This is a genomic window from Secundilactobacillus angelensis (assembly GCF_012641075.1).
GTDB lineage: Bacteria > Bacillota > Bacilli > Lactobacillales > Lactobacillaceae > Secundilactobacillus > Secundilactobacillus angelensis.
The window spans coordinates 1-57671 of sequence record NZ_JAAXLJ010000016.1 but is presented as its reverse complement, the minus strand read 5'-3'; the positions used below and the strand labels follow the sequence as shown (position 1 = coordinate 57671).

General features: G+C 43.6%; 55 protein-coding genes (1 of these 55 running past the window's edge). 37 read left to right on the top strand and 18 right to left on the bottom strand.

Going from position 1 to position 57671, the window contains the following annotated elements:
* On the bottom strand, window positions 1-400 hold the 5' portion of the coding sequence (locus HC026_RS09085) for a C40 family peptidase (protein ID WP_168925654.1). 89 nt of this gene lie to the left of the window's left edge; only the first 400 of its 489 coding nucleotides appear in the window; its start codon is at window positions 398-400; the stop codon falls past the left edge of the window.
* Between the two features lie 248 nt (window positions 401-648).
* Between HC026_RS09085 and HC026_RS09080 the strand changes: the two genes are divergently transcribed.
* Entirely contained in the window at window positions 649-1092 is a 444-nt protein-coding gene (locus HC026_RS09080) for a MerR family transcriptional regulator (RefSeq protein ID WP_168925653.1), read from the top strand.
* A gap of 71 nt (window positions 1093-1163) precedes the next feature.
* Here the strand turns inward: HC026_RS09080 and HC026_RS09075 are convergent, their stop codons facing one another.
* Complete coding sequence (locus tag HC026_RS09075; RefSeq protein ID WP_168925652.1) at window positions 1164-3878, bottom strand: MMPL family transporter; 2715 nt, start codon at window positions 3876-3878, stop codon at window positions 1164-1166.
* Between the two features lie 218 nt (window positions 3879-4096).
* Between HC026_RS09075 and HC026_RS09070 the strand changes: the two genes are divergently transcribed.
* From HC026_RS09070 to HC026_RS09040, 7 genes are all read left to right on the top strand, one after another.
* Entirely contained in the window at window positions 4097-4342 is a 246-nt protein-coding gene (locus tag HC026_RS09070) for a hypothetical protein (RefSeq protein ID WP_168925651.1), read from the top strand.
* A gap of 4 nt (window positions 4343-4346) precedes the next feature.
* Entirely contained in the window at window positions 4347-5324 is a 978-nt protein-coding gene (locus tag HC026_RS09065) for a linear amide C-N hydrolase (protein ID WP_168925650.1), read from the top strand.
* 85 nt (window positions 5325-5409) lie between these two features.
* Window positions 5410-6033 carry a glycoside hydrolase family 73 protein gene (locus tag HC026_RS09060; protein WP_232843711.1) on the top strand — a complete coding sequence of 208 codons (624 nt, stop codon included), beginning with the start codon at window positions 5410-5412 and terminating at the stop codon, window positions 6031-6033.
* Between the two features lie 87 nt (window positions 6034-6120).
* A complete protein-coding gene (locus tag HC026_RS09055; protein ID WP_168925648.1) occupies window positions 6121-6885 on the top strand; it encodes a TerC family protein in 765 nt (254 codons plus the stop codon).
* On the top strand, window positions 6860-7180 hold the full coding sequence (gene trxA / locus HC026_RS09050) for a thioredoxin (protein WP_168925647.1): 321 nt from the start codon (window positions 6860-6862) through the stop codon (window positions 7178-7180). Before HC026_RS09055 ends, trxA begins: the two co-directional genes overlap by 26 nt.
* 12 nt (window positions 7181-7192) lie before the next feature.
* Window positions 7193-8059, top strand: a complete 867-nt coding sequence (locus HC026_RS09045; RefSeq protein ID WP_168925646.1) for an NAD(P)-dependent oxidoreductase — start codon at window positions 7193-7195, stop codon at window positions 8057-8059.
* Between the two features lie 489 nt (window positions 8060-8548).
* Window positions 8549-9724: an aminotransferase class V-fold PLP-dependent enzyme gene (locus HC026_RS09040; protein WP_168925645.1), complete on the top strand. Its 1176-nt coding sequence runs from the start codon at window positions 8549-8551 to the stop codon at window positions 9722-9724.
* A 91-nt stretch (window positions 9725-9815) separates the two neighbouring features.
* Here the strand turns inward: HC026_RS09040 and HC026_RS09035 are convergent, their stop codons facing one another.
* The 5 genes from HC026_RS09035 to HC026_RS09015 all read right to left on the bottom strand — a co-directional run bounded on the left by HC026_RS09035 (window position 9816) and on the right by HC026_RS09015 (window position 14017).
* Window positions 9816-10589 (bottom strand): ABC transporter ATP-binding protein, encoded by a 774-nt coding sequence (locus HC026_RS09035; protein WP_168925644.1) that lies wholly within the window; start codon window positions 10587-10589, stop codon window positions 9816-9818.
* Window positions 10582-11490, bottom strand: a complete 909-nt coding sequence (locus HC026_RS09030; protein ID WP_168925643.1) for an ABC transporter permease — start codon at window positions 11488-11490, stop codon at window positions 10582-10584. Before HC026_RS09030 ends, HC026_RS09035 begins: the two co-directional genes overlap by 8 nt.
* Window positions 11487-12482, bottom strand: a complete 996-nt coding sequence (gene trpX, locus HC026_RS09025; protein ID WP_168925642.1) for a tryptophan ABC transporter substrate-binding protein — start codon at window positions 12480-12482, stop codon at window positions 11487-11489. Before trpX ends, HC026_RS09030 begins: the two co-directional genes overlap by 4 nt.
* 459 nt (window positions 12483-12941) lie before the next feature.
* Window positions 12942-13616 (bottom strand): CPBP family intramembrane glutamic endopeptidase, encoded by a 675-nt coding sequence (locus tag HC026_RS09020; RefSeq protein ID WP_168925641.1) that lies wholly within the window; start codon window positions 13614-13616, stop codon window positions 12942-12944.
* A 26-nt stretch (window positions 13617-13642) separates the two neighbouring features.
* Complete coding sequence (locus HC026_RS09015; RefSeq protein ID WP_168925640.1) at window positions 13643-14017, bottom strand: VOC family protein; 375 nt, start codon at window positions 14015-14017, stop codon at window positions 13643-13645.
* Window positions 14018-14395: 378 nt separating this feature from the next.
* Here HC026_RS09015 and HC026_RS09010 point away from each other — a divergent pair, with 378 nt between their 5' ends.
* A complete protein-coding gene (locus HC026_RS09010; RefSeq protein ID WP_168925639.1) occupies window positions 14396-15943 on the top strand; it encodes an ABC-F family ATP-binding cassette domain-containing protein in 1548 nt (515 codons plus the stop codon).
* Window positions 15944-16029: 86 nt separating this feature from the next.
* Window positions 16030-16617: a L,D-transpeptidase gene (locus HC026_RS09005; RefSeq protein ID WP_168925638.1), complete on the top strand. Its 588-nt coding sequence runs from the start codon at window positions 16030-16032 to the stop codon at window positions 16615-16617.
* 65 nt (window positions 16618-16682) lie between these two features.
* Here HC026_RS09005 and HC026_RS09000 read toward each other — a convergent pair whose 3' ends face one another.
* Window positions 16683-17594 (bottom strand): proline-specific peptidase family protein, encoded by a 912-nt coding sequence (locus HC026_RS09000; RefSeq protein WP_168925637.1) that lies wholly within the window; start codon window positions 17592-17594, stop codon window positions 16683-16685.
* Window positions 17595-17643: 49 nt separating this feature from the next.
* A complete protein-coding gene (locus tag HC026_RS08995) occupies window positions 17644-20043 on the bottom strand; it encodes a Xaa-Pro dipeptidyl-peptidase (RefSeq protein WP_168925636.1) in 2400 nt (799 codons plus the stop codon).
* A 129-nt stretch (window positions 20044-20172) separates the two neighbouring features.
* Here HC026_RS08995 and HC026_RS08990 point away from each other — a divergent pair, with 129 nt between their 5' ends.
* Entirely contained in the window at window positions 20173-21318 is a 1146-nt protein-coding gene (locus tag HC026_RS08990; RefSeq protein WP_168925635.1) for a cation:proton antiporter, read from the top strand.
* A gap of 54 nt (window positions 21319-21372) precedes the next feature.
* Here HC026_RS08990 and HC026_RS08985 read toward each other — a convergent pair whose 3' ends face one another.
* Entirely contained in the window at window positions 21373-22779 is a 1407-nt protein-coding gene (locus HC026_RS08985; RefSeq protein WP_168925634.1) for an amino acid permease, read from the bottom strand.
* 207 nt (window positions 22780-22986) lie between these two features.
* On the opposite strand from HC026_RS08985, the gene HC026_RS08980 reads away from it, so the two are divergent.
* The 9 genes from HC026_RS08980 to HC026_RS08940 all read left to right on the top strand — a co-directional run bounded on the left by HC026_RS08980 (window position 22987) and on the right by HC026_RS08940 (window position 29461).
* Window positions 22987-23412: a bis(5'-nucleosyl)-tetraphosphatase gene (locus tag HC026_RS08980; protein WP_168925633.1), complete on the top strand. Its 426-nt coding sequence runs from the start codon at window positions 22987-22989 to the stop codon at window positions 23410-23412.
* 11 nt (window positions 23413-23423) lie between these two features.
* Window positions 23424-23987, top strand: a complete 564-nt coding sequence (locus HC026_RS08975; RefSeq protein WP_168925632.1) for a nucleoside/nucleotide kinase family protein — start codon at window positions 23424-23426, stop codon at window positions 23985-23987.
* 100 nt (window positions 23988-24087) lie between these two features.
* The gene (locus tag HC026_RS08970; protein ID WP_168925631.1) at window positions 24088-24525 is read left to right on the top strand and encodes a Fur family transcriptional regulator; all 438 of its coding nucleotides are present in this window, start codon (window positions 24088-24090) and stop codon (window positions 24523-24525) included.
* Between the two features lie 105 nt (window positions 24526-24630).
* A complete protein-coding gene (locus tag HC026_RS08965; RefSeq protein WP_168925630.1) occupies window positions 24631-25107 on the top strand; it encodes a hypothetical protein in 477 nt (158 codons plus the stop codon).
* A 14-nt stretch (window positions 25108-25121) separates the two neighbouring features.
* The gene (locus HC026_RS08960; RefSeq protein ID WP_168925629.1) at window positions 25122-26066 is read left to right on the top strand and encodes a DUF6681 family protein; all 945 of its coding nucleotides are present in this window, start codon (window positions 25122-25124) and stop codon (window positions 26064-26066) included.
* Between the two features lie 501 nt (window positions 26067-26567).
* A complete protein-coding gene (locus tag HC026_RS08955) occupies window positions 26568-27308 on the top strand; it encodes an amino acid ABC transporter ATP-binding protein (protein ID WP_168925628.1) in 741 nt (246 codons plus the stop codon).
* Between the two features lie 18 nt (window positions 27309-27326).
* Window positions 27327-28160, top strand: a complete 834-nt coding sequence (locus HC026_RS08950; RefSeq protein ID WP_168925627.1) for a transporter substrate-binding domain-containing protein — start codon at window positions 27327-27329, stop codon at window positions 28158-28160.
* On the top strand, window positions 28157-28795 hold the full coding sequence (locus HC026_RS08945) for an amino acid ABC transporter permease (RefSeq protein ID WP_168925626.1): 639 nt from the start codon (window positions 28157-28159) through the stop codon (window positions 28793-28795). Before HC026_RS08950 ends, HC026_RS08945 begins: the two co-directional genes overlap by 4 nt.
* A gap of 12 nt (window positions 28796-28807) precedes the next feature.
* Window positions 28808-29461, top strand: coding sequence for an amino acid ABC transporter permease (locus HC026_RS08940; protein WP_168925625.1), 654 nt, complete (start codon window positions 28808-28810; stop codon window positions 29459-29461).
* 319 nt (window positions 29462-29780) lie between these two features.
* On the opposite strand, the gene hflX is transcribed toward HC026_RS08940, so the two are convergent.
* Entirely contained in the window at window positions 29781-31058 is a 1278-nt protein-coding gene (hflX, locus tag HC026_RS08935; RefSeq protein ID WP_168925624.1) for a GTPase HflX, read from the bottom strand.
* A gap of 362 nt (window positions 31059-31420) precedes the next feature.
* Here hflX and HC026_RS08930 point away from each other — a divergent pair, with 362 nt between their 5' ends.
* From HC026_RS08930 to HC026_RS08910, 5 genes are all read left to right on the top strand, one after another.
* Complete coding sequence (locus tag HC026_RS08930; protein ID WP_168925623.1) at window positions 31421-33049, top strand: peptide ABC transporter substrate-binding protein; 1629 nt, start codon at window positions 31421-31423, stop codon at window positions 33047-33049.
* 158 nt (window positions 33050-33207) lie between these two features.
* On the top strand, window positions 33208-34137 hold the full coding sequence (opp3b, locus tag HC026_RS08925) for an oligopeptide ABC transporter permease (protein WP_168925622.1): 930 nt from the start codon (window positions 33208-33210) through the stop codon (window positions 34135-34137).
* 15 nt (window positions 34138-34152) lie between these two features.
* Window positions 34153-35175: an ABC transporter permease gene (locus HC026_RS08920; protein WP_168925621.1), complete on the top strand. Its 1023-nt coding sequence runs from the start codon at window positions 34153-34155 to the stop codon at window positions 35173-35175.
* A 13-nt stretch (window positions 35176-35188) separates the two neighbouring features.
* Window positions 35189-36286, top strand: a complete 1098-nt coding sequence (locus tag HC026_RS08915; protein WP_168925620.1) for an ABC transporter ATP-binding protein — start codon at window positions 35189-35191, stop codon at window positions 36284-36286.
* Window positions 36286-37245 (top strand): ABC transporter ATP-binding protein, encoded by a 960-nt coding sequence (locus HC026_RS08910; protein WP_168925619.1) that lies wholly within the window; start codon window positions 36286-36288, stop codon window positions 37243-37245. Before HC026_RS08915 ends, HC026_RS08910 begins: the two co-directional genes overlap by 1 nt.
* A gap of 146 nt (window positions 37246-37391) precedes the next feature.
* On the opposite strand, the gene HC026_RS08905 is transcribed toward HC026_RS08910, so the two are convergent.
* From HC026_RS08905 to HC026_RS08895, 3 genes are all read right to left on the bottom strand, one after another.
* Window positions 37392-39170 carry an ABC transporter ATP-binding protein gene (locus HC026_RS08905; RefSeq protein ID WP_168925618.1) on the bottom strand — a complete coding sequence of 593 codons (1779 nt, stop codon included), beginning with the start codon at window positions 39168-39170 and terminating at the stop codon, window positions 37392-37394.
* A 127-nt stretch (window positions 39171-39297) separates the two neighbouring features.
* Window positions 39298-39960, bottom strand: coding sequence for a histidine phosphatase family protein (locus tag HC026_RS08900; RefSeq protein ID WP_168925617.1), 663 nt, complete (start codon window positions 39958-39960; stop codon window positions 39298-39300).
* A gap of 28 nt (window positions 39961-39988) precedes the next feature.
* Window positions 39989-41845 (bottom strand): monovalent cation:proton antiporter family protein, encoded by a 1857-nt coding sequence (locus HC026_RS08895; protein WP_168925616.1) that lies wholly within the window; start codon window positions 41843-41845, stop codon window positions 39989-39991.
* 102 nt (window positions 41846-41947) lie between these two features.
* Between HC026_RS08895 and helD the strand changes: the two genes are divergently transcribed.
* The 3 genes from helD to guaA all read left to right on the top strand — a co-directional run bounded on the left by helD (window position 41948) and on the right by guaA (window position 47034).
* Window positions 41948-44242 (top strand): RNA polymerase recycling motor HelD, encoded by a 2295-nt coding sequence (helD, locus tag HC026_RS08890; protein ID WP_168925615.1) that lies wholly within the window; start codon window positions 41948-41950, stop codon window positions 44240-44242.
* A gap of 130 nt (window positions 44243-44372) precedes the next feature.
* Window positions 44373-45296, top strand: a complete 924-nt coding sequence (coaA, locus tag HC026_RS08885; RefSeq protein ID WP_168925614.1) for a type I pantothenate kinase — start codon at window positions 44373-44375, stop codon at window positions 45294-45296.
* Between the two features lie 187 nt (window positions 45297-45483).
* Complete coding sequence (guaA, locus tag HC026_RS08880; RefSeq protein WP_168925613.1) at window positions 45484-47034, top strand: glutamine-hydrolyzing GMP synthase; 1551 nt, start codon at window positions 45484-45486, stop codon at window positions 47032-47034.
* A 23-nt stretch (window positions 47035-47057) separates the two neighbouring features.
* Here guaA and HC026_RS08875 read toward each other — a convergent pair whose 3' ends face one another.
* Both HC026_RS08875 and HC026_RS08870 read right to left on the bottom strand, forming a co-directional pair.
* A complete protein-coding gene (locus HC026_RS08875; protein WP_010579438.1) occupies window positions 47058-48293 on the bottom strand; it encodes a site-specific integrase in 1236 nt (411 codons plus the stop codon).
* Window positions 48293-48541 carry a DUF3173 domain-containing protein gene (locus HC026_RS08870; protein ID WP_010579437.1) on the bottom strand — a complete coding sequence of 83 codons (249 nt, stop codon included), beginning with the start codon at window positions 48539-48541 and terminating at the stop codon, window positions 48293-48295. The genes HC026_RS08875 and HC026_RS08870 overlap by 1 nt, the downstream gene beginning before the upstream one ends.
* A gap of 488 nt (window positions 48542-49029) precedes the next feature.
* Between HC026_RS08870 and HC026_RS08865 the strand changes: the two genes are divergently transcribed.
* The 9 genes from HC026_RS08865 (at window position 49030) to HC026_RS08825 (ending at window position 56208) form a co-directional block, all read left to right on the top strand.
* Window positions 49030-49389, top strand: coding sequence for an ArsR/SmtB family transcription factor (locus tag HC026_RS08865; RefSeq protein ID WP_010579436.1), 360 nt, complete (start codon window positions 49030-49032; stop codon window positions 49387-49389).
* Window positions 49376-49735 carry an arsenite efflux transporter metallochaperone ArsD gene (gene arsD, locus HC026_RS08860; protein ID WP_010579435.1) on the top strand — a complete coding sequence of 120 codons (360 nt, stop codon included), beginning with the start codon at window positions 49376-49378 and terminating at the stop codon, window positions 49733-49735. The genes HC026_RS08865 and arsD (HC026_RS08860) overlap by 14 nt, the downstream gene beginning before the upstream one ends.
* Window positions 49736-49815: 80 nt before the next feature.
* Window positions 49816-51546, top strand: coding sequence for an arsenical pump-driving ATPase (arsA, locus tag HC026_RS08855; protein WP_010579434.1), 1731 nt, complete (start codon window positions 49816-49818; stop codon window positions 51544-51546).
* Window positions 51547-51621: 75 nt separating this feature from the next.
* Entirely contained in the window at window positions 51622-52917 is a 1296-nt protein-coding gene (locus HC026_RS08850; protein ID WP_010579433.1) for an arsenic transporter, read from the top strand.
* A 16-nt stretch (window positions 52918-52933) separates the two neighbouring features.
* A complete protein-coding gene (locus HC026_RS12890) occupies window positions 52934-53068 on the top strand; it encodes a hypothetical protein (protein ID WP_010579432.1) in 135 nt (44 codons plus the stop codon).
* Between the two features lie 187 nt (window positions 53069-53255).
* Window positions 53256-53585, top strand: a complete 330-nt coding sequence (gene arsD, locus HC026_RS08840) for an arsenite efflux transporter metallochaperone ArsD (RefSeq protein WP_010579431.1) — start codon at window positions 53256-53258, stop codon at window positions 53583-53585.
* Window positions 53586-53608: 23 nt separating this feature from the next.
* Entirely contained in the window at window positions 53609-55009 is a 1401-nt protein-coding gene (locus tag HC026_RS08835; protein ID WP_010579430.1) for an FAD-dependent oxidoreductase, read from the top strand.
* Window positions 55010-55211: 202 nt separating this feature from the next.
* Window positions 55212-55568, top strand: coding sequence for an ArsR/SmtB family transcription factor (locus tag HC026_RS08830; protein WP_010579429.1), 357 nt, complete (start codon window positions 55212-55214; stop codon window positions 55566-55568).
* A 25-nt stretch (window positions 55569-55593) separates the two neighbouring features.
* Window positions 55594-56208 (top strand): CadD family cadmium resistance transporter, encoded by a 615-nt coding sequence (locus HC026_RS08825; protein WP_010579428.1) that lies wholly within the window; start codon window positions 55594-55596, stop codon window positions 56206-56208.
* A gap of 653 nt (window positions 56209-56861) precedes the next feature.
* Here the strand turns inward: HC026_RS08825 and HC026_RS08820 are convergent.
* Both HC026_RS08820 and HC026_RS08815 read right to left on the bottom strand, forming a co-directional pair.
* Window positions 56862-57062 carry a helix-turn-helix domain-containing protein gene (locus HC026_RS08820; RefSeq protein WP_010579427.1) on the bottom strand — a complete coding sequence of 67 codons (201 nt, stop codon included), beginning with the start codon at window positions 57060-57062 and terminating at the stop codon, window positions 56862-56864.
* A 78-nt stretch (window positions 57063-57140) separates the two neighbouring features.
* The gene (locus tag HC026_RS08815) at window positions 57141-57533 is read right to left on the bottom strand and encodes a sigma factor-like helix-turn-helix DNA-binding protein (protein ID WP_010579426.1); all 393 of its coding nucleotides are present in this window, start codon (window positions 57531-57533) and stop codon (window positions 57141-57143) included.
* Between the last annotated feature and the right edge of the window lie 138 nt (window positions 57534-57671).

The window sequence follows — 57671 nt, the reverse complement described above, 5'->3', positions numbered from 1 at the left end:
CGCCGCGGTTTTGGGCATCAATCATCTTGCCGTTACCAACGTATAAGCCAACGTGGCTGATACTGCCGGTACCGTAACCGAAGAAGACTAAGTCGCCCTTTTCAACGTTAGAACCGCTAACGTGCTTATAAGCGTTATATTGTGCTTGTGCTGTCCGTGGAATAGAAATCTTGGCAGCCTTTTTGTAAACGTAACTGGTAAAGCCTGAGCAATCAAATGCGGAAGGACCAGTTGCGCCCCAAACGTATGGCTTACCTAAATTTTGCTTAGCTGTGTTGTAAACGGTGCTGTAAGTTGCGTTCGTGCTTGCAGCCTGTGCTGTAGTAGCCTGTGCACCAGCAACTGCGAAACTAAAGAATGCTGCTACCGCAATAATACTTTTTACGATTAATTTCTTCATTGAACTTAAAACCCCTAACTTATCCGTTTTTATGTACAACAATTAGTGTACGTGTTATTTATTTCAATCATGTAACAAAGCAGTGTCAATGACGTTAAACAATCAGTTTCAGACTGTAATTTACGTAATAATTTCACAATCCTGTAAAATAACATTTCCTATAAGACATGTTGTACAAGCGACTGACTTTGCTCATTAGTCAAGAATGTGGAATAATAAGGGTGCAAAATCTGAGAGGCGGTTATGAGATGAATTATCAAATCCCTAATTTAGTCAACACCGATACCTTTGTGTTTCGCATTGGTGAACTGAGTCGCATGACTGGGGTGTCCTCGCGTCAGCTTAGATACTGGGAGCAGCGTGAGTACATTTCAGCCAATACACGTGATGATCAAAACAAGGCGCGAGTCTATGACTTTCATACGTTTCTTCAAGTTAGTATCATTAAAAAACTGCAGGATGAGGGGTATCGACTTCCGGCAGCCGTGGAGAAAATGCGGAGTATTGAAAAAGAAATTTTACTAGCCCGCAAGTTTTTTAAAGTTGCGTTTAATGGTGTAGAGGTTGTCGAAGGAAAGATGTATTTGAACTTGGGCTACTTTGATAAAGCGAAAACGCAGGTTCTTTACGGTCTGTACGAGAATGGAGAAGCCAGCTATGAGGTTCGGCCGGCGAACGACAATTCGAATTAAGTCGCAAAAAAGAACGACTAGAACAGTTTGATGACTGCTCTAGTCGTTCTTTTAATAACTAACTAAATTATTTATTTTGCGTGGCGCTTTAAGTGAGGACGCATAGTAGGTAACGTCACGGTTAATTTGCCAACGGATGTGACAATAATCGGCAAGATAATGTCGAAGATGATAGTTGCAAACAAGATTACCAATCCAGCCTGCGTGAGTGGCGCAAAATTAGCGCTAAACAAGACCAGACAGATAATAACCATCGTAAACAACTGGTAACGAAGTGTTTGACCTAGAGAACTGACACCGGGCTGGAGCCAGTCCAGCAAACTAACCTCTTTAAAGCGATAGCTAATTGCCAGTTGAATCAGTAGGCTCATACTGATAATGAGCAATGGCACAAATGCGATAAACGGCACTTGCCAGTTGAAAGTTGGATCACCAGACATAAAGTGACTCGTGAGCTCAGCTAACTGGACGCCACCCATAACGGCTAAGGCCAAGCTGGTCAACCAGTAAATTGGCTGGAGAACTGAACCACTTAGAATCGCAATAATTAGGAAAGTAATGATCCCAATGGTTAAGAGTAACCAGCCAGCATTTGTTTTAATGGCGTGTTCAACCGTATTTTGAACAACTGGTTGACCAGTGTAGGCAATTTTAGCGTTGCTAAGAGCAGTCCCTTGCAACTGAGTTTTGACTTCAGACTGTAGTTGTTGGATTGTTGCAGCGTTGTTATGGCTTGATGCAGAGTTCTTCAGGTAAATTTGTAACTGAGTCGTTTTGTAATCCTGACTCGTGTTGCTTGCCAAGGATTGCTGGAATTGCATACTGGTGAGTTGCTCAGGAGTAATGTAATAAGTCTTAGCGGCATCGGATGCTTGTAAAGCAGAAAGATAACTGTAGATGCTGTTATACGACTTAATCAAGCCGTTTAGACTAGTTGTTGTTTTCTTTAGACTGCTTTGAACGGATGAAACCTGGGAAGCATAATCTGAAACGCTGGATTGAACAGCTTGGCCATCATTGCCGGCTGTAGTAGCCTCATCGTTGAGGACCCGCATGTTGCTAGCGACGGTCTGAAGCTGGTTGCTGACTAGGTTGAGTAACCGTTGATAATTTCTAACTCGTTTGGAAGCTGATGAGCTTTGAGAAACGCTAGCTCTGCCCGCAACCTGTGAAACTTGTGAACGAACGGTGCTTGTATCGTCAGCAAGAGTGGTGGTTTTGGAAACTAGACTATCCAGCTTGTCAGCAGATTCGCTGAGTTTAACCTGGCTGAGATCCGAGCGGTTAGACTTGAGATCAGATTGTAATGTTGAAAGTTGATCAGTGGCACCCCGAAGTGAGGTGTTCATCTGGTTGAGCTGAGTATTAACGTAGTACTGGTTCATTGGCTGACCGTTAGGCTGAGTCAATGATGTGACCCCAGCAACGCCGGGCATTGACTTTAATTTGGTAGTTAAATTATCGAGTTGAAGCAGCGCTTTTTCGTTATCCACCCGATCCTTACTACGGACATAAATGGTAACTGGGGTAGCTTTTCCTTCACCAAAGTGGGCGTTAAGCACGCGCATACCAGAAATTGCTTCGTTGTTAGGTGCGACCGTTTTAGCCGCCGAGAAATTCAAATTGTCCCGGTATAAAATGGCAAAGGGACCGACAACGTACAAGACTGCGATGATTGCAACGAATGGTTGCCAGAGGCCGAAGCTTGCCATCCAGTTCCAGAAACGGTGTGGTCGGGTGGGTAGATCAGCGGCTGGCCAGAAGAATCGTTCGCCAAGTAACTGCATGAAGATCGGTGCAATGGTGTACAGTCCGATAATGGTGACAATCGTAACGATTGCTAGGCTAGACATTGCCCGAATCGTTGAAAAACTAAAGGCGTAAAAACTGGCAAAGAGAATCGTTAACGTGCAACCAAGAATCAGTAGAAAGTTGCGAATGGCATGCACACTATGAGTTGTCGCTTCTGCCGGGTCTTGGCCGGCTGCTGCGTTTTCTTTAAATGCGTTAAATAGGTAGTAAAAGCCCAGTGTTCCAAGAATTAATGTCAATAACAATGTTAATAATGGCAGGTATTCTGAGTACGGAAAACTGGTATGACTAGCTAAGTTGTTAACTAAGCTTAGGGAAACTGCGTACATCATCAGCATGGATAATGTGGAGATTAGAGGTGCAATCAGTGATTTGAAGATCACACCAATGATTAACAGGCTTAAAATAAAGCCAAGAATAGCGGCAAAAGTTGTCACGTGACTGATGTTTTCATTAGCGGCATCGTTCACTAATTCCGGACTAGTTAAGTAAGTTGATAAACCGGCTGTTCGAATTTGGCTTCGGAGCTGCTTCGCAAGTACTCTTGAATCGCCTTGATTTTGAGCGAGTGCCAATTGGATGGTTTCGGTAGAACCGTCTTTGGAATAAAATTGGCTTTTGGCAGTCGGATTCGTGGTCATAGTTTGAATAGACTGGATGCCATAAGTTTTTTGTTTTTCAGTCAAACGTTGAACGGTTTTATCAATATTAGACTGTTGGGTGGTGGTCAACTTTCCGTTAGGATTACTGAAAACTACTGTAACCTGAGACGTACCGGAAATGTTCCTACCCCATGTGCTTTGCATACTCCGGGCGACCATCGGCTGGCTATCATTAGCTAACTGAGGCTGTCCCTTAGATTGAATCATGTCAGAGGTGTTAGGCATCATCACGATGGCAGCAAAAATTGCGATGAGCCAAAACAGCAATGAGAAGATTCGATGACTGTGTAACTGACGTATCCGCTCTTTCATTGAATAATATCTCCCTTAAAATGTCGCCCTTCAAGGCGCATATATATAACTACTATATTAACATAGCCGATAAGAGTTTGTATTTCAATTTTCAAATGAAATAAAATAAAGCTTTTACCTCGGTTGTCCGCGATTAATTGATTTCAATTCAAATTACTATTATTCAGGTAAAAAATTGCTTATAATGAACTTTCTTGAAATGAAGGGTGGAAGAGACCATGTCAAAGCAGTATCAAAGTCCATATGCTGGATTGAATACTAATAATCGGTTTTCAATTGCGAAACGATTAGCTGCCGTTTATCATTTAGATGTCAGCCAAGTTTTATTTACTTACTTGAAGGTGGCGGAACCCATTCTTAGAAAAGGGCAACCAGCAACCCAGATATCAGAAGCAAGCCAGAAACGAATTGATCAGCAGTTTGAAAATACGTTACAGCATCTAAGCCAAACAAGGGAGCGGTGACAACATGTGTACGAGTATCTATCAAATCTCACTGGATGGGACTCACGTTTTGGGTCGAACGATGGATTGGCATGCGTTAGGTGCTAGACCAGTTTTTGTTCCTCGTCAATACCATTGGCGGTCGGTGTATGATAATCAGGCGTATCAAAACTCTTACGCTATTATTGGCAGTGGCGGTGCCCACGATAAGGAAATCGATATCTCTGATGGGATTAACGAATTTGGATTGAGTGTTCAAAAATTAACCTTTGCCAATGGGGCAATTTTTGATCACCAGCCGGATCTCAATAAACATTCACTTGCCCCATTTGAATTGCCGTTGTACTTGTTAGGGCACTTCAAGTCAATTGTCGAAATTGAGGAACATATGAATGAGATTCAATTGATGAGTGGTGAAGGGGCGTTCAAGCCCTATGGCTACCCAGAGCTGCACTTTGTGGCTTCAGATGCGTCGGGTCGAATCGTGGCAATTGAAACTTCAGAAAAGCCACTTAAGATATACGAAAACCCGCTTGGTATTCTCACCAACGCCTATGACTTTAAACGGCAGCTTAAACAGTTGGAAGATTATATGACCTTTACGCCGGAATTTGAAGCTGGATCAGTGCCGTTAAATACACCGCGGGTGACGACGGGTAGCTTCTCTGGAAAGAAGATTCCTGCTGGTTCGTATACGCCAGGTTCACGCTTCATTCGAGCAGCGTACTACAAAGAACGAACCGATCAACCTGCTGATGAAAATTCAGGAATTGTCAGCATGTGGCACCTTTTAAATGGTGTGAGTGTGCCAAAAAGTACCGCGTATCAGCAAAATTATTCAGTTTACCGTGCTTCAACAGTAACCGAATCGTTATCCTATTATTTTGAATCTTATAATCGATTAGGACTCGTGAAGCTGCAGTTAACGCCAGCAATGCTGGAACGAACCAAGCCTGAATTCTATGGCATTCCTGATCAATTACAGACTGTCAGTTTAAATTAATGAATTATTAATTCTTGGTAAAGCCGACGCCATGTTAAACTAACTTTAAAGACAAGAATAATTTGAAGGAATGGAGACACAGTTTTTGGCCAAGAAAAAACGCCGTAGCAAAAAGAATAATTCGCAGGGAGTGGCAACACTGATTTTCTTGTTGGCACTCTTTGTCATTGGTGGCGGGCTAGGCGTCCGCTATGTCATGAACAACATTGAAAGCCGACAGGAGCAAGCTAACAAGCCCACCAACTCGGAAACTCCCGAACAGCGGCAGCAGCGAAAGTTTATTGACTCGGTGGCAAAACCAGCGATTAACGTCTATAAAGATAACCACCAGGTACTCCCGAGTATCGTGGTTGCTCAAGCAATCATCGAGTCGAATTGGGGGCACTCCCAGTTGTACCAACAGGCCAACAACCCGTTTGGAATCAAGGGGAGTTATAACGGACGCACGAAATCATTTCCAACCACTGAATATATCAATGGTAAAGAGGAGCGAATTAACGCGAATTTCCGTGTTTATCCTAACTTAGAGGCATCAATTTTAGACCATGATGCCGTGGTCGCCCAGCAATTTTTGCCAGCTCACGTGACAAATTACCGAACGGCTGCCAAGTTGTTACAGCAAAATGGTTATGCCACGGATCCAACTTACGCGAAGAAGCTCATCAATGTCATTAACACTTATAGCTTAAATCGGTTTGATGGTTACTAGTAGATGAAGAAACATCCTACTTGATGCCACTCCCTGGTTTCGGTATGATACGACTATTAAGAGATACGAGAGGAGAGATGTTTAAGATTGTTCGATTTAATCGGAAAACTTTACGGTCCATTCTTTGATTTGCATAATTGGGAAACGGTCATCAGCTCTGGGAGTGATTGGCTGGTCATTTTTTCACTGGTGCTGATCGAATGCTTGCTTTCAGTAGATAACGCCGTGGTACTAGCAGCGCAGACACAGTCTCTGCCAACCAAGGAGCTCCGCGAAAAGTCATTGTTTTACGGTATTTGGGGCGCCTATATTTTCCGTTTTCTGATTATTGGAATCGGTGTTTACCTGATTAATTTTTGGGAGATCAAGGTTTTGGGAGCGGGCTATTTGCTGTTCCTAACCATTCAGTATTTCTCTAAGTCTCGGGTTAAGCACACTCGGAAGTTGGTTTCCGATAAGAAACGCCATATCTCATTGTTCTGGTCTGTTGTTATCCAAATTGAATTAATGGATATCGTGTTCTCGATTGACTCCGTTTTGGCTTCCTTAGCCATTTCTCCTAACCCAGTGATTGTTTTAATTGGTGGGATGATTGGTATTCTTGCCATGCGTGGTGTTGCTGAGCTGATTATGAGGTTGATGCGCATTATTCCTGAACTGGAACCAATGGCTTATGGATTGATTGCCCTAATTGCGATTAAACTATTTATCAGTATTCCAATGATCGATATTGAAATCCCAGCGGCAGCCTTTGGTGTGATTGTGCTGGCCGCAGTAGTGATTACTTTACTGATCCATGTCATTCGAAAAAGGAGGCGGGCGGCAGATGGCGGTCACGATAACGAAGGATAATTTAACCGAAGAGACGGCTGAAGGGCTAGTTCTCGTGGATTTTTGGGCTAGCTGGTGTGCACCCTGTAAAATGATGGATCCCGTTTTAGAGCAACTGGAGTCAACCTATGGTGATCGCATCAAGTTTGGTAAATTGAACGTTGAACACAATCAGGATTTGGCGATGAATTATAAGGTCATGAGTATCCCCAGTCTCGTTTTTTTCCGGAATGGGAAGGCCATTGAAAAAGTGACCGGCGTATATCCTAAAGATAAGTTAGCCAAGTATTTAGACAAAAAATTAGCAACCAATTAAGGGGGCTGAACCATGAAATTAGGATTTATCGGAACTGGCGTCATGGGTGGGGCCATTGCGGCACACTTGTTAGATGCCGGTAATGAACTGGTCGTTTATAACAGAACGAAATCAAAGACGGATGCGTTAGTTGAGAAGGGCGCAACTTGGTTAGACACACCAGCCAAAGTTGCCGAGCAAGCAGACGTGATTTTTTCGATGGTTGGTTACCCTACTGATGTGGAGTCAATCTATTTTGGCGATCAGGGCGTCTTTAGTACGCTAACAGCTGGTAAAACCGTTGTTGATATGACGACGAGCACACCGACTTTGGCGGAAAAGATTGCCGTTAAAGCTGAAGAACTCGGTGCACATGCGTTGGATGCACCGGTTTCCGGTGGTGACGTGGGGGCCAGAAATGCCACTTTGACCGTTATGGTTGGTGGCGACAAAGCGACCTACGACAAAATTGAACCTTTGTTCGAAGAAGTTGGCCAGAAGGTGCATTTATTCGGGTCAGCAGGTAAGGGTCAGCATACCAAGATGGCTAATCAAATCATGATTGCCGGTACCATGACGGGAACTGTGGAAATGATGGTTTACGCCCAGCACGCCGGATTGAATATGACGGATGTTTTAGCCACTCTAAGCAGTGGTGGCGCTGATAACTGGAGCATGGATAACTACGCTCCCCGGATTCTAAAGGGTGATTACACGCCAGGTTTCTTCGCAAAACACTTCCTGAAGGATCTGCGAATTGCTCTGGATGAAGCTGAAAAAATGAAGTTAGACCTGCCAGCCACTAAGCTTGCTAAGCAACTATACGAAACGATGGTTGATGAAAAGGGCTTAGGCGATGATGGCACTCAGGGGTTGATTAAACTGTATGAGCAACTTTAGGTCAGGTGCTTTAGAAATCTCGTCATCAGATTCCGTCAGTACGATTTTACCAATTATGAGAGATAGTAGTTTTACAATGTTGATTTTCTCGGCTTGACAGGCTCTTAAATGAGAGTTAAATTAGAAATAATCTCATATTAAGTAATGACGAGAAGAGTAGGTTGTGCAAGTTTGTTAAGAGAACTGCGGTAGCTGCGAAGCAGTCAAATGGAACAACTGAAGATGATCTCCGAACTTAAGTGGGGGTAGACAATCTGCTACCCACTTCGTTAGCAATCGATATCTTGCAGAGTATAACAATGAAATTGTTGTACTTATTAAGGCTTGAATCGTGAGATTTAAGTGAATTTCAGGTGGTAACGCGAAAACCTTCGCCCAGATTTATGTGGGCGAAGGTTTTTTTAATTTCATATGGAATCAGACGGGCATGATTCATCAATTTAACTAACATCCAGCTAACTAAGGCAGCAAAATAGGGAGGAAAATGATATGACGGTTTCAAAGTTTGATGATGCAACTCAGGTAATTAAAACCACAACTAAATCGGACCCAGAAACGGGAGCCTTGAACACGCCGATTCAGTTATCGTCGACGTTTGCTCAACCAGATTTAGATCATTTTGGAAAATATGACTACACCAGAAGCGGGAACCCTACTCGAGATGTGCTAGAAGATAGCATTGCAGCACTAGAACATGGCACACGTGGTTTTGCATTTGCAACGGGTATGGCGGCGATTTCCACAGCTTTTCTTACTTTGCATCAAGGTGACCACGTGATTGTCACCAAGGACGTTTACGGTGGCACGTTTCGGTTAGTCACACAGATCCTGCCCAATTATGGCATTGATTATACGTTTGTTGATTGTGATGATAAGGCTGCTCTTGAGGCGGCGTTTAAACCGAACACTAAGGTGGTGTACATCGAAACGCCTTCTAACCCAACGCTGAAGGTGACGGATATTAAGCAAGTCGTTTCCACGGCACATGCGCACGATGCCTTAGTATTTGCTGATAATACTTTTATGACCCCAATTTTCCAAAAGCCATTGGATCTGGGTGTTGATTTGGTTTTACATAGTGGGACTAAGTTTTTAGCTGGCCATTCTGATATTTTAGCTGGTTTGATTGTGACGAAAACCAAAAAATTGGGTGATGCAATCTACTTTATCCAAAATGCCATGGGGGCCACGCTTGGTATTAGTGACTGCTGGTTGTTGCTGAGGGGTATTAAAACGTTGAGTGTTCGGGTAAAAGCTGAAGCAGCTGGGGCATTATCTTTGGCACAATGGTTCCAAAAGCAATCGATTGTGACGAAGGTCAATTATCCTGGGTTAACTAGCTTTGCCGGCCATGATGTTCAGTTTAGCCAGGCCACCTCTGGCGGGGCGGTATTATCTTTTGACGTCGGGTCAGAAGATAATGTTCGCCAGTTGGTTAAGAACATCAAGATACCAGTGTTCTCGGTGTCACTTGGTGCAGTGGAAACGATTCTGTCGTATCCGCCAAAGATGTCTCATGCCGAGATGTCAGCTGAGGAGCGGCATGCTTGTGGTATCTCTGATGGCTTATTACGTTTATCCGTCGGGGTTGAAGATGTTGATGACTTGAAGGCAGATTTTGCTCAGGCCTTTGCTAAAATTGCATTGAAACAGCCACAACATTGATGAGTGTATGAGAATACGTGTTCCAGCAACAAAATAGCGCTTCAGGATACCCATTCCCGGGTATGCTGAAGCGCTGTTTTTGTTATTAGGTTTATTCTTGTAAGTCTGAGAAGAAACTATACAGTTTTTCCTGAGTTAACTTTTGCTTGTCTTCGCCGGATACATCGTAGGTAATCTTACCATCACCAATCACCACTAGGCGATTCCCATACTTAAGTGCATCATCCAAGTGATGGGTAATCATCAAACAAGTGAGGTGTTGCGCCGTGATCCGTTCATTAGTTGCGTTCATCAACTCTTGTGACGTTTTAGGATCCAGAGCGGCAGTATGTTCATCTAGCAGTAAAATGTCAGGCTTTTTCAAAGTAGCCATCAAGAAACTTAGCGCCTGTCTTTGACCGCCAGAAAGACTACCAGTTGGTGTGGTTAACCGTTCGTCTAAGCCGTTACCCATACCACTGGTCATTTGTTTGAATTCAGCCATGTGCTGTTTAAGATGACGGGGCGTTAACCGCCGATGCTCACCACGTTTATTCGCTAATAACAGGTTTTCTGCCACGGTCATTCGCGGCGCCGTTCCTAGCTTCGGGTCTTGGAAAACGCGACTCAAGAAGCGGGTTCGCCGTTCCTCGGATTCGTTAGCAATCGATTCTCCCCGTAGCAAGATATCGCCAGAATCGATGGTTAAATTACCCGCAATGGTGTTGAAGAGGGTTGATTTACCAGCACCGTTGGAACCCAAAATCGTAATGAAGTCACCTTCGTTGATGGTTAAATTCAAGTCCTTCAGCAAGGTGAGTTCTTCGGGCGTATTCCGACTAACCTTGGTAACAACGTGCTTTAATTCTAGAATTGGTTTAGTCATGAGTTGAGATCCCCCGTTTCCAAACGCGTTTTAAATTGAACATGTCCCGGAAGACCGGCACCATCATGCAAAGGGCCAGGACAACCGATGAGAATAGCTTCAAGTCGTTGGTATTGAAGCCTAATTTCAGTACGACTAACAGGACGAAACGGTAGAGAATCGATCCCAGAGTGACAGCCACCAGACGCTGGTTCATGGTTAGTTCACCAAAGGCAACTTCACCAATAATGATGGAAGCCAGTGCGATGACGATGACACCAATTCCCATGTTGACGTCGGCATAACCGTCATTTTGAGCAACCAGGGCACCGCCCAAGCCAATGACACCATTAGAGACCATCAAACCCATAATTTTCATGTTATCAGTTTTAATTCCTAGCGATCGGGCCATTTTTTCGTTGTCACCAGTCGCGATGAAGGCTTGACCAAGATCCGTTTGCAGGAAGTAAATCAGCACTAACGTGAGTAACACGATGACGGTAAAACCGAGGAAAACACTGTCGAAATACATTGGTGTGTGTGCAAAAATGGGCAGTTTCAACAATGATGGTTTGTCTAGCAAGGTTAAATTGGAGCGACCGTGCATAATTCTCAGGTTAACCGAGTAAGCAGCCGTCATTACTAAGATTCCGGCCAGCAGAATTGGAATGCGACCTTTGGTGTATAACAAGCCAGTTGCCAAACCACAGAGCATGCCGACGCCAATCGCAATCAGCGTTGCCCAAATGGGACTAATGCCATTGTTGATTGCAGCCACACAAGCTGCTGCACCCATCGGAAAAGTGCCTTCAACCGTCATGTCGGGGAAGTCTAAGATTCTAAAGGTCAGGAATAATCCCAAGCCAAGTGTGGCCCATAGCAGGCCTTGACCAATGGCGGAAACGCCTAATCCAAATGTCATTTGATGATTTCCCCTTTCTTTTGTGCTTGTTTGACTAGCGCGCTAGGGAAGGTAATCCCAAGCTTTTTAGCTTCTTTCATGTTTAAAATTAAATCGCCATGCCGAATGAATTTTACGGGAGTAGTTGCCGGCTTCTTACCCTTTAAGATATCAGCGGTCATCTTACCAGTCAGCACACCTAGTTTGTATTGGTTAATACTGTAGGTTGCTAAACCGCCACTTTTAACCATAGTATCAACGGCTGGAAACACGGGAACTTTAGCACTGTTGGCGTTTTTGACTAGTGTTTGCATTGCTGAAGCCACCGTGTTATCAGTTGGCACATACACTGCGTCCACGTTTTGAACCATTTGCTGGGAAACTTGATCCACATCATTCGTGTTAGAAATTGAATAAGCCTTTAAGGTGATGTGTTCTTCCTTGCAGAGTTGCTTGAATTGCTTGTATTGAGCAGCAGCGGAGTCGTCACTAGACGTGTAGAAAATGCCCAGTGTTTTCATCCTTGGCATCACTTGTTTGATCAAACCGAGCTGTTCTTTTAAAGGCGCTTGGTCAGAAACACCGGTGATATTGTGTCCAGGACGTTCGTTATTCTTAACCAACCCGGCGCCTTGAGGATCAGTAACGGCGCCTAAAACGATTGGAATCTTGGAAGTGGCATTAGCTAACGCTTGAGCAGACGGTGTGGCAATCCCAATCGTTGCGTTGGCGTCTTCGTTAACAAACCGGTTGCTCATGGTCATTAAATTACTTTGATCATTTTGAGCGTTTTGAAAATCAATTTTAATGTTTTTCCCTGGGTGATAGCCTTCTTCCTCCAGACCATGAATAATGCCGTGGTGGATGGCATCTAACGCAGGGTGTGACATCAGTTGCAAGATACCCACCGTTGGTTTGGCAACCTGAGCAGGTTTGCCAATGCCACCTTCACCAACGTATGCAAAGCCTAGAAAAACTACAATAATAGCGATTAACGCATATAGTCGCTTCATGATTCGATTCCCCAATCTAAAATAGAATTAATGCAATAAAAAAGGCGACTCCTCACAGAAGTCGTCTAGGATGGGCGACGTGCAAGGTTAGTCATGCAGCGTCACTCATATGACAAAGTAACCGGCAAGACACGTGTATTGAACATGTTGTTCAAACCGCATCAAAAGAGCGGCCTGCTTACCGGAACTGCCAGGGATTAAATTGCTTAGCAACCTTCGTCATTTGAATTCCTCCGAACTAGAATATCTACTATTATAAAGACCAGTGATAAGTTACGCAAGTGTCACTTGGTTTCATTGGTATCGACTGGCATGTAAATCAATGTGAAACAAAAGGACCCAATCTCGAAAACGAGATTGGGTCCTTCCGCGCTTGATGAACTACATTAGTAGTTATCGTGACTATATTATACACCATGCTTTGTAATATAGAAACAAGAAGATGCATTTTTTTGGGTGTCACACTACAGCCCACAGATTATTGAGAAAATGTAACGTGATACTATAGCGAATATCTTTGAAGTAGAGGTAGGTACCTGCAAGCACCCACCCTAATGATGCATAAAAGAGGGTAGTGACAGAAAATGCCATTGTGTGCAGGTAACCAAAAATGAGACCACTGACAAAAACGCCAATCAGGTTGCTCCAAAGCGAATTTTTTGAAAAGAAAAAGTTGAAAAATAATCCGCGGAACAAGTATTCTTCAAAAACTGGCGCAAACAATACCCCGTAGACGGTGTTCCAAAGGGGAAGTTGCTGTATTTCACCATCCAGCGCTGACTGATTGCTAGGCATGGGCAATAGATGGTGTGTAATCAGTTGTGACCAAGCGATTTGAACTGCCAACATGAGAATAAAAGCAAGCAGCAGTTGGGTGATCCGGTGCCAGTTAAAAGCTTGGTGACCGAAATGACGTGGGTTATATTGCTTAAGTTGTCGATGATATAGCCAGGTATAAAGCACTAACACACTAGCAGCCATGATCAGCATCGCACCAACGTACTTGTCAGTTAGTGCTGCATTTTTATTGGCATACTTAGTTGCAAGTTCCAATAGAATAGAATCTGAAAGGTACACGGCGAGTAATAAAACAAAGGCGCCGATACGGAGACCTTGACGTTTAATATAGGACATACTTTCGGCACCTCGATCCTAATTGACTAATACGTAATAATTTTGATGAGATTCTGATCCGGATCGCGGACCCATAAGGCGGTTGCCGAGCCCTTAGCGCCTTCGTAAGGCACCGGGCCATCAGCAATTTCAACCGCGTAGTTGGTTAGATGTGACAGTGTATTCTCCAACGGGTCGTGTGTTTCCAGTGCTAATTCGGCACTACCCGGTGTCACAACGTGAGCAGTGATCGCATCGTTGTCACCGATTGTCCGGAATTCTAAGCGGTGATGGCCAAGCCAGAGCGCCGGCTGATCGCTGTTCTTAATGATTGGTAAGTCAAATACTTCGTGATAAAAACGTACGGCGTGATTGATATCACTGACTGTTAACGTCAGGCTATCAATATCTTTTATATTCAATCTTGTCATCCTTTGCTTGATTATTTCATGGCAATTATTATACCACAGCAGAGAAATAGCCGATTGCTGTCTAAGCGAACTGTGCAGCCGAAATCAAACAAATTTGGTGCTATGTGTAAAGAACGCCGATATAATGCGGATTTATGGCTTCATTTCTTGCTATTGAAAAGGTTTCGTGATAGGGTGAAGTGTTGTAAAAAAATGAAAATGAACTTAAATTTAGCCTTTAAAGGCAGTTTAAATGATGGTGTTCCGGCAAGCTGAAAGTTACAGCTAAGGGACTTTTGACAGGTTACCAGTTTGGTAGTTTGCTGAAAGCCCCTTAGATATGCTTTAAAAGCCTACCTCTGCACACAATTAAAGGAGGTAAATGATTAAATGGCTTTACTAGAAGTTGAAGACCTGAGCATGGCTTTCGCTGATAAACAACTATACGATGATGCCAGTTTTCAACTAAATAAGGGTGAACACATGGGGATCGTCGGCCAAAACGGGGTTGGTAAATCGACGCTGATCAAGGTGCTGACTGGAGACGAATTACCACTGTCCGGTTCCGTTAAGTGGCAGCGTGGTGTTCACGTGGGTTACCTGGATCAATATGCCGATATTCCAGAAGGCATGACGCTAATTGACTTTTTGCATACGGCATTCCAAGATTTATACGATAAAAATGACCGCATGGCGCAACTGTATACCGATTATGCGGAAACTACGGACGATAAGTTATTGGAACGAGCTGGCCGAATCCAAGAGGAGCTGGAAGCCAGCAATTTTTATGATATTGAAACTGAAATAGAACGGATCATTACAGGACTTGGGCTTGACGATATTGGCCGCGATCATGAAGTTGCCCAGATGTCTGGTGGTCAACGGTCTAAGATTATTTTAGCTAAGTTATTACTGCAAAATCCAGACGTTATTCTACTGGATGAACCGACTAACTACTTAGACGTGGCCCACATTGCCTGGCTGGTGGAGTATTTGAACGGTTTCGACGGTGCTGCCATGATCATTTCTCATGATTATGATTTTCTCGAACAGGTCACTAACTGTATTATTAATGTGGCTTTCGGCAAGATCACTAAGTACCGTGGTAGTTTTAAATCTGCCATGCGCCAACGGGCGGAACGAGAAGAAGCCCAGCGTAAAGAATACGAAAAGCAACAACTTAAGATTGAGAAAACCGAAAAATTCATCGCTAAATTCAAGGCAGGGACCCGCTCAAAACAGGCGAAGTCCCGGGAGAAACAGCTGTCGCATATGGACTTGGTGGATCCACCTTCGAGTAATATTCAGGCGACCTTTAACTTTCCATATGAAGACACTGGCTCGCAGAATGCACTGGTAGTTGATCACCTGTCCGTTGGCTATAACCGGCCATTGCTAAAACCAGTTACATTCTCAGTAAATACTGGTGAAAAAGTTGGTTTTGAAGGCTTCAACGGAGTGGGGAAGTCGACTCTAATTAAAACCATTTTAGGTTTAATTGATTCAAAGGGTGGTTCAGCTCAGTTTTCACCTTCCGCCAAGGTCAGCTATTTCAGCCAAGACTTGGAATGGGAAAATGACCAGGAAACGCCGCTTAAAATTATTCAAGCAAAGTATGAAAAGCTGCCTCAAAAGGCGATTCGAACTAAGCTGGCAAAGTGTGGGCTGGATGCTGCCAACGCTATGAAGCCCATCGGTCAACTCTCTGGTGGTGAACAGACAAAAGTTAAATTAGCGATGATGGAATTTGAACCAAGCAACTTCTTGATTTTAGATGAACCGACGAACCATCTGGATGAAGAAACCAAGGAAGCTTTGAAGGACGCCATCAACAAGTTCCCCGGTAACGCAATCGTTGTCAGCCATGAGGTAAGTTTCTACGAGGGATTAGCAGATAAAGTGCTGAACGTTGAAAAACTAAGTCTTAAGAATCAGTAAAAAGTTGTTAGTTTAGCTAAATGTTATCTCCTTGAAATATTTGCATGCTACAATTATAACTACTAAGACATGTTTGGAGAGAGATTATGAAGCGGGTATTGCAAATAATTGCGCTGATTGTTGCCATTGCCTTATTAGGCGTTACGGCAAACCATTTAATGACACCCAGTGAGGGTGATCAGGCAGCAACTCAAACGACCAAAAAAGCAGTCACTACTAAAAAGGTGACACCAACTCATATTAACTGGCGGAAATCTTCTGAAAACAAGCCGTATCCTAAGTGGCAGCAGTTGAAGAATCCGTGGATCCATGTTTCCGTGAAGCAGCAACGGGTGTTCATCATGGATGGTAAGCACACCGTTTACACCATGTATGCTTCAACTGGTGTGGATGATTCAACGCCAAAGGGGACTTTCCATATTCAAGCTGAACACGGTAAATTTTTCTACAATGCAGAGTCTAAAGAGGGTGCCAAGGATTGGGTATCATTCAAAGATCATGGTATTTATCTATTCCACAGTGTCCCTACCGACCAGTATGGTAAGTTTAATGTCAAGGAAGCCGATATGCTTGGGCGGACCGCGCACTCTCATGGTTGTGTGAGATTAGCAGTCCCCGATGCCAGATGGTTTTACAACAACGTCACTTATGGAACTAAAGTTGTCATTGACTAGACACTACAAAAAAGGTTTCGAGCTCAGTTGAGTTCGAAACCTTTTTGATTGGTTTAAGACGCTTATTAGTCGTTAAAATTATTATTTTCGACGTCTCGCATGAAGGTTGCAAGATGATCGTAGTAAACTGGCGCATTATCGATCATGTGATGGTGGCCACCTTCTGGCGTGGTAACCAAGCGAGCATGTGGAATTTCGGTTGCCATCCGTTTGGCTGTTGAAATTGGCATGGTCTCATGTTCACCAAAGGTCAGTAAAGTAGGAACTTGAATGTCCTTGAGGTGTGATTCAAACATCCATTCTTTTAATTTGCCGGTGATGACAAATTCGTTATCACCTTGGAATGCTCCGTAAACTGGGCGTGACATGGTTGGAATCAAGTGAGAGATAGCAGCTGGCTTCTTGCGGTCAACGTAACCATCGTTTAAGACATCCACGTACTTTTGGTATTGCGGATCGTCGTAGTTATTAGCAGCTTCCTGCTTCTTCATGTAGGCCACAGCGTCTGCTGGTAGGGCTTCTTCACGAACTTGGTTAATGTGAGTCACGTATTCATCAATGTTATCGACCATTGATGAAATGATGGCACCCTTCAAGTGCTGACCGTATTTAGCAGCGTACATTTGGACTAATGCACCACCCCATGATTGACCAATCAAGTAGAAGTTGTCTAAGCCTAGCTTCTGGCGGACTTCTTCAACTTCATTCAAGAAATAGTCATAGGTGAGATATTTTTCAGCAATCTTGGGATCACTGTAGTCGGGTTGATCAGAGTACCACGAACCTAATTGGTCGTACATGTGAACCTGCACATTCAGGCCCTGCTTTTTCAGTTGTTGTGCGGTATCTTCCCAATATTCATGGTTGCCACCAGGGCCACCGTGCAATGCTAACAGATGAATGTCGCCTTCACCCTGCGTATTGGTCCACAGATGGTAGCCGTTATCTAGAGTAATAATCGTGGTGCCTTGTTTCATGTGAATTACCTCGTTTCAAATTGAAGTTAATTACCATAATATCACAAATCTATAGGCGAGGAAGTTCTAACCAGCTATTAGCAAGCGATAATGTGTAGGTGATATTTTGATTACCACGGACAGTCATCCCAAAGTCGGTAGCGTAAACAATCAGGCCTAATTGATGCCCAGCTGTAAGCCGATAATGCGTGGGTTGCAGTTCCAGCGAAATTGGATAAACTTTGCCTGGCGTAATCGTTTCAACGTGGGTTAAAGTCTTCCGGTTTTGTAGGTTCATGTGCGCTTTTGAAATCAGCTGATAGGGGCTCTCTTTTTTGGCGAGCTCATATTCACGCAAATCCTCTTTACGGAAATGATATCCCACCGCCATGGCCTGTCTTGCCAACGTTGTCGGTAGTGGGTTTAGTCGTTTAAACTCACCCAGATCAACTAATTCCGCGCTGATCAGCCCAACCGATTGGTCAGATGAAACATTGAGGTGCAAAGTTGGACAGCCATCAATAACCAGCTCATCAGTTTGAACTGGTGCCTGAAAAATCTGTCGATGACCATCAAGTGGTGAAGATTGTTTGACCAGATCTCGTTGCCACTGTGCATTATCCTTGGCATATCGCTGGAAGAGTGATTGTTCTAAATGATCATTGAACGTGACTGATGTTTGGCTTGCCGATTCGGTGGACAGCCCACTGGGTGTTAAATGATAATGGGCAACTTGATTGTCGGGTGCACCCCAATCTGGATACGCCTGCCAGTTTTCAGCACTGACATTATCTTGAACTAAAACGTCAGGTAAAATCTTTTCAGCATAGTTATCTAAATCATAGAGTTCATGAGATAGCCAGAGGTTAACCATATCGGTATAGTCTAGTGAACGGAAATTATTGATGTAAATGTGCGGTCCTTGATGGAGGATAAGTTTACGACTGATTGGCAGTTGACTGATTGCGCGCCAGAGCTTTTCCGCATGCCGTGGTTTCACATTCCAATCATTGAGCCCGTGGACGATCATGACGTCAGCTTTAATATTGTTAGCATTTTTACGATAGTTGCGAGCGTCCCAGAAATCGTTGTAATCGCCGGTGTCACGGCCTTGCTCCTCACCAATAGTTGCAAGTTGCTGTTGCCACTTGGTTTTGATGCGAGAGTAATCACCAGCTTGTTGTTCACGGGAGAAGGTTTCTTCTGCCAGTACGTCGGCGTCTTCCCCAGGGAACCCACCGGGAGCAATCACCAGCCCATTTTCCCGATAGTAATCGTACCAGCTTGAGATCCCAGCTTCACAAATGATTGTTTTCAGGCCAGCAACGCCAGTGGTTGCCGCAGCAGTGGCAAGTGTGCCTAGGTAGGAGCGTCCGGTCATTGCAACGTGACGGTTTGACCACGATGCCTCAATCGCAATGTTAGCGGTTCGGTTGGTGAAGGCGGTTCGCTTGCCGTTCAGCCATTCAATCACAGCAATGGTCGAGGTTGTTTCTTCAGGGTCGCCAGTGGTGCGTAAACCGTCTGATTCTTTAGTACCAATGCCAGCAGCGTAGACGACAGCAAAACCGCGGGCGAGGAAGTAATCGTTCAAGCTGTAATCGAAGGTGTTTCCAAATGCTTCATCAGCTTGCGTAGTCTGAGCATTCACTACGCGTGGATCAGGCAACTTCTCTGAAGATGGTTGGTTGTCACTGTGAGTAGATGATGTCGGCTTTTTTTCAGTCAATGGAACGTTGACATCGTGTGTTAGCGCGTCACCAGCCTCGTCATTGGTACCCTGATTATAGGGTGAAGCAGTGTAAAGAACGGGAACTGGTTGCTGGTTAGATTCGACTGGACGGGTAATTTCGACTTTTAGTAGATCTCGCAGCCCATCGTGGTCGGTATCTTGGGGTGATTCGACGTACACAACTTCATGAATCAGTTGAGTGGTATCGAAAACCGGCTGAGCTTTGCCATTAAAAAATAGCGGTTTGGGTAAGCTTTTTCGTCGCTGGAAATAGCCGCGTCCGGCTAGCTGGTCTAGAAAAGTTTGACCGGTTGTTGTATGGGTAATCAGTAATTGGTACCAGGCGTGAAGTAAATCATCGTTGGTTAGAGTCTCGTGGCGAAATTTCGGTAAATTAACTTTAGACGGGATTTTTGCTGGTGCATCCAGTTCGAACTCTCGGCCTGCTTCGAAACCTAATAGTTGTAGGATCAGATTCAAAATATGTAAGGGCTTAATGTCATAGCTGGTTTGGGTGAGTGACAGCGCATCTAGCTGATCAGCTGCTAGCAGATTAGCAATTTTACTGTCAGCAGCCTCAGTGCTCATAACTTCGGGAAAACTTTGCTGAAGTAAGCGATGCAGTAACCGGTGGGGCGTCAGCTGTAAATCAGATTGGTTGATAAACTGAATGCCTAGTAATTCGGCTTTTTCATCAGCTAAAGTCGTTGGAGCGATTGCAAATTGATTAATTTTCATTGAACGAAAGCCTCCTATAGTCGAGTGATATTTTCATTATAACGCAAGCCAGGCGATAGCCAGAGAGGTTTGAGTCATGATACACTGGTAATAATTAATTTGAGGACAAGGATAGAAAGGAACGTTTATTTGAACTATATTGGCGAAATAGCGCTAATTTTATTTGCTACTACCATTGCTGGTGCACTGAGTCAGCGGATTGGTATTCCCAGTGTGATTGGCCAACTCTTGGTGGGAATTTTGCTGGGACCAGCGTTACTTAATTGGATTCGTCCCGGCGAATTATTAACGGCGGGCGCTGAAATCGGTGTGATCATTTTAATGTTCATGGCTGGCTTGGAAAGTGATTTAAAACTGCTTAAAAAGTATTTTAAACCCGCTATCAGTGTGGCAACCATGGGTGTCATTTTGCCCATGATCTGTTTTTATATTTATGGCGTAGTGATGCACCAAAATTTTGAGCGGGCAATTTTCTGGGGCGTGGTCTTTGCCGCAACCTCAGTTTCTATTTCGGTTGAAGTATTGCGGGAATTCGGAAAGTTAAACACCAAGGAAGGTGCGACCATCCTTGGTGCCGCTGTGGTTGATGATATTATGGCAGTCTTGATTCTGAGTGTCTTTGTCAGCATGTTTTCAAGCAGTAGTTCTGGAGAACCCAATCTGGCCTTAAGTATCGGCGAACAGTTGGTGTACTTTGTGATGGTTTACCTGGTTATTCGCTGGGTCGCACCGTTTTTGATTCGGTTGTTTGAACGGCTGCCAGTACCACAGTCAGTGCCGATTATGTCACTCATTATTTGTTTGGGAATGGCGTATTTAGCTGACTTGACGGGTTTAAGCGCCGTGATTGGTGCCTTCTTTGCCGGTATCGCAGTGGCACAAACCAGTGCTCAAACGGAGGTCGAAGCTAATATTAGTCCAATCGGTTACGCTTTTTTCGTACCCATCTTCTTCGTTAGCATTGGTGTCGAAATGCGGTTTGATCATTTCTGGAGCAACATTTTGTTGATTCTGGGTATGACAATTGTCGCCGTTCTCTCAAAACTGATCGGTGGCGGGCTAGGCGCTAAAATTCTTGGCTTCAGCTTTAATAGCGCCTACGTTGTGGGTGCCGGCATGGTTTCCCGTGGTGAAATGGCATTAATTATCGCTCAAATCGGGTATCAGGCTAAATTACTGGCGCCAGAGTTGTATTCGGAATTGATCGTGGTCATTATTCTGTCCACGGTGATTGCACCATTATTGCTAAAACACTCTATTGCTAGGTTGGAATAGAATGTTTAGATAAAAAAACACCGAAAATGAATTCGGTGTTTTTATTTTGACCAGTTATTCGGCGTTATCCAGGTTATTTAACCGGCTGTGACGGATGCCATAACTGAAGTATAGGATCAGCCCAAATAAGAACCAGATGCCAGAAGCAATCCAGGTTTCAGCTTGAAGCTGGGTCAGCATGAACATGCATAGTAGTCCAGAAATGACTGGTAATACAGGATACCATGGAACTTGAAATCCTTGATTATTTTCGATTTCCTTGTTATGCCGCAGTGGGATAATGCCAAAGGAAACGAACAGGAAAGCGATTAGTGTACCGATGTTAACCAAGTTGGTCAGTTGGTCTAGTGGAACGAAACCGCCCATGACCGCGATCACGACTGTAATGGTTCGCAGACTGTTGATTGGGTTGCCATGACGGTCCAATTTGCCCAGAAACTTGGGCAGTAAACCATCTCGGCCAACCGAGTAAATCAAGCGTGACGAACTGTAGATCATGGTAACCATCATGGTGAACATCCCGGCTAAGGCACCTAACGCAATAACACCAGCTGCCCAGTTTTGGTGAACAATCTGCAGCGCAAATGAAACCGGATCGGCAACGTTGAGTTTAGTATAGCTAATCATCCCGGTGAGAACGATGGCAACCATCACGTATAGCAAGGTTGCGATAATCAGGGTACCAATGATACCAACCGGCATGTTGCGCTTGGGATTCTTGACTTCAGCAGCGGAACTAGACACAGCATCGAAGCCAAGGTAAGCGAAGAAGACCGCTGATGAACCAGCTAGGACACCGTGGAAACCGAAGGGCATGAAGGGGTGCCAGTTGCCTGGTTTGACGAAAAACGCACCGACGAGGACAAACAACAAAATAATAGCAATTTTAACGAAAACAATAATGTTGTTGAGTCGAACGGAAGATTTCACCCCGTGTGCCAGCATGGAAGAAATAATGAGTACGATGATAATGGCGATCCAGTTACCGTAAGAGCCGTGGGCAATATCCAGCGGTCCAACGATGGCTGCTGGAATGTCGACGCCGAACCCACTCATGAAGGACTTAAAGTAAGCTCCCCAAGCACTGGAAACGGCAGCAACGGCGAGAACGTATTCCAAAATCAAAGCCCAGCCGAGGATCCAGCCAATAATTTCACCGTAAACCAAGTTACCGTATGAATAGGCGCTCCCAGCAACCGGTAAAGCTGAGGCAAATTCGGCGTAACACATGGCCGCAGTAGAACAAACCACGGCTGCTAGCACGAAGGAAAGAATGATCCCAGGGCCGGCCTTAGTTGCAGCCACAGTGCCTGGAAGAATGAAGATCCCAGTACCAATGACGGCACCAATTCCCAGTGAAATCAAGTCAACCGCTGACATGGTTTTGATAAATTTCTTGTCAGTTTCCAAGTAACGGTCAACTCTTTCCCGACGAAAAAGACGTGAAAAAAGTGATGACATATTGGTTCCTCCAAAATTAAAGATTGAAAAGAATTTTAAATCTATCTTAACCATGTTGTTCTTTAAAAGCAATGCAGGGCTTAACTCGAGCATTGGAAATTCAGCAATTTTGACGATTATTGACAGAAACAGAGATTTCACAGTTTGCTTGCACTGCTTATTAGGCTAAAATAGGAGTAATTAACATGTGCGGAGGATGATTTTACAATGACAACTGAAGTGGCAAGTGGTGCAGTCGTTTATCGGGTTCAGGACGGGAAGCCAGAGTATTTGTTGCTGCAAAGTGCAACCAGTGATTTTTGGGGCTTTCCCAAAGGCCACGTTGAGGGCAACGAGAAGTTGGATGAAACGGCGATCCGAGAAATACGTGAAGAGACTCAACTGCACGTTGAACTGGATACCAGCTACCACGATGAATTGAAATACGAGCTTCCAAATGGTAATCATAAGGAAGTGCATTTATTTATTAGCGAAGTCCCCGTTGACGCTCAGATCAAAAAGCAGGATGTCGAAATCAGCGACTTCGGCTGGTTTACCGAGGATGAAGCAGTTGACCGCTTGACTTACGATAATCTCAAACAGTTGATGAAGCGGGCACATCAATACATTTCCGCAAAGATTGCGGCTAAATAGTGGGGGAAATCATGAAGCACGTCATTGTTATTACGGGTGCGACGGGAACTGGTAAAACAACGGTGAGTACCTATTTAAAAACTAAATTCCAAATTCCGCGGATCATCACGCATACCACTCGGCCGATGCGCCCTGGTGAAAAGGATGGCGTGGATTACTATTTTGAAACGGATGCTAGTTTTGCTAGTAACCATTATCTGGAGTCCGTTACCTACGCCGGCTATCAGTATGGTTCATCGTATGAAGGCCTTCAACGCGCCTTTGAAAAAAACGATTTGGTGAGCATTGTCCTTGATACTAAGGGGGCAGAGACTTATGTACGTGAACTAAAAGAGCAGGCGTTCATCTTGTTTTTGACGGTTGGCCAATCTGTGATTTTACACGAGCGGCTTAGAGACCGTGGTGATCAGCTGGAGATGATCCAATCTCGGATTAAGAGCAAGGAGTACAGCCGTGATCTCACGTTGCCAGCGGATTTAAAAGGTGTTGCTACGGTTATTCAAAATGATCATTGGGGAAATACTCAAGAAAAATTGGACACGATTGTTACCCAATTACGAGCTTCTGCTTTGTAGAAGAAGGACATCTGTGTCATTGTTCATTTATTTGTGATACACTGTCTTAAGCGTAATCATTATTATTTAACCAACGGAATTTCAAAGAGGTGCCATAAATATGCCAGCAGAGCTTACACAGGCGTTAACAGAACTTAAAAAGAATCATTTGAAGGTCACTAAACAGCGCAAGGCGCTACTGAATTACTTACTCGAAAACCAGGATCATTACCATGACGTCACGCTTGTTGACGAGTATATGAGAAAACAGTTCCCAGGAATGAGTCATAATACCATTTACCGCAACATCAAAGAGTTTGAAGAAGCTGGAATGGTTGAACAGCAAGTCCAAGGTGATCAGGCACGGGTCAAATACCAGTGTGATTTTAGTCACCTTCACCACCACCATTTTATCTGTCAAAACTGTGGTAAAGTTACAGAGCTTAAGGAATGCCCGATGGATGTGTTTCAGTCGCAACTGCCAGGTTACAGCATCGTCGGTCATCGGATTGAACTCTACGGTGTCTGCCCGGATTGCCAAAAGCTATTGGCAAAATAGATTCAGGAAGCAAACCTTATTTAATATTTAAGGTTTGTTTTGTTGTTTATTAATCATAATTTGAGATACTAATGGGGAACAAAAAGTTTAAAGGAGGGAATTAGCATGGCATATCGGACACCACCATTTATCACCCCGTTTGCAATCGTTTCAATCGCATTAGCACTGGGTGCAACCAACGTGGTCGTCAACTCAGTCAGTCACTCGAATGAAGGCAGACCAGCCAGTTCACAGGTCGTCTCCAATAATTCAGTGTCGGATTCAAGTAAGCAGTCGTCTAATTCTGATAGTAAATCTTCGGATAAGAAGAAGGCTAGCAGCGATAGTTCAAAGAAAAAGGATTCCAGCTCACAAAATAATCAAAACGACACGAGCACGACGTCTTCAAACCCACAAACCGCGACGAGTAATGCCAATAAGACTTCTAGCAAGACGCGGTCTACTGGAGGAGAAACTACTAATAATGGCACGAATAATTCTAAATCGGCAACGACATCTTCACAAACTGATAATACGCAAACCAATACTGATTCCGATAGCACAGGTAATACCGGTGATAACGGTCAGACAACGGGAGAATAAGGAGGTGACACCATTTGTTTAGTTTCTTAGATATGATCAATCACTACCTGGGCTACGTAAACTTAAACGTCAAATTAAAAAACCGGATCTACACCATTCTTGGCGTTTTTGGTGTTATCTACTTACTGTACGTTTCGGTGCGCTGGATTCAAAACGGTTTTGCACTACGGGGCAGTCTCATCTTGTTAGTGGCTGTTATCTTGGCGTATTTCTCAGTCATGAACATTTTCTACTACTTTACTGAGAAGCAGGCACCGTTAGATATTTCACCGAAGATTGAAAAGGCTCTGGGTAAAACGCTGGGTGGGGCTGATCCAACCCATGAAGGAATGCAACAGACTCGTGAACAACGTGGTAACAGTCTGTTAAACGGGGCGAATATACCAGCTAATGGTTATTTTGACAGTAAAAAAATCCTGCCTGGCAAGGTCGCAGTGAGTGCTGAACAAAGCAGTAATATTGCTCAGTTAGCTAATCAGTTACAGCAAATGCAGCTAATGACACCAAATTACGGTGGACTGGGTTCTCGAGAATTAGCCCAGCAACTGGAGAAAACTAAAAAGCCGGTTTACGCAATTGGTCTAGGGGTTAACATTCCCTATTTTGAGTTGCAGCAGGACGGTCAGCAAATGATCGTCTATGCAGGGATGAATCAGGCACAAAAAGCCCCCATGGGTAAAATTACGACGGTGGGCTTGCAGCCTATCGAAGACGTTTATGATAAGGTACGACTCTACCTCGCCAACGTCATCTTGGTCGGTGGCCCGTACATGGAGATGGGACGTAATGAACCTATTGAAAAGCAGGCACCATACACGATTCGAGTTCAACTAGCTTATGAGCGAGAGCATAAATCACAACAGCGTCAAACTGACACCACACTCATGTCCCATCCTAATGTACCGAAGACTGATCCCACACACGATGCACCGACATCACGAATGAAACGCTACCATTAAAGTTACTTTTAAGACAGGCGCCCTAAACGGAGGCCTGTTTTTTTCTATTTAAGCAGGTAATTAAACCAATGGTCTGTATACATAAATAGCCAAATGAGATTTTCATGATAGGAAAATGAATATTTCTAAATAAATGAATATTCTACCGTTTGATGAAAAAAATATCGTAGGCACTCACGCTTGATTTACCGCTGTTTTTACTATAATGAGAGCCGATACAGCGGGCTTCTTGCGTTTGATTGTTTTGACCAATTGGTGAATATGGTTTAATATTTAATATGAGTCAAAATTAGAAGCGTATGAAATTAAAACACTATTTCAGGGCTTCCGGACGCGCATTTTCAATAAAGTGCAATTCACGCGAACCATATATTAAGTGATTTCAGCCGTCTAAGCGAGCGGGCTGTATGCCTCTTTCAGACCATGCAGCTTGTTCGCTTATCTTGTTGTAGACTACTTTATAGATTGGTCGCTATTTTCCAAAAGGCGGAGGGAAAAAACATGTCAATGATTGAATTTCACAATGTTCAAAAGTTCTACGGCGATTTCCATGCTTTGCATGACATCAATCTAACCATTGATGCCGGTGAAACTGTCGTACTGATTGGCCCATCTGGTTCTGGTAAATCTACCTTGATTCGGACTGTTAACGGTTTGGAGCGGATTCAAGAAGGTCAGCTAATTGTTAATGGTCAGGATTTGGCTGATAGAAAGACTGATATGAACCGGATTCGCAAGAATGTTGGGATGGTGTTCCAACACTTTAATTTGTATGCAAATAAAACGATTTTAGAGAACATCATGTTAGCGCCTCGACTGGTTTTGAAACGACCAGAAGAAGAAAATAAGAAGATTGCCATGAACATGCTTGACCGAGTGGGATTAGCTGATCAAGCACCAAAGATGCCATCGCAGCTTTCTGGTGGTCAGCAGCAACGAATTGCCATTGCCCGTTCTTTGGCAATGAAGCCCAAAGCATTGTTGTTCGATGAGCCTACTAGTGCCTTGGATCCCGAGATGATTGATGATGTGCTGAACGTTATGAAGGACATTGCTCGAGACTCTTCCATGACGATGTTAGTGGTTACCCACGAAATGGGCTTCGCTCGTGAAGTGGCTAACCGGGTTATTTTCATGGCCGATGGTCGGATTTTGGAAGACGATACTAAAGAGAAGTTCTTTGATGGGCAGCCAAGCAATGAACGTGCCCGTCAATTCTTAAGTAAGATTATTACCCATTAAAAGTCAGGAGGTGTGGGCATGAAGAAATTATTCCGATTGGTCAGCGTTATCATCTCTAGTTTGGCGCTAGTGCTTGTACTGAGTGCCTGTGGATCAAAGTCATTGGCAGATCAAAACGTAGTGACTCGTGCCAAGCAGACCAACACGATTACTTGGGGTGTTAAAGCTGATACGAAATTGTTTGGTTTAATGGACGTTAAAAATAGTCAGATCAAGGGTTTTGAAGTTGATATGGCTAAGGCGCTCACTAAACAGATTTTAGGTCCCAAAGGCAAGGCGGACTTTGTTCAAGTGACGAGTTCGACCCGGATGCCGTTATTGAAGAACGGGAACATTGACGCCATTATGGCTACCATGACCATTACGCCAGAGCGGTTGAAGCAGGTCGACTTTTCTCGGTCTTACTTTGATGCTGGGCAATCCCTGCTGGTAAAAAAGGGTAGCTCAGTTAAGAGCGTCAAGGATTTAAATCATAAAGGTGCTACTGTATTGGGCGTGGTTGGCTCTAACTCCGTTCAAAACGTTGCCAAATTTGCGCCAAAAGCAAAGGTGCTGCAATTATCTGACTATGCCCAAGCGATGACGGCATTGAAGTCGGGTCAAGGTGAAGCCTTAACCACTGATAACGGGATTTTAGCCGGTATGTCAGTTGAAAACCCTGGCTACGTTCTGACTGGTGGGGCATTTACCAAAGAACCATACGGTATTGCTATCAATAAAGGCCAACCAGAGTTCAAGCGTGACCTTAATACGGCCTTGACTAAAGTTGAACAGAGCGGTCAGTACAACCGTATTTTGAAAAAGTGGTTTGGTAACGTACCTGGCATGAATGTTAAGGAGATGGAACGATGATAGCTATTTTTCATAATTATGGCGGTCTATTGCTCCAAGGATTCGGTCAAACCTTGTTGTGTAGTGTGATTGCACTATTCTTCAGCTTGATTGTAGGATCGATGTTCGCCATTTTTGAAACCACACCAATCAAGTTTTTACGCGTGATTGCCCGAATCTACATTGAAGTTTTCCGGAACATTCCGTTACTGGTTATCACCATGTTCTTTTTCGTGGTGATTCCGATGTTTGTTGCGAAAATCAATGGTTTTACCGCTGGGACAATCGGGTTAACAATTTACACCTCAGCCTTTATCGCTGAAACGGTTCGTTCTGGGATCAATTCGGTGGATCCCGGTCAAATGGAAGGTGCCCGAGCCAACGGGTTATCTTGGTGGCAAGCAATGCGGCATATTGTTCTTCCACAAGCCTTTCGTTATGTGATTCCGCCGCTGGGCAACCAGTTTATTAACTTAGTTAAAAATTCATCAGTGCTAGCCTTCGTTGCCGGCTTTGATCTGATGTATCAAGGTAATGTAATTGCTTCAGATTCATTGAATACCATGAGTACTTACATTTGCATTGGTATTTTGTATCTGATCATCACATTACCGCTAAGTTACTGGATGCGTTATCTTGAAAAGAAATTAGCCTAGGGAGGTGCAGTCATGAAAGACTTTATCAATGCATATTCATGGATCAATATCCATTACTTGCTTCAAGGCCTTTGGATTACGGTGGCTGTATCCGTCGTTTCCATTGTTGGGAGCTACGTTTTGGGCTCAATTTTAGGTATTATCCGTTACGTGAACATTAAAGTTGTGTCACCGATTGTCGGCTTGTTCATCGACATTATTCGTAACTTACCGTTGCTGCTAATCATCTTCTTCACTTACTTTGGCCTGCCAAACTTAGGCTTCCGTCCAAGTAGTGTATGGGCAACAATATTAGCCATGACCGTTTTTGAATCAACGATGATTGCAGAAATCGTGCGGTCTGGTATTGCTGCTGTTGACCCTGGTCAAATGGAAGGTGCCAGAGCTAACGGGCTGAGTTACGGACAAGCCATGTACCACGTGGTCTTGCCCCAAGCGATGAAAAAGATGATTCCGGCGTTGGTCAGTCAGTTTATTTCCCTGATCAAGGATACATCACTAGCAACGATTATCGTTCTACCAGATTTGATGCATAACGCTCAAATCGTTTATGGTCAAAACTCAACGTACATTCTACCGATGTTCTTAATGATCGCGATTATGTACTTCATTGTATGTTACGCATTATCGCTATTGTCTCGGTCGTTGGATCGCAGGATGAGTTAATACCCAGAGTGTGAACCAAGGCGTTTAGAGACCGAAGCAGAACAGCACCCCACCATAAATCCCGAACTTGGATTTGTGGTGGGGTGCTGTTCTGTGCAGACCTCTGACTTGGTGAGCACGTTTAAGTGAGAGAGTGTGAAAACAAGCGGTTAAAGAGTGGAGTCTAAGGGCACGCAATGGAAATTCCCTGAACTTTGGGAATTTTTGTTGCGTGCCCTTAGATGCAACTCTTTGCTTGTTTGAGCACGTTTAGAGCAGTGATAACAAAGAACCGTCACCCCAATGTTTCATCAGGGTGGCGGTTCTTGACGTTAAAAGATTATTTTTCTAATACGAATCGTTCAAATCGCTGATAGTCAACGTTAGTGACTTCAGCTTCAATCTTCGTCCCATTCTCAAGATAGTCGGTTGATTTAACGCTGGCGTGTTCGTTCAAATAGGAAACAACATCGCCCTTTTCGAACGGAATCAAGAAGGTAGCGGTGACGTAGTTCTTAAAGACTTTTTCGCGGATGACCTGAACAAGCAGATCGATAGAGGCAGGATCCTTAGCTGAGACCACAATCTCGTCACCAGCACGTGATGGGTAGTTGTTGTCAGTGAGATCAGCTTTATTGTAGACGGTGATCATTGGCAGATTGGGAACGCCAATTTCGGTCAGTGTTTTCTTGGTAGTGGACATCATATCGATTCGGTTAGGACTGGAATAGTCCACAACTTGAATCAATAAATCAGCGTTAGCAGCCTCATATAGAGTTGATTTAAATGCTTCCACCAAAGTGGTTGGCAGTTGAGAAACAAAACCAACCGTATCACTTAAAAGCATTTTTTTAGAATCGTCGAACTGAAGTTGACGAACACTCGTATCGAGAGTAGCAAAGAGCATGTTCTTTACCATGACTTGCTTATCATCGTTCATCCCGTAGCGTTTAATCAGTTCGTTCATAATTGTTGACTTACCGGCGTTGGTATAACCAATTAGCGCAACGTTAGGCAGTTGAACCTTTTCGCGTTGCTGACGCTTAATCTCGGCTGATTTATCGACGTCCTTTAGTTCATGACGCACATGGTTAATCTGTCGTTGCACGGTCCGACGACTTAATTCAATCTGTGCTTCACCTGCACCACGGTTGGTGAAACCACCACCCGAACTAGTCCCGGTTTGTTGGTCCAGTCGCTGGTTCATGGCCGTGTGGAGCCGGGGCATCTGATACTGCAATTTAGCCAGTTGCACTTGTAACTTAGCTTCACGGCTTTGTGCTCGGTTGGCAAAGATTGCGAGAATTAAACCGGTTCGATCCATCACGGGGACTTTCACGATTTTTTCCAGGTTTCTAATCTGGCTTGGAGTTAATTCGTCATTGGCAACGACGATTTCCGCTCCTGTATCCACAACGATGTCCCGTAATTCTTCCACTTTACCGGTTCCAAAGTAGGTACCGGCAACGGGTTGACTAAGATTTTGTACCGTGGTTTCCACCACGTTCATGTTATTAGCTTCTGACAAGGCCTTTAACTCTTCCATGGCATAATCAAAGTTATAGCGTCCTGTATTAAGGCCAATGTTAATGACCGGCACAAGTTCGCTGTTATCCATGTTGTCACCATCCTTAACTGTTTAGACTCAGTATAACATAGGGCACACTGGTATTTAGTTTCTGGAGCCAAGAGTTTACGAGTGCCAGCAAACTTATAATTCTTTAATAATTCGATTGTTAGTCTGAACGAATAAAGATTGACCAATTTTCGTCTAAGGAGGGTGAAACAGAGGGTATTTATTCGATACCGTAAAAATTATTCAAAAAAAGATGCCTATTATTTCGCTAAAGTAAACGCTTTATGCTTTAAAAATGATAAAACACAGTTGAATTTAATGATTTCCTAATATACAATAAAAACAGTTTATTGTTACATATATTAGTATTTTTATCCGATTCACATAAGGGGAGTGTGTTGCATATGAAGTTCAACAAGGCTTTAGCTTTAGGGGCAGTTTCAGGGGTTTCAGTATTACTGTTAGCTGCCTGTGGTTCTAAGAGTAGCAACAAGAGTTTGGCGACCGATCAGACACTTAATTGGGTGGAGACGTCCAACTTACCGACCATGGATCCATCTAAGTCCACTGATATTGTCAGTGCGACTGCGTTAAACAACGTGGATGAAGGGTTACTTCGAATTGGACAGGGATCAAAGCTTCGTCCTGGGGTTGCCAAGAACTATAAGGTTTCAAAGGATGGCAAGACCTGGACCTTTAATCTGCGTCATTCGAAGTGGAGTAACGGTGACCCCGTGACTGCCAAAGATTTCGTTTATGGCTGGCAACGGACCGTTAAGCCAAAGACGGCTTCGCAGTATGCTTACTTGTACGACCACGTGAAGAACTTTAGCGCGGTCAACAAGGGTAAGATGGCGCCTTCCAAGCTAGGTATCAAAGCGGATGGCGACTATAAAGTGGTTGTCACGTTGTCACGGCCACAAAGTTACTTCAAGTATATTGTGGGCGCACCCGCATTTTTCCCACAAAATCAAAAAGTGGTTGAAAAGTACGGCTCTAAGTTTGCAGCTAACTCTAAGCAGGCCGTTTATAACGGGCCATTTACGATGACCGGCTGGAACGGAACCAATAATACTTGGACGTTAGCCAAGAATAAGAACTACTGGGACGCTAAAGCGACTAAGCTAAAGGCGGTTAAGTTCCAAGTCATCAAGGATCAAGGCACTTGGCTCAGCCAGTATCAAAGTGGCAAGGTTGATGAATTGATTACTGATGGTACCCAGTACAAGCAGTTTAAGAATTCTAAGCAGATGCACGTTCGGAACTCCGCCTCAACTTTCTATCTCGAAATGAACCAACGCAAAGGATTCTTCAAGAATAATCTCAATGCGCGCAAAGCCGTTAACATGGCTATCAATAATGGTCAGTTAACAAAAGATATCTTAGCGGATGGGTCTCAAACGCCCAAGGGATTAGTACCAACGAATCTTGCTAAAAAGGGTAACAAGGACTTTGCGGATGCTGCTTACGTTAAGTCAGGAACTGAGTATAACTTGGCTCAGGCTAAAACCTACTGGAAGAAAGCCCTTAAGCAGTCTGGTAAATCAAGCATGACGCTTAACTTGCTTTCAGATGATACACCAGCTGGTAAGAAGACCGCTGAGTTCCTTCAAAGTCAATTAAACAAGCTGCCAGGGCTTAAAGTGACAACCAGCAACGTACCATTTAACGTTCGTTTGAGCCGTTCAACAAAGGGCCAATTCGACATGGTTGTTAGTGGCTGGATTGCTGACTTCCCAGACGCAATTTCGTTTAGTTCACTGTTTACTTCGAATAACGCCTACAACCGTGGTCAATGGAAGAACAGTTCTTATGATACGGACGTTAAAAACGCTGAAGGTAAAGATGCTAACAATACCAATGCTCGTTGGAATGATCTGGTTAACGCTGAAAAGACCATCATGCAACAACAAGGCGTTGTACCACTCTATCAACAAACTCAAAGTCAAATGTTGAAGTCTAAGGTTCATGGTGTGCAATACTTCCCAACCGGTGCACAATGGGACTTTAGCCACGCATATTTGTCGAAGTAATCGCTTAGGTTATGATTGGTAAATAAATGGGAATGAGTAACATTAGTGTTTTGAGAAAGTAAGAGATGGGAACGGGGATTGTTCCTCTCTCTTACTTTTACATATTAGGTCAAAAGTGTAATGATATAATCTAAGTAACTAGAATGTGAGGTATATTCATGGCGAAATATTTATTGAAGCGGATCTTTTATCTGCTGTTAACGTTATTCATCGTCATTACCGTGACGTTTTTCCTAATGAAATTACTGCCAGGAACACCGCTGCAAAACCAGCAAAAGCTGTCACCGGCACAGCAACACTTAATTTTGAAGCAGTATGGGTTAACTAAACCGGTTTGGCAACAGTATTTGATTTACGTTGGCGGTGTGTTCCAGGGTAATTTTGGAACTTCCTTCCAATTTAGTGATCAACCGGTTTCCTACTTGATTTCAAGCCGGATTGGGCCTTCCCTTTTGCTAGGGATTCAAGCCATGATCCTTGGTGTGATTCCTGGGATCTTAGTTGGTGCTTTAGGTGCCATCAAGAAGAACACCTGGGTTGATACAACCACTACGATTGTTTCAATCTTGGGTATCTCCATCCCAAGTTTCGTGCTGGCGGTTTTGCTGCAGTACTTTGTTGGACTGAAATTACATCTACTGCCAATTGCCGACTGGGGCGGATTCGCCTACACCGTTTTGCCAACGATTGCGCTGGCCGCGTCGCCGTTCGCGGATACGGCGCGGTTCACACGAACGGAAATGGTGGACGTGTTAAATTCCGACTACATTGAGTTAGCCACAGCCAAAGGACTCAGTAAATGGGGTGTGATCTATCACCATGCTTTGCGGAACAGTTTGATTCCAGTGGTCACGATTATTGGACCGTTAGCGGTTAATATCATGACTGGGTCGATGGTTATTGAAAACATCTTCTCTATTCCAGGTATTGGAGAGCAATTCGTTAAGTCAATTTTGACTAATGATTACCCAACAATCATGGCGGTTACCATCGTGTATAGTGTCATGCTGATGGTGGTGCTGTTGATCACCGATATCGTCTATGGAATTATCGATCCACGAATCCGAATTTCTGGCAAGAGCAATTAAGTAGGAGGTAACTAAATGGCTGACGAAGTAAAACTTCCTGCAGATAGTTTTGAACCTCTTGATAAGTCAAAACATCTCGACAGTGAAAAAATTGCAGCACCAAACCTGACTTTTATGCAGGATGCTTGGCGCCGCTTAAAAAAGAATAAAAGTGCGATTGTGGCGATGATTATTCTCATCATCTTCTTCGTATTAGCGTTTGGATCAGCGTTCTTTTCACCACATAATCCTAATGCAGTTAATCCGCAATTTGCTAACCTACCACCGAAGTGGCCTGGAATTAACATTAACGGTATTAACGGGACACTGGTTCAGGCTGGTAGTCGAGTTAATGCTTACCAGGCAGCTGGTGCCGGTGCGGGTGTGCACTACTGGCTAGGAACCGATTATCTGGGTCGTGATATGTTATCTCGAATTCTCTTTGGTACCCGAATTTCCTTAACGGTTGCGATCGTGGCAACGGCGGTGGATCTATTGATCGGTGTCACCTTTGGCCTCTTCTCCGGCTGGAAGGGCGGCTGGGTCGATAACTTCATGCAACGGGTCATCGAAATCATCATGTCAATTCCAACACTCGTTGTCGTTGTGTTGCTGATTTTGATTCTCAAGCCCGGTATGATGTCCATTACCTTGGCAATCGCGTTTTCAAGCTGGACCACAATGGCCCGGCTAATCCGAGCGCAAACCCTGGAGTTAAAGGAACAGGAGTATGTGTTAGCGGCTAAAACCTTGGGTGAAAGTTCAATCAAGGTTGCCTTTAAGCATCTACTGCCTAATCTGTCCAGTATTATTATCATTCAAACCATGTTCACCATTCCCAGTGCAATCTTCTTCGAGGCCTTCCTTTCCTTCGTTGGTATCGGAATTAGTGCCCCTCAAGCATCACTTGGGACGTTGTTGAACGATGGTCAAAAGAACTTCCAATTTTTGCCATATCAAATGTGGTATCCAGCCATTGTCTTATCATTAATCATGATTGCCTTTAACATCTTTGCCGATGGCCTGCGGGATGCCTTTGATCCGCAAACGAAAGAGTAGGTGAATTGAAACCATGCAAAGTAATGAAACTATTTTGGCCGTCAATCACCTAAAAATCAATTTCAACACCTATGCTGGCAAAGTCAAAGCCATTCGCGACGTCAGCTTTGATTTAAAGAAGGGTGAAACCTTAGCCATTGTTGGTGAATCAGGGTCCGGTAAAACGGTGACGACACGCTCAATTATGGGTATGCTAGCGAATAACGCGGTGGTTGATGGTGGTAACATTCAGTTCCACGACAAAGACGTTTTGAAGATGTCTGAACGGGAACTGGAGAATTTACGCGGCGCTCAAATCGCCCAGATTTTCCAAGACCCAATGACCTCGCTGGATCCTACTATGCGAATCGGCAGACAAATTGCCGAACCGCTGATGATTCACAAGGGTGTTAAAAAAGAAAAAGCCATGGCACAAGCCTTGGAAATGATGAAGTTGGTCGGCATTACGGATGCTGAGAATCGGATCAACGATTATCCGCACCAATTTTCAGGTGGGATGCGGCAACGGATCGTGATTGCGATTGCGTTGATTAACTATCCTGAAATCTTGATTGCTGATGAACCAACAACTGCCTTGGATGTGACCATTCAAGCTCAAATTTTGAATTTAATGCGTGAATTACAGGATAAAATTTCAACGTCAATCATCTTTATCACGCATGATTTAGGCGTGGTTGCTGGGATGGCTGATCGGGTAGCGGTCATGTACGCCGGTAAAATCGTGGAGTACGGAACCGTTGACGAGATTTTCTACAACCCAAAGCACCCCTACACATGGGGCCTGTTGAGTTCGATGCCAACCTTGGATACAAACAGTGCAGAACTTGCTTCTATCCCAGGGACACCGCCAGACTTACTGGATCCGCCAAAGGGTGATGCCTTTGCCCCACGGAACCCGTATGCCTTAAAGATTGATACGGAACAGGAACCCCCATTTTTCAAGGTTTCTGATACGCATTACGCGGCTACTTGGCTATTGCATCCAGATGCACCCAAGGTAACGCCGCCAGACCAGATCATTAAGCGCCAAGAAAAGTTTGCTGAAATGCAAAAAGCTGCATTGGCTAAGGCACAGCATCATCAAATCGAAGAAGAGGAGGAACAGCAATAATGGAGCTTGATAACGCTAAAAAAGTGCTTGAAGTTAAGCATTTGAAACAGTATTTCAACGTTGGTAAACGCGACGAAGTTAAAGCTGTTGATGATATTTCCTTCGATATTTATGAGGGTGAAACCTTTGGCTTAGTTGGTGAATCTGGTTCAGGTAAAACGACGACTGGCCGGGCGATTATCCATTTGTATACGCCAACCAGCGGCTCAATCAAGTTTAATAATCAAGAAATTATTGGCCTGAAAGATCACCAAAAAATGCAGCAGTTTCGCCGTGATATGCAAATGATTTTTCAAGATCCATATGCTTCCCTAAATCCTCGGATGAAAGTCAAGGATATCGTGGCTGAAGGTATCGACATTAATCATTTGGCTAAGGATGATGCAGATCGCAGTAAACAAGTCGCTGATTTACTGGCAACTGTTGGTTTAAACCGTGACCATGCCAGCCGTTATCCCCACGAATTTTCCGGTGGGCAACGGCAACGGATCGGGATTGCGCGAGCGCTGGCTGTGCAACCCAAGTTCATCATCGCTGACGAACCGATTTCGGCCTTGGATGTTTCCATTCAAGCCCAGGTGGTCAACTTGCTTAAGCAATTGCAGCGGGAACGGAAATTAACCTTCTTGTTCATCGCCCATGATCTGTCAATGGTCAAGTACATCTCAGACCGGATTGGCGTGCTGCATTATGGCCGGATGCTGGAAGTTGGCACCTCGGATGAAGTCTACAACCACCCGTTGCATGACTACACCAGAAGCTTGCTGTCAGCTGTACCCGTGCCGGATCCAGAGTATGAGCGCACGCGGACGCAGATTAAGTACGATCCAAAGTACGAAGATGGCTCAAAGAAACGTGAATTAGTGGAAATTGTCCCACATCACTTTGTCCAATGCAGTCAGGACGAGATCCCGATGTATCAGGAGAGGGCTAAGGAAATGGGTTTGAGCGTGAAATAGAATTGAGCGTGAAAGAGCCCGGTTAGAGTCCAGAGTGTAAGACAAATAAAGCAGGTTCCCGTGAACTTTGGGAACCTGCTTTATTTGTCTTACATGGCCGGACTCTGGGCTCTTGAACGCGTTACGGCTACATAAAAGTGAACATCTCATTCAAACTGCGCATCATACAACTTCTTATAAGCACCACCAGCCTTCAACAAACTTTCATGCGTGCCAGTTTCTACCACCCGGCCATTTTCCAGTACAATAATCTGGTCGGCATCGTGAATGGTCGACAACCGGTGAGCGATTACCAGTGAAGTTCGAGATTCCAGTAAATTATTCAAAGCGTGTTGAATGGCTTTTTCGGATTGATTATCCAAACTAGCGGTCGCTTCATCCAAAATGATGATTGGTGCGTTTTTTAATAATGCCCTGGCAATGGAAACTCGCTGCTTCTGACCACCAGAGAGCTTGACGCCGCGTTCACCCACTTGAGTGTCCAGTTGATCGGGCAATTCTTGAATAAAGGTTTCCAAATCTGCTAATCTAGCGACTTCCCAAACTTCAGCGTCAGTAGCGTCCGGTCGACCATACAAAATATTGTTGCGGATGCTGCCATCAATGATGAAGATGTCTTGTGACACAATAGCGATATTTCGTCGTAGTGAGGCAATATCAATTGACTGGATTGGCACGCCATCAAACGTAATCCTGCCACTTTCTAAGTCATAGAAGCGGTCAATCAGCCGAGTGATCGTGGTTTTACCTGAGCCGGAGCGACCCACGAGCGCCGTAGTTTTACCGTATGGGATGGTAAAAGAAATATCTTTCAAGGTAGCATCGTGAGTTTCTGGCTGTTTTGCGGCATCGTAAGTAAAGTTTACGTGGTCAAGGACAATTCCCTTAGAAAACTGTGGGAATGGCTTAGGATCAGCAGCATTTAGCACCTGTGGCCGTTCTTGTAAGATTGACTGGATCCGACCGTATGAAACCAAGGATTGCTGCAGTTGATTCAGCAGTCGAGTAAAGGCTTGAATTGGCGACTGAACCATGGCCACATAACTCAGGTAGGCAACCAACGCACCAACTGTGAGTTGCCCCTTAATGATAAAGTAGGCGCCTAGAGCGAGTACAATGGCGATTCCAAGCGTGTTGATGCCATCAATTAGTGGTGAGAATATGGCCTGATTCCGGCCGGCGGTGATCATGTCTTTCCGGTTGGTATCAGCAAAATGATCAAACCGCTGAGCTTCAGTGTCTTCACTGTTGAAGCTCTTGATCAGATCAATCTGGGTTAGGGTTTGCTGCATCTGATTCGACATCCTGGATTGCGAGCGACGAGCGTTCATGAAGGCGGTGCGAATCCGTACTCGAAAGACCCGGTAAACAATGAACATCAGCGGAAAGGTGAGGCTGACTGCTAATGCCATTTGCCAGTTAATGTAGAAAATGAGCGCCAGCACACCTACAAAAGTGAACAAGTTACCAATCATGTTGAGCATATTGGCAGAAATGAGGCTCTGCAGGTTGTTGATGTCGCTGGTCAAACGAGTCATTAAATCGCCCGTTTTACTTGATTCGAAGAAACTAGTATCCAATTTTAACAAATATTCATACAGCTGGTTACGCAAATCAGTGATGGCGTTTTGACTCATCACGGTCATGTAGTAGGTGGAAATGTACGTGAAAATGCCCAACACTATCGCCGCCAGCAAAAGAATGCTGATTGCCCCGAACAGCCACTGGAAGTTGCGCTGCGGGATAACCTTATCGATGATGAACTGTTCGATCTGTGGCATCACAAACTGTAATAGCGTAATGACAGTTAGAGCCAAGATGTTTAATACCAGTAACCAGCGCTTTTTAAGCACTTTGCTGAAGACAAAACGAAACATTTCCATCAATGAACCGTTAGCTTTTGACTCTGCTTGTTTGTCAGCCATGAAATCCGCCCCCTTTTTACAACTCAGTTAATACGACCGCTAATGTAGCACGCAAGAGGATGGGGTGCAAACAAAAAGACCAGTTTCAGTGATTACCCACTAAGACTGGTCTTCAAGGTAGAACAAATTAATCCAGCCGATCATCCACCCGGTTATAGTAAGCTACGGCAATATCATCACCGCGCACTTCCAACTTGGTCACTGACCCATTCAGGGCGGAAACCGCTACGTCAATGTCTGGCTGGAACCGCGACACGATACTGCGGATAGTCGTCCCATGACTGGCAACTAATACTTTATCGCCATCGACACAGTCCCGCATCAACATGTCGAATCCGGGTTGCAATCTCTTCCAGTACGTCGCGTTATCTTCAGCATCATTAAAGGGGTCTTGAGCAGCAATTCGATCCTTGACACCTTCAATCGTATAAGCCGAAATCATGGCGTTGAAAGTAATGTTGCCATCAGGTCCGCCGATCATGTGCCAAGTTTGGTTTTCGTCGTTACCTTCAAAGTAGCCGAAATTTTCTTCTCGAAAGGCTGGTGCAATGGTAGCCTTATTGACCGTACCTTTGTTGGCTGCCAGAATGTATTCAGAGGTGTGCTGAGCCCGTTCGGAGTCGCTGGTATAAGCTTTGGAGAACGGAATATGCGCTAGCCGTTTTCCTGCTGATTTGGCATCTTGGATGCCCTTATCAGTGAGGGCTGCGTCGATCCAACCTTGAATTCGATGGTACTTGTTGAGGACAGTTTGTCCGTGTCGCACGAAATAAACGTCAAAATTTGCCAATGACTTACCTCCAAAATAAGTGTTTGATTTAGTTTAATTTGCCCAATTCACGACGAATTTGAGCGGATTGCTGCTTGCTGCTGGTAAATAGGATTCGATCGTTAAGTTTTAGCGGTGTATCACCACTAGGTCGCACGAAGCGCTTTTCGCGGTAAATCTGGGCGATGGTGATGTCGTCAATAAATGGCAGATTGCGGATCTGGATGTCCACATACTTGTGGTTACGCAACTGAACTTCGTAAACGCCTGCCTCGGTAGAAGTCAGCAGTTCCAGCGTCGATGGGGTTTCAATCAAACTGCGCAGCATGCTGATCTGAACATCCGGCGTACTGAAAACTTCCACACCGAGCTTGAACAAGGTGTCTTTGCGCTCATCGAGAATATTGGGGTCTTCAAATCTTGCGATGACCCGTGGGACACCGTACTGTTTGGCTGATTTTGCCAGCCGATAATTTTCCTTGGAGTTGCTCTGACCCAAAACAATCATATCTGTGTCAAAAACGCCAGATTCAACGAGGTCATTGGGAACTAAGTTTTCTAGCAAATGAACATCAATTTCACTATTAAAGGCCCGGTAGTTTCGTTCTTGATCGGTATACATATGAATGTCATAGCCGTGCTTGGTCAGCTGTTGTGCTACTGGAACAGTCAACAAGTTCGTTCCAATAAAGTGAACGTTCAGCGGTTTGGCGTCGGCTGCTTCAGTCCGGTAAAGCCTGTTGAAGGTTATTGGGCCGATGATACATGTCAGGATGGCAGCCAGCAGGAAAGCACCTGACTGCTGTGCCGTGATGCGATGCAAATGCTGAGCAACTTGCAAAATGGCTAGCACAACGGTCAGCGTCGTGCTGCTCATGGCAGTTCCTGCAAAGGCGTTACCAGTGGTGAATCGTAGACGTAAAATAGGCCAAATGGCGGCTTTAGCCACCAGGTAAGCAATCAAAAAGATGGGAATCAAAATCAGTGTTTTAGGATCAGCTAATAATGTCCGCAAGTTCAATCCGACACCACTCATAATGAAGAAGATGGGAATGAAGAAGCCATAACCGATGGAATCTAGCCGAACCTTGGTTTCTTCGTGAGGCTCGAGCAGTTTGATGACGATACCTGCTAAGAAAGCACCCAGAATGCCTTCAGCACCAACCGATTCTGCAATGGTCACCAAGAGGACGATGACGAAGAAGGAGAGCCGAACATCCAATTGAGTGGTTGATTTGTTGATGCGGTCAAAGAATTTGAAGAAGGTTTTAAATCGCACCACCAGAAGACCGGCCGCCAACAAAATCAACAGCAACAGCCACAATGACTTTGCAGTGGGGCTGTATGCTGACGCGTAAAAAGTCAGACCGATCATAGGCACCACTTCACCCAACGCAGAAATTAGTAGAATCGTTTGGCCAAAAGGCTTACTCAGCAGTTCTTTTTCCTTTAAAGCGGCAATGACGATCCCCAGAGAAATGGTCATGAATAAGATCATGCCCAACCAAACATCGGTGAACAGGCCAGTGAATTTAAGCCCATAAGCTAGCCCCACTGACATAATCACGATGGCGCCGTAGGACATGAATGCCAAAACCACCGGTGAATACTTTGGCGCGTTAGCGGATTGTTTCTGTTCCAGCGGTGTCAGGTCGTTGCGTTTGCGACTGAATAGACTGAAATCAATTTCTAGCCCACTGAGGAACAACAGCACGATAACGCCAACGTCTTTAAGCATGCTTAACGTATCGTTGCTATGGATCACGTTAAATAGGCTGGGACCCAGGACCACGCCGACAATAATTTCAACGACGGCAGTGGGCAGCAGGGTTAATTTAAATCGCGCCATAATCAGCGGAATGGCCAATGCGGCTAACAGAATAATGACTAATGAAATTTGATCCATAATTTTGCCTCGAATCATTTATAGGAATAATAGTGCTAGATGGTTCTTATGTGATGCAATTAGTGATATACTTTAATATCGAATTTACGACTGGAGGACGCTATGGCAGATACGATTAAACAGCAAGAACAAGCACATTTAAACGTCGTCATTGATAAAATTAAAATTGCTCAGGCTAAATCGCAGGAACGAATCGACAACGCAAAGTCGGATGAGGCTGGTATTCGCAGTAATCTGGTCAATGAATTACGGCTGAAAACCGATTCCTATGAAGGCATCATGGAAACCGGTCTGTCCGTTCATGCGCAACAGCAACAGCTCAGCGAACGCCAAAACAGCTGGCAGCATGCTACGGATGAATTGAATACGTTGAAGAAAATGGAAAAGACGCCCTACTTCGCTCGAATTGATTTCCATGAAGTTGGCGAGCCCAAATCAGAAACCATTTACATTGGGCTGGCTTCTTTTTCTGACGAACCTGATCGTTTTCTAGTATATGACTGGCGTGCGCCGATTTCTAGTGTTTATTACGATGGCGGTTTAGGGGACGTGACCTACCAGACGCCCGATGGGGAACAAACCGTTAATTTGCAGTTGAAGCGTCAGTTCCAGATCGAAGATGGCACCATTAAAACGGTGTTTGATACTGAAGAAGCTGTCGGTGATCAGATGTTGCTGGACGCCTTGAGTGAGCAGTCCGATACTAAGATGAAGAGTATCGTCACTACCATTCAAAAAGAGCAGAACCAGATTATCCGGGATACGAAGTCCGACCTGTTGTTCGTTCAAGGGGCAGCGGGTTCCGGTAAAACGGCGGCCGTTCTACAACGAGTGGCTTGGCTGCTGTACCGTTATCGAGGAAAATTAACGTCCGGCCAAGTGATCCTATTTTCACCAAACCAATTATTTAACGACTATATCGACCAAGTGCTGCCTGAACTGGGTGAGCAAAACATGGTCCAAATGACGTATTACCAGTATACCGGCCACCGGTTACCGAAGATGTCCGTGGAGACGCTGGCACAACGCTTCAGTGAAGATTACAGTGATGCTGAAAAGCGGATTGACGCGCTAAAGGGCAGTTTAGTATTCTACAATGCGGTCACCGCTTACGCCAATCATTTGGAAAAAGAAGACATGATTTTCCGGAACATTAATTTCAAAGGAAAACCGTTCTTTACCAAAGAGAAAATTCACGAAATCTACTATAGTTTTAATGAAAATTATCGTCTGTTCAACCGTTTGGACGGCACTCGCGAACAGCTGGTCAAGCTGCTCAATCGCCGAATCAGTTCCGAGATGCGGGCTAAGTGGGTTGAAGAAGCCGTCCAAGACCTCAGCCAAGAAGAAATGAACCAGATGAAGGGTGAAGACCCACAAGAGATTGAAGACGCTGACAAGGAATACAAATTCTACGCCAGAAAAATCGTCATGAAGGCCTTCGCACCCATTCGACAAGCCGTTGTGCGCAACCGGTTCTTAAGTATTAACGGTCAGATGGTTCATATGCTACGAAGCATTCCAGCCATCATCAACCTTGATGAGTACGGTATTACCAAGGCTGACTGGAAAGCCAGCGTTGAGCGTACCGTGGCTGACATTAAGCAGTCGAAAATAACTTTAAGTAACATTTCACCATACCTGTATCTGTACGACAAGATGACCGGCCACCATGGTGAAAAGGATATGCGCTACGTGTTTATTGATGAAATTCAAGACTATACGCCATTCCAGCTGGCTTACTTGAAGTTCAGTTATCCACGGGCGAAGTTCACCTTGTTGGGTGATTTGAACCAGGCCATTTTCACCAAAGAAAATAGCAAGTCACTGCTGAGCGAACTGAGTACCATGTTTGATCCGGAAAAGACCCGGGTGGTTCAGTTAACGCAATCGTATCGTTCAACCGCCCAAATCACCGATTTTACCCGCCACATCTTAGTGAACGGGGAAGCGGTGAAGGCCTTTGCGCGGGATGGTGCTTTGCCAGTGATCAGCGTCCAACCTGACCGGCAAGCAACGTTGAAGCGGCTGATTGAGCAGTTGCGGGCTAACAATAACGAAAATGAATCTACCGCTATCATTGGTAAGTCATTGACAGATTGTCGTAAGCTGGCGGATGATTTACAGGCTGCCGGAGTGAAGGCGACCTTGATCCAATCGGAGAATCAACGGTTGGCGCCAGGGGTTATCATCGTACCGTCGTTCTTAGCTAAGGGGTTGGAATTCGACGCGGTCATCGTTTGGGAAGCCTCCGCGAAGAATTACCATCAGGATGATGAACGTCAGTTGATGTACACGATTTGTTCACGGGCGATGCATGAACTGACGGTGTTGGCAACGGATGAGCTGTCACCACTGTTTGATAACGTGCCTGATGATGAGTATGTAAAAGAGTAAATTTAAAAGCGATTGAATCTTTGCGGTTCGATCGCTTTTAAGTTATCACAACGCGTTATAGCGCAGACGTGATGGCTCGTGTATAATGAACTCAATTTAGTATTTACGGAATATGATGAGGCTGACATGAATGACTGATATGATGAATTACGATGTATTTAGCAAAAATGAATGGCGCGATTTTTATCAGGAAGCATCGGTGCCGCTGACCCAAGCAAGTTTGAAGCAGATTCAAGCCTTTAACGACCGCATTTCGGTGCAGGACGTGCAGGATATTTACATTCCTTTGATTCACTACCTGGGGCTTTTGATCAAGCACTTTGATGTCTGGCAAAATTCCAAAGCCAACTTTTTGCGACAGAATCCGCGACAGGTGCCTTACATTATTGGGATTGCCGGTAGTGTGGCAGTGGGAAAGAGTACTACGGCGCGGCTACTGAAAGTGCTGATGAATCACTTCTTTCCTAGAAGGCGCATTGAAATGCTGACGACCGATGGCTTTCTCTACTCCACCGCTGAACTAAAGAAGCGCGGGCTGCTGACACGCAAGGGTTTCCCGGAAAGTTACGACATGAAGGCGTTGATCACCTTTTTAAACGATGTTAAATCGGGTAAAGAGCTGATGGAGGTGCCGGTGTATTCCCACAAGAATTACGATATTGTGCCGGATGAAGTTCAAGAAATTGAGCGGCCAGACGTTTTGATTATCGAAGGAATCAATACGTTGCAACTACCAAGTTCTGAGCAAATTTACGTTTCCGATTTCACCGACTTTTCCATTTATGTGGATGCACGACCAAAGTTGATTGAAGAATGGTATCTGGAGCGGTTTAAAGCCCTGCTGAAGCTGGCAGAAAATGACCCCGATAACTATTACCATTCCTATACTAAGGTGCCGCTGAAGCACGCTGTGGAGTCCGCTAAGAATATCTGGTATAGCGTTGATCTGCCAAATTTGGAAGATTACATTTTGCCTACTCGCAGTCGAGCCGATTTGATCATCCATAAGGGTGAGCAGCACATTATCGATCAGGTCATGTTGCGGAAGTCATAACTGGTCTTTTTGGCTAGATGTTAGTAAAATACGGTTATTTGTGAGTGTTCAGGCTTGCCATAATTGAAATTAGTTGATAAAATCCGAACGATTAAATCTTCCTCATTTTGATTGACCGTTATTACAAGAATCTGTATAGTATAACTAATGGTTTCAAGCTCTGTTTAATAAGAAAGGTGTGAATGGATTGGCAAAGGTGGATTTATCGTCCTTTGATAAGATCATTGTGCTGGACTTCGGTTCACAGTACAATCAGCTCATTACGCGTCGGATCCGTGACCTGGGTATCTACTCTGAATTGATGTCCCACGAGATCACTGCTGACGAAGTAAAAGCTCTAAATCCCAAGGGTATCATCTTTTCTGGTGGGCCCAACAGTGTGTACGCTGAGGACGCGCTGCGGGTCGACCCTGAGATTTTCAAGTTAGGTATTCCAATTCTGGGAATTTGTTATGGGATGCAGTTAATGGCTTACAATTTAGGTGGTCAAGTGAAGTCTGATAACGGTCAATACGGTCGTGCAGCCATTACCGTGACCAGTGATGATGCCAAGTTATTTGCCAACACGCCTAAGGAACAAAACGTCTGGATGAGCCACGGTGATTTAGTCACTGAAGTGCCAGAAGGCTTTACCGCGGTTGCTACTAGTCCTGAATGCCCAATTTCCGCAATGCAGGACACCGCACGGAATTTCTATGGGATTCAATTCCATGCTGAAGTGCGTAACACCGACTACGGTAACGATATTTTGAAGCACTTTGCCTTCGATGTTTGCCATGCTGAAGCTAACTGGTCAATGGATGATTTCATTGATCTGCAGATTCAACATATTCGTGAAACTGTTGGTGACAAGAAGGTACTGCTAGGACTTTCCGGCGGTGTGGATTCATCCGTTGTGGGTGTGCTGTTACACAAAGCCATCGGCAATCAGCTGACTTCCATTTTTGTAGACCACGGCCTTTTACGAAAGGGCGAAGCTGAACAGGTTATGGATAGTCTGAAGGGCAAGTTTGGCTTGAACATTATTCAAGTTGATGCTGCTGATCGGTTCTTATCCAAGCTAAAGAGTGTTAGCGAACCTGAAAAGAAGCGGAAGATCATTGGTAACGAGTTCATCCAAGTGTTTAACGATGAAGCTCAAAAGCTGGATGGAATCGACTTCTTAGCTCAAGGTACTTTGTACACCGATGTAGTTGAGTCCGGTACTGATACTGCTCAAACTATTAAGTCCCACCATAACGTGGGTGGCCTGCCGGAAGACATGAAGTTCCAACTGATCGAACCATTACGGACTTTGTTTAAAGACGAAGCACGTGAATTGGGCGAGAAGTTGGGCATGCCTTCAGATCTCGTTTGGCGTCAGCCATTCCCAGGTCCTGGTTTAGGAATCCGGGTGATTGGTGAAATTACTCCTGAAAAACTGGAAATCGTTCGTGATAGTGACTTTATCCTCCGTGACGAAATCAAAAAAGCCGGCTTAGACCGCGACATCTGGCAATACTTCACTGTTCTGCCAGGTATCCGTTCTGTCGGTGTCATGGGTGACGGCCGGACATATGATTACACCGTTGGTATCCGTGCCGTAACTTCTATTGATGGGATGACTGCGGACTTTGCACACATTCCATACGAAGTGTTAGCTCAGATTTCAACACGTATCGTAAACGAAGTGAAGCATGTTAACCGGATAGTGTATGATGTTACGAGTAAGCCGCCTTCGACGATTGAGTGGGAATAGTAGAAGCTAAGATATAAATACCGTTATACCGGCGTTTCTTGACTCTTTTCTTCTGTATTTCCCGTTGCTGGCACCGAAATGGCACCAGTAATGTGTTTCTTGCCCGTAAACTGATTACGAGTGGGGACAACGACTGAATGATCCGCCGGAGTGAAATCAACTAGACCATTAAGGTGTTGTGCTGTCTCAAAGTTACTATTTGGATATAGATGTCCATAAGTTCCTAAAGTTGTTTGAATGTCTTCATGTCCCAAACGTTCCTTAATAATTAATGGGTTTTCCCCAATACTAATTAACAAGGAAGCATGAGAATGTCGAAGCGCGTGGACACGAATTCGATGAACATTCGCGGCCTTAGAATAGACGTTGATTACTTGAGACAGTGATCCGCGAGTAGTTGGCACACCATTGTATGAAAGCACAAAATCTGTTTTAACTTCAGACGCTTGAATCTCTTTCCACTCGGAGAGATATTCAAGTGTCTTTTTGTCTAACGGAACTGTCCGAGCACTGGCGCGAGTTTTGGGTGAAGTAAATTCATAGTTAAACGCATTTAAATAATAAAGTGTTTTGTTGATCCGGATCGTACCGGCTTTAAAATCAACGTCTTCCCACTGAAGAGCGGTTGCTTCACCGATGCGGGCACCGGTCATAAATAGAAGCCAAATTGTGGTGAAATTGAAACGCTGATAGTAGTCATTAAGATCCATTAAGGAAATAACTTTCTCAAACTCGGCTTTAGTCCAGAAATCGACTTTCTTCTTTTCCTTCTTTAAATTGCCAACAATTTTTGTTGGATTCTCTTCACAGAATCCTAGTACAATTGCACGATCAAAAACCAAAGATAACAAGCATTGAACTAGGCGGGTGTATGAATTACTTACTTGACTCTTCATCATGATTTGCCATTTCTGTATGTCCACCGGCGTAATTTTGTTAATGAAATACTTGTTAAATCCTTTGAATTGCTTTCGAAAGACGCTAACGCGACTGTCAAAAGTAGCCTTTTTGACATGACCTTCATACCAAGGAATAAAGAATTGCTGGCAGAAGTCACCAAAGGTAATCTGATCTGTTGAACCTTCTTTAACCCCATTCGCCATTAAATCACGATAAGCAGTCTTTGCTTCACGCATTGTTTTAAATCCGCTACGGCGTTTTTGGACACGTTTACCAGTTCGTTCATCCACACCAATGTTGGCACGGAAATAATAGGTGCCGTCTTTTGCTTTTTTTATTACTTCGGTTGTCTTTGTCATTATGATTGCTCCTCTGACGCAGATGCACCGATTTTAGCTAACTCTGAAAGAGTTCGCGCATTGAGCGTAAGACCTAATACTTCTTCAACCGCAGTTACTGGAACGCGGCCTAGCTTTGGTGACTCGTAATATGGACAGCCTTTCTGAACCATTAACAGCTTTGCACGTCTGATAATGTCTTTAGAAGCCCAAGGTCCATATCCTAAAGCCACAAGTTCATGTTTAGTCATAGTGACAACGTGAACCATAATTAGCCTCCTTTCGCTGGAAGCTAGACCGTATATCTTAGCTTCCATATTAACAGGATTGGGGAATAAGTGCAGCTCAATTGTGTCGGAAAACTTGCTACCCAGTTCCGTCACTAACGGACATAGGAATTTCACCTCTCCTGCTTACGTGGGAGCCTCGCGGAAGTATCATTATTGACTTAACTTGTACGATCATCAGTTAAAAATCGTAATCAAAGTGTGGGAGGCGCTCGCACTTCTGGTCATGGCGTCCGCAGATCAACAGTTCAAGTAAAGTCAGAAAGTCAGGGTAGCAATATTCAGTTTTCAAAGGACTCACAGGTGTTATTGCCTGCTCACTATATACATACAGATAAAAATAGAAAATGAAACCCAAAAAGCAAACTAATCGAAAAAAGATTAGCTGAAATAATGCTTGACGTTTACATAGATATAGGTCTATATTGTAGATATAGATACGTGTCTATATTTGTGAGGGGAGAACGTCAATGGATTATCAAAATTATGTGCTAATGCTAAAAGCAATGGCTGACCCTAATCGTCTCAAAATCATTGATTTACTTTCCTGCGGTTCGCTTTGTGCCTGTGATATTTTAGAACATTTTGATTTTTCACAACCAACGTTATCGCACCACATGAAAGTTTTACAAAATGCTGGGATCGTCACGGCACGTAAAGAGGGTAAGTGGCAGCATTATACATTGCAGGCTGAATTTACGGCTAAATTTAGGCAAGGGACTGAACTACTTTTAGCCAGCAATGAAGAATGCGTTTGTCATGGTGACGATTGCATAGATCAGCAGACAAGTCATTCCAGAAAGGTTGTTATCACTAATGAAAAAAGTTGAATTATTTGAACCAGCGATGTGCTGTTCTACCGGGGTTTGTGGGCCAGCGGTCAATGAAGATCTATTAATGATCACTTCAGCGTTTGACGCGTTACAAGGTGTTTCCAGCGTTGAAGCCGACCGGTATAATCTTAGCAATAATCCAGATGTCTTTAGTCAGCGGGCCGATATTCTAGCTGCAATCAAGGATGATGCCGATGCAACATTGCCGATCACTGTTGTCGACGGCAAAATTGTTAAAACCGGCGCTTACCCAACAATTGATGAGTTATCGGAATATACTGGTTTAGTTTTCGTGCCGGCTGATCAATCAAGCGGCTGTTGTGGTGGAAGTGGCTGCTGCTAATTTTTTGGTTGAAGCAAGAAATGGCACAGCCGTTTCTTTTAAATTATATATAGATGATTATCTATGTTAGGAGAATATATATGCGCGAATATCAACCACAAAATGCTAATTTAACTCATTATTTATTTTTCACTGGTAAAGGGGGCGTCGGTAAGACCACAACGGCTAGTGCCACCGCCATCAATCTAGCTGATAGCGGTCAGCAAGTGATGCTGGTCTCCACTGATCCAGCTAGTAATTTACAGGATGTATTTGATACTGATTTGACCAATAAACCCAAGGCAATCACCGGTGTGCCCGGTCTATTTGCCGCTAACTTTGATCCGGTGACTGCTGCCGGTGAATATCGGGAAAGCGTCGTTGGTCCTTACCGCGGCGTGTTACCGGATGCAGCAGTCAAAAATATGGAGGAACAGTTGTCTGGTTCATGTACGGTCGAGATCGCATCGTTTAATGAATTCGCTAAATTTTTAACTGATCCCGCTGTCGATCAGCGCTTTGATTATATTATTTTTGATACAGCGCCGACTGGTCATGCGTTGCGTATGCTGCAATTGCCCTCAGCTTGGAATAATTACTTGGCGGAAAATGATCGTGGGGCTTCATGCTTAGGCCAACTAGCCGGGATGGGCGACAAAAAAGCAATTTACGCCAAGGCTGTGGCTACTTTAAGTAATGGCGAATTGACCACCTTAATGTTAGTCACGCGTCCCCAAAAAGCATCATTACTGGAAGCGGCGCGGGCAGCCCAAGAATTAGCTGATATTGGCATGCAAAATCAACAATTAATTATTAATGGAACGTTGAAAACACCGACTGATCGTGCTTCCCATGCTATTTTTGAGCAGCAGCAGACTGATTTGCAACAGATGCCAGCAACATTACAGGCGTTGCCCCAAGCAGAAGTACCGTTACGAGCGTACAATGTTACTGGCCTAGATAAGTTGAGATTAGTTTTACAACCGGAACAACCAAGTTTAGCAACTTATCCGGCAATTACCAATCACTATCCTAATTTAGATACCATTGTTGCTGATTTAATTAAGACTAACAAAAAAATTATTTTCACCATGGGTAAAGGCGGCGTAGGTAAAACTACGGTGGCCGTGCAGATCACTAAAAAGCTGGTGGCCCAGCATAAAACCGTTCATTTAGCCACCACTGATCCGGCTGATCATCTTGATTTCTTTAACACAGATGATCCTGCAATCACCATCAGTCATATTGATGAACAGCAGGTACTTAAGGACTATCAAAATGAAGTGCTGACGACGGCGCGTCAAACCATGAAATCGGCCGATGTTGACTATGTGGCTGAGGATCTACGCTCACCATGTACGCAAGAAATTGCCGTTTTCCGCGCTTTTGCTAACATTGTCGCTCAAAATGATAGTGATGTTGTAGTCATCGATACGGCGCCAACCGGCCATACGCTACTGCTACTGGATTCGACTCAAAGCTATGCCAAAGAAGTCAAACGCACTGCCGGTGATGTGCCTCAAGCAATCGTTGATCTGTTACCGCGGCTACAAGATCCAGCGCAGACTGAAATTGTAATGGTGACTTTACCGGAAACAACGCCAGTTTATGAGTCGATGCGCTTGAATGATGATCTAGATCGGGCCCAAATTGCGCACACCTGGTGGTTGGTCAATCAAAGTATGCTGGCAACGGAAACAACGCATCCTTGTTTGCAGGCCCGGGCGCAAAATGAAGTTGAATGGATCGAAAAGGTTAAGCAGATTTCCAATGGTCATTTTGCAGTTGAACAATGGCAACCAGATTTTGAGCAGGCGTTATTAACGATTTAGCGTTATTAAAATTTGAAATAAAGGTATCAATTAATCAGGGTAGCAATACCCTGATTTTGGTAGTTGGGAGGAACCATGCAAGTCTTTTTCGCCGTTTTTATATTTTTACTGACATTATTATTTGTTATTTGGCAACCTAAGGGACTATCAATTGGCTGGACTGCGATTGGTGGTGCCGTTCTAGCACTATTATTCCGGGTGGTCACGTTTAAAGATGTTGGCACTGTCACCGGAATCGTTTGGAACGCGACTTTATCTTTCGTCGCAATTATTTTGATCTCACTAATTTTGGATGAGATTGGTTTTTTCGAGTGGGCTGCCTTACATATGGCGCGGCTAGCTAAAGGTAATGGCGTGCGCATGTTCATTCTGATCGCCGTTTTAGGTGCAATTGTCGCCGCCTTATTTGCTAACGATGGTGCAGCGTTGATTTTAACGCCGATCGTCTTGGCAATGGTCCGTGCGTTACATTTCGATGAAAAGCGGGTTTTCCCATTTATCATTGCTAGTGGCTTCATCGCTGATGCAACATCACTACCGTTAGTTGTCAGTAATCTAGTCAATATTGTATCAGCTGATTTCTTTGGTATCACATTTTCGGAGTATGCGCTACGGATGTGGCTACCGGATCTTTTTTCATTAGTTGCTAGCATCGGTATTTTGTACTTATATTTTCGTAAGGCGTTACCTAAACACTATGATGCCAGCCAAGTTGCTGAACCAAAATCGGCGATCAAGGATCAACGATTATTTAAATTTTCTTGGGTCGTGCTGGCAGCGTTATTGATTGGTTACTTTAGCAGTAGCTTCCTAAATATTCCAGTTTCGATTATTGCTTTGACGATTGCCTTGATCTTTTTGCTAGTCGGTCAGCTAAGTCATCACGTCAATACCAAGGCCGTTATTAAAGGTGCACCGTGGAATATTGTTTTCTTCTCAATTGGAATGTACGTGGTGGTTTATGGCCTACAAAACGTTGGCTTAACGGCATTGCTTGCGGGAATCATTGCTAAAATGGCAACTGGTGGGCGTTTTGTCGCCACCATGGGCATGGGCTATATGGCTGCGTTCTTGTCGTCGGCCATGAATAACATGCCAACTGTGATGATCAATGCTTTATCGATCAAAGGGGCGAATGTCTCTGGCTTAATGCACCAAACCTTAGTTTATGCTAATATTATTGGTTCTGATCTAGGACCAAAAATTACGCCAATCGGTTCATTAGCAACTTTAGTTTGGCTACATGTTCTAGCGCAAAAGGACGTTAAGATTGCTTGGGGCACTTATTTTAAAATTGGTATCACGATCACGATTCCAGTTTTATTCATTACACTATGTGGTTTATGGTTATCGTTAAGTATCTTTGGTTAAGGAAGGATAGCTGATTATGATGCAAACTAAATATGAGCAACAGAATTCATTGGGCAATAGTCTAAACATAATCGATACTTTGGTGAAGCAAGTTGTAAGTGCAGAAATAGAAGCAATTTCTGCGGCGTATCTGATTCAAGCCAATCAATAAATTAATCTGCTTGAATTAAAATATAGCCATGAACTAGTAATTCAACAGAACTTGTCTCAGGTGGAAACGGCCTTTTTGCAAATCAATTAGTTAATTCTAGATAATTTAGCGGTTAGTTATTTTCGTGACTATACTCAAGTGGAGAAAGAGTTTGATCATTTTGACCGCCTGATAGGTGAGGTAAAAGATGATCAAAATAGAGATTTTTGAAGCAGCAATGTGTTGCGCAACTGGTGTTTGTGGGCCAAGTGTTAACAAGAAACTTATTCAAACGACTGCAATTCAGCGTCATGTTAATGCAGACAGCAAAAACAGAATCACACGTAAAAATCTAGCACAAAACCCAGATGCCTTTGTTCATAGTCAACAAGTGCATGACTTATTAGAAAAGTATGGCGTCGCAATTTTACCAATTACTATGGTCAATGGTAAAATCGTTAAACAAAAAGATTATCCAACTTTTCAAGAGTTCTCAGACTACCTACAGCAAGATTTAAGTCGGGCACGTGTTCATTAACCGGAGTGAAAGGAATTAATTAAATGGTACGTGATGCAGAAAAATTATTGATCATCGGTGGTAGTGACGCTGGTATTTCAGCGGCCTTAAAGGCCAAAGAACTTAAACCGCAACTAAGAGTTCAAGTATTATTGGCAGATGAGTACCCTAATTTATCAATTTGTGGATTGCCCTATGCAGTTAGTGGGGAGGTACCCAATTGGCATTCATTAGCTCATCGGGATTTACAAGAATTAACGTCGACTGGCGTTGAGTTTCAAATGAATATGATTGCTAAGAAAATTGATCCGCAGCAACATGAAGTTATCGCGCATTCGTTTGCGGGTGAATTACAAATTTATCATTATGATCATTTGGTTGTAGCCACTGGAGCCAAGCCAAAATTATCTGGTATTACAGGGATAGACTTAGCGCGTACACAACAGCAGAATAGTAAAGTTCGTGTTTTGCATACGATGGCAGATTATTTTGCGCTTGAAACGAATTTGACTACAAACAGTGTGCAAAATGTGGCTATCGTAGGCTCCGGCTATATTGGGATTGAAATGGCGGAGGCGTTGCAGAAACGTCATTTAAACGTGACTATTTTTCAACGTGGCGCAGAGATACTATCAACGGTCGATGCTGATTTAGGCCAAATCGTTCATCAAAAATTAGTTGCTAATGATGTTCAGGTTGCAACTAACTTAACTGTTTCAGAAATTAATGAAACTGAAACTAAGGTGAAGGTTGTTGGTGTGAATGCGGATCAAAAGATAAATACTTATGATTTTGATTTGGCTTTAGTTGTGGTTGGTGTTCAGCCGAATACTGATTTATTAGTCGCAGCTGGTTCCGAAACTGGAATTGCTGGTGCCGTCAAGGTTGATCAATATATGCAAACTACGTTACCAGATATATGGGCGGCCGGTGATTTAGTTGAAACAAAACATCATTTGTTAGGGAAGGCTTACTTACCGCTGGGCACAACGGCACACAAACAAGGGCGAACTGCCGGGTTCAATGTTGCTGGTGTTCCACGTACCTTTAAGGGTAGCATTGGGACTCAAGTGCTAAAGGTATTTGATCTAGTAGTTGCGCGGACTGGATTATTAGCAAAGGAGGCCATACAGGCAGATTTTGCGCCATTTACTGTAACAACCGACGTCGATGATCATAAAGCGTATTTTCCGGGTGCACATAAGATTAAGATCAGGATTACCGGTGATCAACATACCGGCCGACTTTTAGGCGTACAGGTAATTGGTTATTACGGTAGTGAAGTTGCCAAACGTTGTGATATTTTTGCAGTGGCAATTTTTAATAATATGACGGTGGCGGAAATTAGTGATTTAGATTTATCCTATTCACCACCAGTTGGCTCACCTTGGGATGCAGTACAGATTGCGACTCAGAATTGGGAGCAACAAAGTTTGAAATATTAATTATTTATTTAAAATATTCCAACATCCAGTTGAAGCTTATATTTTAAGCGTCAACTGGATGTTGGCGTTTTATAACCTAGTTATTTTTGTGATGGAGTTTCAATTACTAATATTAAGTGTAAAATATGGTTCACCATTAAACTATTACATGATATAATGTAATAGTTGGTCGTCACATAATTGTATTACAAGGAGGATACGCATGATAAAAGTAGACTGTTGTCCGGATAAACCAGAATTAGCTAGCCGTGATTTACTGAGTGAAGAGAACGCAAGTGAGATCGTCTTACTTTTTAAAGTTCTATCCAATGATACAAGATTAAGAATTTTACATTGTTTAACGCGCGAGCCTAAAATATCAGTTGGCAAGATTGCGGCTAGGCTTAATATGAAAACTGCAGCTATTTCTAACCAGTTGCAGCGATTAGTTGATCAAAAAATTGTGAAAACTGAACGTGATGGAAATTTCATCAACTATGAAATTATTGATGAATGTACTGCTATTCTATTAGAACGTGCTTGGTGTTTAGCAGAAGACACAGGTAAAATTACGGGTTAATAAATATGTGAAATGGGATGTTGCTATGATTAAAACCATTATAACTGGTATTGTGCTATACGCCTCCACCGCGATTGATTTATTAGTTATTCTGATGTTATTATTTTCAAAATATCGGTCAACAAAACATAAGCAACAAATTTATATTGGTCAATTTTTAGGTTCATACACATTGATAGCAATCAGTCTTTTTTTTGCGTTAGTACTTCACTATGTGCCTGCTAAGTGGATTCTTGGATTTTTAGGTTTAATACCGATTGGCTTTGGGATTAAATATATCCTGAGTGACGAAGATGAAGCCGCTGAGGTTGATGAAAAAATCGAACAGCGAAAAGACAAAAATTTGATCGCAACGGTTGCTTTAATCACCGTTGCATCTTGTGGCTCTGATAACATTGGACTTTTTGTGCCTTACTTTGTATCGTTAACAATCGAACAACTAATAACGACGTTTATTGTTTTTACATTCTGTATCTTCATACTTGTCTATTTGGGTGATAAATTTTCGCGTGTGAAGATTGTTAAGAAATTGTTAGATAAATTTGGTAATTGGATTATGGCAATTATTTATATTGGATTAGGCATGATGATTATTTTAGAGAGTGACACAATTTCACATCTTATTAAAATACTTTTTTGAAAAAATAGGATATCTTTTTTGTTTATATAGAGGTGTTATAGTGGCATCAGAGAATTGGTTACTTGCAAAAAAAATTGTTTCGAATTACGGGTGTGGATTTGAAACATATTATAATATGAAAGTGAACGACGATCTTAGCTTAGCGTGATATTCTACGTAAAACTGAGACTTTTTGTTATTTAGGGGGCGGTAGGAGAAACATTTTGTTTTGTCTGGATTGATGGCGTACACGAGACAATTTTAGTTTTGACCATACAAGAAAGCTGTTATCACGAAAGAAGAGACAATTATGGTCAGAATTAAATAAGGAACGATATTATTGGTGATTAAAAACTTAGTTTGATGACTAATACTGATCCAACTACATTATCAGATATGAATACAAGTAGTTTCATGATAGACACTATGTTTCAACGACTTTTGAAAGAAGGTTCAGAGCTTTCTAACAATTTCATGGATGTCCCAGATTTAAAAGCGGATACGAGTCGTATGTTATTCAGTGTGAAAAAATGAAAACAGCTGTTTGTCCAGATTAGTGGTTCAAAACAGTAATTCTGTTCGTTGCGCATACAAAAAAGATCCGTTGACTCCGCTACACAAGAATAATTAAAAAAGCAACTTAATCGAAAAAAAGATTAATTTACTTTCAGTGATTACTCTAGATAGCGTTCTAAATTGAATTTATGAACAGTGTGGATAAAGTGTTCGTTTAATATTTGGTAACGATCCTCGTCAAAATATGAATGGCCCCAAGTAGTGATGTTGATAATTAATGGCTGAAATTCTTTAATAAGCTTTGCCATGGCAATTGGATCACCTTGTTGAGCTGCACAAATCGTTTCGGTATAATTCATCGCTATTCTCCTCGTAAAGTTAGATTTGGGTCGTCTAATTCTTATGGAGGAGGGGGTGAACGAATCTTGATGACTAAATTAGTCGAAGAAAGTAGCAGCAATTTTGCTTAAGACCTTGCGATGCTGTTTAGAAATCGCTTGACTACTAACGTGCAAGATTTGTCCGATAGCTTTATCCGAAAGCTGCTCAACATATTTATAATAGAGTAATTTCTTTTGTGGATCGGTCAATCTGGCTATTGAAATAACCAGCCTTTCATTGATGAAATACTCTTCAAGGTGTGCTGCTTGTTCCGCTTTAATTAATTTAACGCCCGGTAGCATCTCATCAATCAGGTATTCCAGCGTTTCCTCATTTAGTGGAACTTCAGGAACTTTGTGCTGCTCCTCCACATAAAGTGAGCGAGTCTTGTTTACCAGTGATAGCTTGGCATAATGCGAAAATGCTTGTTTGACATCTTGATCAGACATAACAAATCCTCCTTTTACCAAACAAATACTAAAAATTGTGGCTCTTCGTCAAGTAGAGTTGATTTAGCTTTATAAGAGTACTTGGACCTTAATTGGTCTAAGTACTTTTTTAGTTTACAGTATTTTTAGAAAGTGGTC

Coding starts and splice junctions, on each gene's coding strand:
- HC026_RS09080 (WP_168925653.1), top strand. CDS start 649: ATGAATTATCAAATCCCTAATTTAGTCAACACCGATACCTTTGTGTTT.
- HC026_RS09075 (WP_168925652.1), bottom strand. CDS start 3,878: ATGAAAGAGCGGATACGTCAGTTACACAGTCATCGAATCTTCTCATTG.
- HC026_RS09070 (WP_168925651.1), top strand. CDS start 4,097: ATGTCAAAGCAGTATCAAAGTCCATATGCTGGATTGAATACTAATAAT.
- HC026_RS09065 (WP_168925650.1), top strand. CDS start 4,347: ATGTGTACGAGTATCTATCAAATCTCACTGGATGGGACTCACGTTTTG.
- trxA (WP_168925647.1), top strand. CDS start 6,860: ATGGCGGTCACGATAACGAAGGATAATTTAACCGAAGAGACGGCTGAA.
- HC026_RS09045 (WP_168925646.1), top strand. CDS start 7,193: ATGAAATTAGGATTTATCGGAACTGGCGTCATGGGTGGGGCCATTGCG.
- HC026_RS09040 (WP_168925645.1), top strand. CDS start 8,549: ATGACGGTTTCAAAGTTTGATGATGCAACTCAGGTAATTAAAACCACA.
- HC026_RS09035 (WP_168925644.1), bottom strand. CDS start 10,589: ATGACTAAACCAATTCTAGAATTAAAGCACGTTGTTACCAAGGTTAGT.
- HC026_RS09030 (WP_168925643.1), bottom strand. CDS start 11,490: ATGACATTTGGATTAGGCGTTTCCGCCATTGGTCAAGGCCTGCTATGG.
- trpX (WP_168925642.1), bottom strand. CDS start 12,482: ATGAAGCGACTATATGCGTTAATCGCTATTATTGTAGTTTTTCTAGGC.
- HC026_RS09020 (WP_168925641.1), bottom strand. CDS start 13,616: ATGTCCTATATTAAACGTCAAGGTCTCCGTATCGGCGCCTTTGTTTTA.
- HC026_RS09010 (WP_168925639.1), top strand. CDS start 14,396: ATGGCTTTACTAGAAGTTGAAGACCTGAGCATGGCTTTCGCTGATAAA.
- HC026_RS09005 (WP_168925638.1), top strand. CDS start 16,030: ATGAAGCGGGTATTGCAAATAATTGCGCTGATTGTTGCCATTGCCTTA.
- HC026_RS09000 (WP_168925637.1), bottom strand. CDS start 17,594: ATGAAACAAGGCACCACGATTATTACTCTAGATAACGGCTACCATCTG.
- HC026_RS08995 (WP_168925636.1), bottom strand. CDS start 20,043: ATGAAAATTAATCAATTTGCAATCGCTCCAACGACTTTAGCTGATGAA.
- HC026_RS08985 (WP_168925634.1), bottom strand. CDS start 22,779: ATGTCATCACTTTTTTCACGTCTTTTTCGTCGGGAAAGAGTTGACCGT.
- HC026_RS08980 (WP_168925633.1), top strand. CDS start 22,987: ATGACAACTGAAGTGGCAAGTGGTGCAGTCGTTTATCGGGTTCAGGAC.
- HC026_RS08975 (WP_168925632.1), top strand. CDS start 23,424: ATGAAGCACGTCATTGTTATTACGGGTGCGACGGGAACTGGTAAAACA.
- HC026_RS08970 (WP_168925631.1), top strand. CDS start 24,088: ATGCCAGCAGAGCTTACACAGGCGTTAACAGAACTTAAAAAGAATCAT.
- HC026_RS08965 (WP_168925630.1), top strand. CDS start 24,631: ATGGCATATCGGACACCACCATTTATCACCCCGTTTGCAATCGTTTCA.
- HC026_RS08955 (WP_168925628.1), top strand. CDS start 26,568: ATGTCAATGATTGAATTTCACAATGTTCAAAAGTTCTACGGCGATTTC.
- HC026_RS08950 (WP_168925627.1), top strand. CDS start 27,327: ATGAAGAAATTATTCCGATTGGTCAGCGTTATCATCTCTAGTTTGGCG.
- HC026_RS08945 (WP_168925626.1), top strand. CDS start 28,157: ATGATAGCTATTTTTCATAATTATGGCGGTCTATTGCTCCAAGGATTC.
- HC026_RS08940 (WP_168925625.1), top strand. CDS start 28,808: ATGAAAGACTTTATCAATGCATATTCATGGATCAATATCCATTACTTG.
- hflX (WP_168925624.1), bottom strand. CDS start 31,058: ATGGATAACAGCGAACTTGTGCCGGTCATTAACATTGGCCTTAATACA.
- HC026_RS08930 (WP_168925623.1), top strand. CDS start 31,421: ATGAAGTTCAACAAGGCTTTAGCTTTAGGGGCAGTTTCAGGGGTTTCA.
- opp3b (WP_168925622.1), top strand. CDS start 33,208: ATGGCGAAATATTTATTGAAGCGGATCTTTTATCTGCTGTTAACGTTA.
- HC026_RS08920 (WP_168925621.1), top strand. CDS start 34,153: ATGGCTGACGAAGTAAAACTTCCTGCAGATAGTTTTGAACCTCTTGAT.
- HC026_RS08915 (WP_168925620.1), top strand. CDS start 35,189: ATGCAAAGTAATGAAACTATTTTGGCCGTCAATCACCTAAAAATCAAT.
- HC026_RS08910 (WP_168925619.1), top strand. CDS start 36,286: ATGGAGCTTGATAACGCTAAAAAAGTGCTTGAAGTTAAGCATTTGAAA.
- HC026_RS08905 (WP_168925618.1), bottom strand. CDS start 39,170: ATGGCTGACAAACAAGCAGAGTCAAAAGCTAACGGTTCATTGATGGAA.
- HC026_RS08895 (WP_168925616.1), bottom strand. CDS start 41,845: ATGGATCAAATTTCATTAGTCATTATTCTGTTAGCCGCATTGGCCATT.
- helD (WP_168925615.1), top strand. CDS start 41,948: ATGGCAGATACGATTAAACAGCAAGAACAAGCACATTTAAACGTCGTC.
- coaA (WP_168925614.1), top strand. CDS start 44,373: ATGACTGATATGATGAATTACGATGTATTTAGCAAAAATGAATGGCGC.
- HC026_RS08875 (WP_010579438.1), bottom strand. CDS start 48,293: ATGACAAAGACAACCGAAGTAATAAAAAAAGCAAAAGACGGCACCTAT.
- HC026_RS08870 (WP_010579437.1), bottom strand. CDS start 48,541: ATGGTTCACGTTGTCACTATGACTAAACATGAACTTGTGGCTTTAGGA.
- HC026_RS08865 (WP_010579436.1), top strand. CDS start 49,030: ATGGATTATCAAAATTATGTGCTAATGCTAAAAGCAATGGCTGACCCT.
- arsD (WP_010579435.1), top strand. CDS start 49,376: ATGAAAAAAGTTGAATTATTTGAACCAGCGATGTGCTGTTCTACCGGG.
- arsA (WP_010579434.1), top strand. CDS start 49,816: ATGCGCGAATATCAACCACAAAATGCTAATTTAACTCATTATTTATTT.
- HC026_RS08850 (WP_010579433.1), top strand. CDS start 51,622: ATGCAAGTCTTTTTCGCCGTTTTTATATTTTTACTGACATTATTATTT.
- HC026_RS12890 (WP_010579432.1), top strand. CDS start 52,934: ATGATGCAAACTAAATATGAGCAACAGAATTCATTGGGCAATAGTCTA.
- arsD (WP_010579431.1), top strand. CDS start 53,256: ATGATCAAAATAGAGATTTTTGAAGCAGCAATGTGTTGCGCAACTGGT.
- HC026_RS08835 (WP_010579430.1), top strand. CDS start 53,609: ATGGTACGTGATGCAGAAAAATTATTGATCATCGGTGGTAGTGACGCT.
- HC026_RS08830 (WP_010579429.1), top strand. CDS start 55,212: ATGATAAAAGTAGACTGTTGTCCGGATAAACCAGAATTAGCTAGCCGT.
- HC026_RS08825 (WP_010579428.1), top strand. CDS start 55,594: ATGATTAAAACCATTATAACTGGTATTGTGCTATACGCCTCCACCGCG.
- HC026_RS08820 (WP_010579427.1), bottom strand. CDS start 57,062: ATGAATTATACCGAAACGATTTGTGCAGCTCAACAAGGTGATCCAATT.
- HC026_RS08815 (WP_010579426.1), bottom strand. CDS start 57,533: ATGTCTGATCAAGATGTCAAACAAGCATTTTCGCATTATGCCAAGCTA.